Origin of the sequence: Vibrio sp. V39_P1S14PM300 (assembly GCF_009904765.1) — a bacterium.
GTDB classification, from domain to species: Bacteria; Pseudomonadota; Gammaproteobacteria; order Enterobacterales; family Vibrionaceae; genus Vibrio; species Vibrio proteolyticus.
Genome location: NZ_WXWP01000321.1, coordinates 1 through 51,240, shown reverse-complemented (window position 1 = coordinate 51,240; position 51,240 = coordinate 1). Strand labels below are relative to the sequence as shown.

Sequence of the window (51,240 nt, the reverse complement as noted above, 5' to 3'; positions counted from 1 at the left end):
GTTTACTTTAGTACTTTTACTCTAACGCATGTTGGTATAAGTTAAATAAAGGCTCGGTAAGACTTATGTCTAGCTTGAAAAGCGAGAGGCAGTAAGTGAAAGTGTCACTGTTAAAAACAAAAGATGATGCAATTTACCGACCCATGAAGTGATGTGATTTGTGGTTCTAAATTTACAAATGTAGTCAGGTCTAGTGAAGGAATACGAATATGCTTGCAAACACACCAGAGAAAATGCCGAGTCACGCCGAAGCCCAAGATACCCTAGGCATGCTTGATGTTGTGGCGACACTTTCGCCACAACATCAGGCTATTTTCCCTGTCGAAGCCCAAACTTTTTTATCTCAATTGTGTAGCAAGTTTGCTTCCCGGGTTGATGAGCTGCTTGAGGCGCGTGAACAGCGTCAGTTGCACATCGACCAAGGGGAGTTGCCCGATTTCCTCAGCGACACTCAAGATATTCGCGAGGGAAGCTGGAAAATCCTTGGTATCCCTGCGGATCTGCAGGATCGCAGGGTGGAGATCACCGGTCCGACCGAGAGAAAAATGGTGATCAATGCGCTCAATGCCAACGTCAAAGTTTTCATGGCAGATTTTGAAGACTCCATGGCACCTGCCTGGGACAAGATGCTGGATGGTCAGATCAACTTGCGAGATGCCGTGGACGGTACCATCAGCTACACCAATCCGGATAATGGCAAGCAGTATCAACTGAGCGAGGATCCCGCGGTCTTGATCTGCCGGGTTCGGGGTCTGCACCTCAAAGAGAAACACGTCACGTTTGCCGGACAGATCATTCCCGGCGCGCTGTTCGATTTCGCACTGTACTTCTTCAACAATTACCGAGCGCTGTTGGCAAAAGGCAGCGGTCCGTACTTCTACCTGCCTAAGCTTCAGTCTCATCACGAAGCGAAATGGTGGAGTGAGGTGTTTCATTTTACCGAAGACTATTTTGGCCTGGATACCGGCACCATCAAAGCCACCGTGCTGATTGAGACATTGCCTGCGGTGTTTGAGATGGATGAAATCCTGTTTTCGCTCAAAGAGCACATCGTCGGATTGAACTGTGGTCGTTGGGATTACATTTTCAGCTACATCAAAACGTTAAAGAACCATCCGGATCGGGTACTGCCGGACCGTCAGGTGGTCACCATGGATAAACCGTTTCTCAATGCCTATTCCCGTTTGCTGGTGCGCACTTGTCATCGCCGTGGTGCGTTTGCGATGGGCGGTATGGCCGCTTTTATTCCAGCGAAAGATCCTCAGGTCAATCAGCAGGTTCTGGATAAGATCCGTCACGATAAGCAGCTTGAAGCGGACAATGGCCACGACGGTACTTGGGTTGCACACCCGGGCTTGGCGGACACTGCGATGGCGGTCTTCGATCACGCCTTAGGCGGGCGCAGCAATCAGTTGGAGGTTAGCCGTGATACAGATGAGCCTGTGAGCGCGCAGCAGTTACTCGCTCCGTGTGAAGGGCCACGCAGTGAAGCCGGCATGCGCCACAACATTCGCGTGGCATTGCAATACATTGAAGCCTGGATCTCCGGCAACGGATGTGTGCCTATCTACGGGATGATGGAAGATGCGGCCACCGCAGAAATTTCAAGAGCGTCGATTTGGCAATGGATCAAACATGGTAAGGAACTGGACAACGGGCAAGTGGTGACCAAAGCCCTGTTTGAGCAATACCTGACTGAAGAAATTGAAGTAGTAAAACAAGAACTTGGCGCAGAACGTTTTGACAATGGACGTTTTGCCGAAGCGGCGCAACTGATGAGCCGACTGACCACCAGTGATGAGCTGAGTAACTTCCTGACGATTCCCGGATACGACTACCTGGACTGAACACTGAGTGACTCAACCGATAACGATAACAATCAATAACGTGAACTGTTTTCAAGGGCAGAGAGGGATGTACTGCTCGCGAAAAGGATGACCATGCGCTTGCGCATCAATATAAGAGGGACTGAACATGACATTAACTCGCCGCCAACAAATTGAAGCTCTGGAAAAAGACTGGGCAACCAATCCACGCTGGAATAACGTAAAACGTCCGTACAGCGCGGAAGAAGTGGTCGAACTGCGTGGCTCTATGGTGCCCGCCAATACCATTGCCCAGCGTGGTGCTGACAAGCTGTGGTCTCTGGTCAACGGCAGTGCCAAAAAAGGTTATGTGAACTGTCTTGGTGCACTGACCGGCGGGCAGGCTGTCCAGCAGGCGAAAGCGGGGATTGAAGCCATCTATCTGTCGGGCTGGCAGGTGGCGGCGGACAACAATACCGCCTCCACGATGTATCCGGATCAGTCACTCTACCCGGTGGATTCCGTCCCTTCAGTCGTAAAACGCATCAATAACTCCTTCCGTCGCGCCGACCAGATTCAGTGGGCTGGTGGCAAGTCTCCGGATGAGGAAGGTGGTATTGATTACTTCCTGCCTATTGTCGCCGATGCGGAAGCTGGCTTTGGTGGCGTACTGAACGCGTACGAACTGATGAAGTCGATGATCGAAGCCGGGGCGGCAGGTGTGCACTTTGAAGACCAGTTGGCGTCAGTGAAGAAGTGTGGCCACATGGGCGGTAAAGTGTTGGTTCCGACTCAGGAAGCGGTACAAAAGCTGGTAGCAGCGCGTCTGGCGGCCGACGTTGCAGGCACGACCACACTGGTTATTGCACGCACCGATGCCAATGCAGCCGACCTGTTGACGTCGGATTGTGATCCTTACGATAAGGATTTCATTCAAGGAGAGCGGACACAGGAAGGTTTCTACCGAGTGCGCGCTGGTATCGATCAGGCGATATCACGTGGCCTGGCTTATGCGCCTTACGCTGATTTGATCTGGTGTGAAACCGCCACTCCGTGTTTGGAAGAGGCGCGTAAGTTCGCCGAAGCCATTCATGCTGAGTACCCGGATCAGCTGTTGGCTTACAACTGCTCGCCTTCGTTCAACTGGGAGAAAAACCTGGATGCTGAAACGATTGCCAAATTCCAGCAAGCGCTTTCAGACATGGGTTACAAATACCAGTTCATCACGCTCGCAGGCATTCATAACATGTGGTTCAACATGTTTGAACTGGCACATGCGTATGCGCAGGGTGAAGGCATGCGTCATTACGTTGAAAAAGTTCAGCGTCCAGAGTTCCAGGCGGCAGAGAAAGGCTATACCTTCGTCGCGCACCAGCAAGAAGTGGGCACGGGTTACTTTGACAGGATGACCAACACCATTCAGGGCGGAAATTCATCCGTTACAGCCCTGACTGGCTCTACCGAAGAAGATCAATTCTAATCACTAACAACCTTAACGTGGTGTTTGAGCGGCTTCGGCCGCTCTTTTTTTATCTGGTTCTGGGGGCAAGTGAATCGGCGACAACGGAGAGAAGCGGGGCTGTCTGGGGGGATCTCAGTCGAACGCTTGTATCTCTTCCGGTTCACTATCTTCTTGCAGTTCCAGCAGGTTGATGGCGATGGCCACAAAGTCACTGTCGGTGATAATGCCGACCAGCTCGTCTTGATCGACCACAGGCAGACAGCCGACTTTGTGTTTTTGCATGTAGATTGCACTCTGTTTGAGCCCCGCTTTCGGGCTGACGGTCATGATGCTGGTGTGCATCACATCGACCAGCGGGGTGTTCATGGTGTACGAATTTTCATCCGATACCTGCTGCAGGCTGGAATCTTGTGCGGCCAGAATATCGCGTTGAGTAATAATGCCCTGTAAGCGGCGTTCAGTGTCCACCACCGGAATATGGCGAATATCCAGCGCTTCCATCATGTGCTTGGCATCAGCAAGGGAATGAGAGCGCAGCAACGTATGCGGGTTGCGAGTCATCATATCTTCGACCTTGATCATAGTGGCCTCCTGCTTCTCGTGAATATGCATTTAATATAGTTGTTTTTGGGCCGGCGGAATGAGAGCTGCTTCGGTTTTTGTTTTGCTATCCCTAAAAATTGTAAGGCAAATTGTGCCGGGTCAAATCGAGCTGAGATTTAAGTTTCGAAACAAACTCTCTCCTTGCTATTGCCTCGGGTACGCCTATACTAGTCGGCTGCGAAAAAACTCGTCAAAAGACCGTTTAATCACCTGATAAGACCTTATTAACATGCAAGTATCCGATTTCCATTTTGACCTGCCTGATGAACTCATCGCCCGTTACCCTCAGCCTGAGCGTACTGCCAGCCGTCTGTTGCAATTAGATGGCAACAGCGGCGAGCTGACCGATGGTACGTTTACTGATGTACTTTACCAGGTACAGCCCGGAGATCTGGTGGTGTTTAACAACACTCGTGTGATCCCGGCACGTATGTTTGGCCGCAAGGAATCGGGTGGCAAACTGGAAGTGCTGGTTGAGCGCATGCTGGATGATAAGCGCATTCTGGCACATGTACGTTGTTCGAAATCGCCAAAACCAGGAACGACGATTTTTGTTGGTGAACAAGATGAGTACCGCGCACAGATGGTTGCACGTCATGACGCACTGTTTGAGCTCGAATTTAACTCAGAGAAAACCGTGTTGGAGATTCTGGAGCAGATTGGCCACATGCCATTGCCTCCGTACATCGACCGTCCTGACGAAGAAGCGGACAAAGAGCGTTACCAGACCGTATATAACCAGAAACCGGGCGCGGTGGCGGCCCCGACCGCCGGTCTGCACTTCGACGAAGTGTTGCTGGAGAAAATGAAAGCCAAAGGGGTGGAGTTTGCTTATGTAACTCTGCATGTTGGCGCGGGTACATTCCAGCCGGTCAAAGTGGACAATGTCCATGAACACCACATGCATGCTGAATACGTAGAAGTGCCGCAAGACGTGGTGGATGCAATTCAGGCGACCAAAGCGCGCGGTGGCCGGATTATTGCCGTTGGCACCACCTCTGTGCGTTCACTGGAGAGCGCTGCGCAGGATGCACTGAAAAAAGGCACACCGTTGGTGCCGTTTTTTGGTGACACCGAAATCTTTATTTTCCCGGGATACGAATACCAACTGGTGGACTGCCTTATCACCAATTTCCACTTGCCAGAGTCAACTTTGATCATGCTGGTCAGTGCGTTTGCCGGCTACGAGAACACTATGAAGGCGTATCAACACGCGGTCGCCAATCAGTACCGCTTCTTCTCTTATGGTGATTCCATGTTCATCAAAAAGAAAACCGCTTAGGCGAAAATCAACCAGCCTGTCCGGTAAGGTATCCGGATAGGAAGAATTTACGAGTGCTAGCAGTAAGCTAGGAGAGCAGGGCCAATTCTGCTCTCTCGCAGGGAATACGCGACCGCTCCTCATTGAGCCCGACAGGGCTCTGAAATAACCGTCAGACTGTTTCTCTGACATTGGAGGCTTCGTGAAATTAACGTTTGATCTAAAAAAGAAAAATGGTAACGCCCGTCGTGGTCAGTTGACCTTTGAACGCGGTACGGTGCAAACCCCGGCATTCATGCCAGTGGGCACCTATGGCACGGTAAAAGGGATGACGCCGGAAGAAGTCAAAGGCACCGGCGCTGAAATCTTGCTGGGCAACACATTCCACTTGTGGCTGCGTCCGGGTCAGGAAGTGATGAAAATGCACGGCGACCTGCATGACTTTATGAACTGGCATGGTCCGATCCTGACCGATTCAGGCGGTTTCCAGGTATTCAGCCTGGGTGACATCCGCAAAATCACCGAAGAAGGGGTGCACTTTCGTAACCCGGTGAACGGTGACAAGATTTTCATGGACGCAGAAAAGTCGATGGAAATCCAGAAAGACCTGGGCTCAGACATCGTTATGATCTTTGACGAATGTACCCCATACCCAGCGACACACGCAGAAGCGAAGACGTCGATGGAAATGTCACTGCGCTGGGCGCAACGTTCTCGCGACCACTTTGACAAACTGGACAACCTGAACAATCTGTTTGGTATCGTACAGGGTGGTGTGTATGAAGATCTGCGTGACGTGTCAGTCAAAGGGCTGACCGAGATCGGCTTTGATGGTTACGCGGTCGGAGGGCTGGCGGTCGGTGAACCGAAAGAAGACATGCACCGAATTCTGGAACACACTTGTCCGCAGCTACCGGAAGACAAACCTCGTTACTTAATGGGAGTTGGCAAACCGGAAGATTTAGTAGAAGGTGTGCGTCGCGGTATCGACATGTTCGACTGTGTGATGCCAACGCGTAATGCACGTAACGGACACCTGTTTGTGACGGGGGGTGTGATCAAGATCCGTAATGCGAAACACAAAACGGATACTTCTCCACTTGATCCGCAATGTGACTGTTACACTTGCCAGAATTACTCGAAGTCATACCTGCACCATTTGGATCGTTGCAACGAAATTCTGGGTGCGCGTCTGAACACCATTCATAACCTGCGTTACTACCAGCGTTTGATGGAAAGTATTCGTAAAGCGATTGATGAAGATCGCTTTGACCAGTTTGTGGAAGAGTTTTACGCTCGCCGAAACCGCGAGGTTCCGCCGCTGAGCAAATAACTCAGCGAGTGACAAAATATAAGCAATAGCGCTCGATTTTTGAGAGGGTGATCTCTAATACACTCTTTGACAGTTGAAACTCGGGTGCTAAAGCTCAACTTGTTGGATTATCAATAAAAAATAACAGAGGACATTACTCGATGTTTATCAATAAAGCTTACGCAGCAGCAGAAGGCGCTTCACAGGGCGGCGGTTTTGAAATGCTCATCATGCTGGGCATGTTTGCCGTTATCTTCTACTTCATGATTTATCGTCCGCAAGCGAAGCGTGTTAAAGAGCACAAGAACCTGATGGCTGCAATGGCAAAAGGTGATGAAGTGCTGACCAGCGGTGGCTTGGTGGGTAAGATCACTAAGATTTCGGAAGAAACGGATTACATCTCAATTGAGCTGAATGCCAACAATGAAGTTGTGATCAAGAAAGATTTCGTTACTGCTGTACTGCCAAAAGGTACGCTTAAATCTCTATAAAACAGCCTGAGGATCCTCGCTGTGCTAAATCGTTACCCGTTATGGAAGTACCTGATGGTGCTGATGGCCATCTGTGTCGCAGCGCTGTATGCACTTCCGAACATATACGGTGAAGATCCAGCTATTCAAGTAACAGGGGCGCGTGGCGCCTCTGTTGATATGTCGACGCTGGATGCTGTTACCGACACTCTGAAAAAAGACACCCTTTCCTACAAATCCGCCGCGCTTGAAAACGGTTCCATCCTGATTCGATTCAACGATACTGACACCCAAATCAGTGCTCGTGACGTGATCAGTGAAGCGTTGGGGGAAGATAAAATTGTTGCGCTCAACCTGGCTCCGTCAACCCCACATTGGCTGGAAGCAATTGGCGCAGCGCCAATGAAGCTCGGTCTTGACCTGCGTGGTGGTGTACATTTCCTGATGGAAGTGGACATGGACGCGGCGATGGAAAAGCTGGTCAGCCAGCAAGAAGAAGCGTTCCGTAGTGAGCTGCGTGACGAAAAGATCCGTTATCGTGCGATTCGTCCTTCCGGCAAACAGGCAGTGGAAGTCGTCCTGCGCAATGAAGAGCAACTGGATCAGGCGAAACGCTTACTGACCTCCAAACACCCGGACATGACGTTCAGCGAAAACGGCTCAAACAGCCGCTTTGCGCTGATTGCGACGTTTACGGAGCCGCGTCTGCAAGAGATCCGCAACTATGCGGTTGAGCAGAACATCACCATTTTGCGTAACCGTGTGAATGAACTGGGTGTGGCAGAACCTCTGGTTCAGCGTCAGGGCGCCAGCCGTATTGTGGTGGAGCTGCCTGGTGTTCAGGACACCGCTCGCGCCAAAGAGATCCTGGGCGCCACTGCGACACTGGAATTCCGTGAAGTCGATGACAAAGCCGATCTGGCCGCAGCGGCGGCCGGTCGTGTGCCTGCCGGCAGTGAAATCAAATACGACCGTGACGGTCGCCCTGCGGTACTGAAAAAGCGGGTGATTCTGAGCGGAGCCAGTATCACGGATGCCAGTTCAAGTACGGATGAATACGGTCGCCCTCAGGTGAACATCTCGCTCGACAGCGAAGGTGGTAACAAAATGGCGGCATTCTCGAAGAAGAACATCGGCAAGCTGATGGCGACGGTCTTCGCAGAATACAAAGACAGTGGTCGCAAAACGCCAGAAGGCAAAGTGATTCTGTCTAAGCACGAAGAAGTGATTAACCAGGCGACCATTCAGTCAGCACTGGGGCGTAACTTCCGCATTACCGGTATCGACTCTGCGGCAGAAGCGCACAACCTGGCGCTGTTACTGCGTGCCGGGGCACTGATTGCGCCAATCTCAATCGTGGAAGAGCGTACCATTGGTCCGTCTATGGGTCAGCAGAACATCGATATGGGTATTCAGGCGTGTATCTGGGGTATGGTCGCTGTGATGTTGTTTACCCTGTTGTACTACCGTGGATTCGGCCTGATTGCGAACCTCGCGCTGATGGCTAACCTGGTACTGATTATCGGTGTGATGTCGATGATTCCGGGCGCGACGATGACCCTGCCGGGGATTGCCGGTATCGTTCTGACCGTCGGTATGGCGGTGGATGCGAACGTGCTGATCTTCGAGCGTATTCGGGAAGAACTGCGGGATGGACGTAATCCGCAACAAGCGATCCATCAGGGCTATGCTAATGCGTTCAGTACCATTGCCGATGCGAACATCACCACACTGATTACCGCCATCATCCTGTTTGCAGTGGGTACCGGCGCGATCAAAGGTTTCGCTGTGACACTGTCCATCGGTATCCTGACCTCTATGTTTACTGCCATCATTGGTACACGTTGTGTCGTGAACCTGATTTACGGCGGTAAGCGTGTGAAGAAACTGTCGATCTGAGGCTGAGAAGAGTTATGTTTCAAATTCTGAAAGCAGGAAAAGCGATCGACTTTATGCGTTGGTCGAAATTCGCCTTCATCTTCTCTTTGTTGATGATTGGCGCGTCTATTTTCACTTTATCCACCAAGTGGCTCAACTGGGGCCTGGACTTTACGGGTGGTACGCTGATTGAAGTCGGTTTTGAACAGCCGGCCAATCTGGAAGAGATCCGTACCTCGCTGGAAGCGCAAGGGTTTGGTGACGCTACCGTACAGAACTTCGGTTCGGCACGTGAAGTCATGGTGCGTTTGCGTCCGCGTGAAGATGTTGCCGGTGAAACGCTGGGTAACCAGATTCTGTCTGCAATCAAAGACGGCACGGGCAAAAGCGTGGAAATGCGTCGGATTGAGTTCGTCGGTCCGAACGTCGGTGATGAACTGACCGAAGCCGGTGGCCTGGCGATCCTGGTCTCTCTGATCTGTATCCTGATCTACGTCTCAATGCGTTTCGAATGGCGTTTGGCTGCCGGTGCGGTACTGGCCTTGGCGCACGATGTGATCATTACCTTGGGCGTCTTCTCGCTGATGGAAATCGAAGTGGATCTGACGATCGTGGCTGCATTGCTGACTGTGGTGGGGTACTCACTCAACGATACCATCGTGGTCTTTGACCGTATCCGCGAGAACTTCCGCAAGATGCGCAAGGGCGAGCCCGCCGAGATCATGAACAGTTCGATTACTCAGACACTGAGCCGAACGTTGATCACCTCGGGGACTACCTTGTTTGTGGTGATTGCGCTGTTTACTCAGGGCGGGGCGTTGATCCACGGCTTTGCCACTGCCTTGTTGCTGGGCATCACGGTCGGTACGTATTCTTCCATCTATGTCGCGTCAGCTTTGGCTTTGCGACTGGGCATCACCAAAGAGCATTTGATGCCACCTCAGGTGGAAAAAGAAGGCGCCGAATTCGACGAAATGCCATAAACATCCCAAAAAGCTACTGCCAGTCAGTAGCTTTTTTTATGTCTGACGCTTAAGGAGGGCTCTATGCCTATTACTACGCTTGATCGCCACTGCGCGCTGATTGTGATTGATTTACAATACGGTATTGTCCCGCTCCCGCCCGCTCAGGACGCCAAACGTGCTGTCGAGCACAGCGTTGCGTTGATTCAGGCCTTTCACAGGGCAGATCACCCCGTCGTGTTGGTGAATGTGGCTGGCAGTGCACCGGGTCGCACTGATGTCGGACCAAGCCGTGTTGAGCCTGCGTCGGACTGGGCGGAACTCATTGAGGCTTTACCGCGGCGAGAAGAGGATATTTTGCTCACCAAACGGAATTGGGGAGCGTTTATTAATACCGAGTTGCATTCTCTGTTGCAGGCGCGTGGGATCACGAAGGTGGTGGTGTGCGGTATTGCGACCAGTATTGGGGTGGAGTCCACGGCCAGGCAGGCGTTTGAGCTTGGGTATCATGTCGTATTGTGCCGTGATGCCATGGCGGATCTGGACCCGTACAACCACCGTCATGCCTGTGACAAAATTTTTCCTCGTCTGGGCCAGGTGTGTGACAGCGCAGAGATGATTCGACTGTTGGAGAGTCCGACGGTATAAAAAAAGCCCCGGCACTTATGGTGCAGGGGCTTAGACTGGTAATCAGCGTGACGGGCTTAGCATTACACAGTCGCGATTATTTCATCATTGCTTCGTTGCCGTTTTCACGGATGTGTTTCAGGATGCCTTTCACACCGCGTGCGCTGGAGGTGACAACATTGCCTGATTTCATGTAATCAGTACCACCGGCGAAATCGGTGATGATGGCCCCCGCTTCACGAGCGATCAGCTCACCTGCAGCCATATCCCAAGGTTTCAGGCCCAGCTCAAAGTAACCATCGACACGGTTCGCTGCCACGTAACACAGATCCAGAGCGGCAGAACCAGTGCGACGGAAATCGGCAACGTCGGTGAACAGTGACGTCATGATCTTGAAGTAAGATTCAGAGTGTTGTTTCTGCTTGAACGGAAAGCCCGTTGCCAGAACAGTACCTTGCAGATCTTTCAGTTGCTTAACACGGATACGTGCGTTGTTCAGCTGAGCACCTGAACCACGTTGTGCGGTGAACAGTTCATTCAGCATAGGATCGTAAACACAGGCAACTTCAGTTTTGCCTTTGATGCGAACCGCGATAGATACAGAGAAGTGAGGCAAACCTTTTACAAAGTTTGTGGTGCCATCCAGTGGGTCGATGATCCATTGTACGTCGTTGTCTTTGCCTTCCATCAGACCGCCTTCTTCAGCGATGATTGAGTGCTCAGGATATGACGCTTTGATAGTGCTAACGATAATAGCTTCCGCTTCTTTGTCTACGTTCGTAACAAAGTCGTTAATGCCTTTTTGTGTTGATTCGATTTTTTCGGCGTTTTCTAGAGATTTAGCAATATGGTTGCCTGCTTTTCGCGCAGCGCGAATAGCGATATTTAGCATTGGATGCATACGGGTTTCCCAACGGATGTTAAAGAACGAAAAAGCGGGCGGCAGTATATCAAAGTTTTTTCAAAAAGGAAGTGGTTATTTTTTGAACTTTTAGTTGCACAAAGTTCGAGGGTCTGACCATTTTACTCAGGTATGTGTTAATATCGTGCGGCTTTTCCATTTGGGGTATGAAATCCATGTTAGATAACGTCAAAGTCGTGCTGGTCGGCACATCACATTCAGGTAATATCGGCTCTGCTGCCAGAGCAATGAAAGTGATGGGACTGAGCCAGATGGTTTTGGTTGACCCTCAATGTGAAGTGGATGCTCAGGCGGTGGCACTGGCGGCTGGAGCGAGTGAAATCGCTTTGAATGCGCCCGTGGTTTCAACGCTGGAAGAAGCGGTTGCAGATTGCGGTCTGGTGGTGGGGTCAAGTGCCCGTTCCCGAACGCTGGAGTGGCCGATGCTGGAGCCGCGTGAATGCGGTGAGCGTTTTGCGCTGGAAGGTGAGCAACACCCGGTCGCACTGGTGTTTGGCCGTGAACGAACCGGTCTGACCAATGAAGAGCTGCAACGTTGCCATTATCATGTTTGCATTCCGGCAAACCCGGAGTACAGTTCGCTCAATCTGGCCATGGCAGTGCAAACCTTGAGCTACGAAGTGCGTATGGCACATCTCAATCGCCAGCAACAGCAGTATCCGCCTCAAGAAGCACAGGGCTATCCGCGCCATCAGGAGCTGGAACGTTTTTACCAACACCTTGAAAAAGTGATGCTGGACACCCAGTTCATTTCTGAGCAGCAACCAGGACAGGTGATGAACAAACTGCGTCGTCTGTTTAGCCGAGCAAGACCAGAGGCTCAAGAAATCAATATCTTACGTGGCGTTTTAACCGCGGTAGAGAAAAGTCTGATGAATAAGAAATAACCATTTTTATTCAGTGGTTAAATACCTGACTAATTTACTCAAATAAATACTTGACCATTTTAGTCAGGTATGAAAAACTCATACCACACAAACAAAGTGGATATGGTGTGATATGAGACTTACATCTAAAGGAAGATATGCGGTAACAGCCATGTTAGATGTGGCTCTGCATTCGCAACAAAACCCAGTTCCACTGGCGGATATTTCAGAACGCCAGGGAATTTCGCTCTCTTATCTGGAGCAACTGTTTTCTAAACTGCGCAAAGCAGGCCTGGTGGCTAGCGTGCGTGGTCCTGGCGGTGGTTACCGCCTCGGCGCAGAAGCGACGACGATTTCCATCGGCACTGTGATTGCTGCGGTGGATGAGTCTGTGGACGCGACCAAATGCAATGGTAAAGGTGATTGTCAGGGCGGTACGCGCTGTCTGACTCACACACTTTGGCGTGATCTGAGTTCACGCATCAGCGACTTCCTGAATAACATCACCCTGGGTGAGTTAATGATTGATAATGAAGTCCTGGAAATTTCAGATCGTCAGGATATTGAGCTGTCGGTCAACAATGGGTTCGCACAGAAAAAATCAAACACCGCCCCCATCGGTGTGAATGTTCGCTCATAGCGGCAATGTTTTACATTGGAGTAAAGAATGAAACTGCCTATTTATCTTGATTATTCAGCAACCTGCCCGGTCGATCCTCGCGTTGCTGAAAAAATGGTTCAGTACATGACAATGGATGGCGCATTCGGTAACCCGGCGTCACGTTCGCACCGTTATGGCTGGCAGGCAGAGGAAGCAGTGGACACGGCTCGTGAGCAGATTGCTGACCTGCTGAACGCGGACCCGCGTGAGATTGTCTTCACTTCTGGTGCGACGGAGTCGGACAACTTGGCGATCAAAGGTGTGGCGCATTTCTACAATAAGAAAGGCAAACACATCATCACGTGTAAAACAGAGCATAAAGCGGTGCTTGACCCATGTCGTCAGCTTGAACGTGAAGGTTTCGAAGTGACGTACCTGGAGCCTGAGTCAAATGGTCTTATCGACCTGAACAAACTGCAGGCAGCCATGCGTGATGACACGGTTCTGGTGTCAATCATGCACGTGAACAACGAAATCGGTGTGATTCAAGACATCACCGCGATTGGTGAACTGTGTCGTGAGCGTAAGATTGTCTTCCATGTCGATGCTGCGCAATCTGCGGGTAAATTGCCGATCGATGTTCAGGAAATGAAAGTAGACCTGATTTCTCTGTCGGCGCACAAGATTTACGGCCCGAAAGGCATCGGTGCCCTGTACGTTCGCCGTAAACCACGTATCCGTCTGGAAGCCCAGATGCACGGTGGTGGCCACGAACGTGGATTCCGTTCAGGCACACTGGCAACCCACCAGATCGTTGGTATGGGTGAAGCATTCCGCATTGCAAAAGAAGACATGCAGAAAGATTACGATCACGCTCTGGCATTGCGTAACCGTCTGCTGGATGGCGTAAAAGATCTGGAAGCGGTCACAATCAATGGTGATTTGGAGCAGCGTCTGCCAAATAACCTGAACATCAGCTTTGCGTTCGTTGAAGGTGAATCGCTGCTGATGTCTCTGAAAGACCTGGCGGTCTCGTCAGGCAGTGCTTGTACATCAGCCAGTTTGGAACCGTCGTACGTACTGCGTGCTTTGGGTCTGGACGATGAGCTGGCTCACAGCTCAATCCGTTTCTCATTCGGTCGTTTCACGAGCGAAGAAGAAGTGGATTACGCAATTGAACAAATCCGCGTAGCGGTTAACAAGCTGCGTGACATGTCTCCTCTATGGGATATGTACAAAGAGGGAGTCGATTTGAGCACCGTTGAATGGGCGCATCACTAATCGTTCCAAGGACAGAAGTAGAGGATTCGAGGTAATTTATCATGGCATATAGCGAAAAAGTAATTGATCACTACGAGAACCCACGTAACGTAGGTTCGTTCGACAAAGAAGACCCAAGCATTGGTAGCGGTATGGTCGGTGCCCCAGCTTGTGGTGACGTAATGAAACTGCAAATCAAGGTAACGCCAGAAGGCATTATCGAAGATGCGAAGTTCAAAACGTACGGTTGTGGTAGTGCAATCGCTTCAAGTTCACTGGTTACTGAGTGGGTGAAAGGCAAGTCAATCGACGAAGCGGCAGCAATCAAAAACGCTGAAATCGCGGAAGAGCTGGAACTGCCTCCGGTGAAAGTTCACTGTTCAATTCTGGCTGAAGACGCGATCAAAGCCGCGGTTGCAGATTACAAGAAAAAACACCAACAGTAAGACTTTAAATTATGGGGAGCCCTTTGCTCCCCATTCGTTCGACCTAACAGACAACGATAAAGGTGCAGTATGGCCATCACTCTGACTGAAAACGCAGCATCCCGCGTGAGAACATTCCTGGAAAATCGAGGCAAAGGTATCGGTTTGCGTCTGGGCGTGAAAACGACTGGGTGTTCAGGTATGGCGTATGTGCTGGAGTTTGTTGACGATCTGAATGAAGAAGATCAGGTTTTTGAACATAACGGCGTGAAAATCATCATTGATGCAAAAAGCATGGTCTACCTCGATGGTACCGAGCTGGATTACGTCAAAGAAGGCCTTAACGAAGGTTTTGAATTCAACAACCCGAATGCGAAAAGCGAATGCGGTTGTGGTGAGAGTTTCAACGTTTGAGCAAAAACCGTCGGGCCGTCTGGCCCGGCACTGACTATCCTGAGCGAATGCTATGAACCATTTTGAATTATTTGGGCTACCAAGTCAGTTTCAGCTGGATGGTAGCCTTCTTTCTTCTCAGTTCCGTGAACTGCAAAAGCGATTCCACCCAGACAACTTTGCCTCAGCTTCCGAGCGAGATCGCCTGTTAGCCGTGCAAAAAGCAGCGCAGATCAATGACGCCTACCAAGTGCTGAAAAATCCGCTCTCGCGTGCGGAGTACCTGTTGGCTGAAAATGGGGTAGAAATCCGCGGTGAGCAGCAGACGATGCAGGATCCCATGTTCCTGATGGAGCAGATGGAACTGCGCGAAGAGTTGGAATCGCTGGCGGATGACAGCGATGCGATGGATCGACTTTTTGACTTTGACAGCAAGGTCAGCAAAATGTACCGACATCATCTGGCGGAAGTCGAGCACGAACTGGATAGCGGGTTGTGGAATGAAGCCGCTGATCGTGTACGCAAACTCAAATTTGTCGCCAAGTTAAAACACGAGATTGAACTGGTTGAAGACAAGTTAGCGGGCTAACCCGCGCTTCAACAAGGAACCGAAAAAGGACCCATAATGGCATTACTTCAAATTGCAGAGCCAGGTCAGAGTAGCGCGCCACACGAGCATAAGCTGGCAGCGGGGATCGATCTGGGGACAACAAACTCTTTGGTGGCGTCCGTACGCAGTGGCAGTGCGGCAACGCTGACCGATGAGCAAGGCAGAAGCATTCTGCCGTCTGTTGTGCATTATGCCGAAGAAGACACGCAAGTGGGTTACGCCGCCCGAGATAAGGCGCAGCAAGATCCGCAAAATACCATTATTTCTGTAAAACGCCTGATTGGCCGTTCACTGGCTGACATCCAGCAACGTTATCCGACACTGCCTTATCAGTTCAGTGAAAGTGAGAATGGCCTGCCGGTACTGCAAACGGCACAGGGCGCGAAAAATCCGGTTCAGGTCTCGGCTGAGATTCTGAAATCACTGGCTCAACGCGCCGAGCATACTCTGGGTGGCGAGTTGTCCGGGGTTGTGATTACCGTCCCTGCGTATTTCGATGATGCACAGCGTGCCAGCACGAAAGACGCAGCCCGTCTGGCGGGTCTGCATGTCTTGCGCTTGCTCAATGAGCCGACGGCGGCGGCGATCGCCTACGGCCTTGATTCCGGTCAGGAAGGGGTGATAGCGGTCTATGATTTGGGTGGCGGCACATTCGATATTTCGATTCTTCGCCTGTCGAAAGGGGTATTTGAAGTGCTGGCCACGGGCGGTGACTCTGCGCTGGGTGGCGATGATTTTGACCATCTGGTGGCTGAACATCTGCAAGCCAAAATTGGCATTGACGGGCCGTTGAGTGCTGGCGACAACCGCGCGTTGCTCAATGCGGCCACTGCGGCCAAAATTGCGTTATCAGACCGCGACGTCGCCGAGCTTGATGTGCTGGGGTGGCAAGGTACGCTGAGCCGTGATGAATTTGATGATTTGATTCGCCCTCTGGTGAAAAAAACGCTGATGTCATGCCGCCGCGCACTGAAAGATGCGGACGTGGACACCGATGAAGTCCACGATGTGGTGATGGTCGGTGGGTCGACGCGTACGCCGCTGGTCCGCGATATGGTGGGGGAGTTTTTCAATCGCACCCCGCTGACCAGCATTAATCCGGATGAAGTGGTTGCCATTGGCGCCGGCCTGCAAGCGGATGTACTGGCCGGAAACAAGCCAGATTCTGAGATGCTACTGCTGGATGTGATTCCGCTGTCTCTCGGTATTGAAACCATGGGCGGTTTAGTGGAGAAAATCATTCCGCGCAACACCACGATTCCGGTGGCGCGTGCGCAGGAGTTCACCACGTTTAAAGATGGCCAGACCGCGATGGCAGTGCATGTGGTGCAGGGAGAGCGAGAAATGGTGGATGACTGCCGCTCGTTAGCCCGTTTCTCTCTGAAAGGCATTCCGCCTATGGCCGCAGGCGCTGCTCACATTCGGGTCACCTATCAGGTGGACGCCGATGGTTTGCTGTCGGTCACCGCAATGGAGAAAAGCACCGGTATTCAGGCCGAGATTCAGGTGAAGCCTTCGTATGGTCTGAGTGACGATGAAGTGGCGAATATGCTGAAAGACTCAATGACGCACGCAAAAGAAGACATGCAAGCGCGTGCGTTGGCGGAACAGCGTGTGGAAGCGGATCGGGTAATTGAAGGCCTGATCGCAGCGATGCAAGCGGATGGCGACGAGCTGCTCAGTGAGAGTGAGCGTCAGGCGCTTGTCACCGCGATCGAATCGCTGATCGAACGGCGTAATGGTGATGATGTCGCAGCGATTGAGCAGGGCATCAAGGACACCGATAAAGCGAGCCAGGATTTTGCCTCTCGCCGAATGGACAAATCAATCCGTGCCGCACTGGCCGGTCAGTCTGTCGACGATATTTAAAGAGATTAAAACTATGCCAAAAATTGTTGTTCTCCCTCATCAGGATCTTTGCCCGGAAGGGGCGGTACTTGAAGCCAGCGAAGGCGAAACGGTATTGGACGTTGCGTTGAAAAACGGCATTGCGATCGAACACGCGTGTGAGAAGTCGTGCGCGTGTACGACTTGCCACGTGATTATCCGTGAAGGCTTTGATTCGCTTGATGAAAGTGATGAGCTGGAAGATGATATGCTGGATAAAGCCTGGGGGCTGGAACCAGAATCCCGTTTGGGCTGTCAGGCGAAAGTGGCCGATGAGGACTTAGTGGTTGAGATCCCTCGTTACACCATTAACCTGGCGAAAGAAGATCACTAATCATGCATGGCGGTTATACTCAGGGTAACCGCTGTGAGTAAGACAGGAAACCGTTATGAAATGGACTGATTCGCGCGATATTGCGATTGAACTGTGTGATAAATTTCCGGACATCGATCCGAAAAACGTACGTTTTACCGATCTGCATCAGTGGATTCTGGATTTGGAGGATTTTGACGATGAGCCTAACCGCTCAAACGAGAAAATCCTCGAAGCGGTGATCCTGTGCTGGATGGACGAAATGGACTAAGCATTTCGCTTGGCAAAACCCTGCGCAGTTAACAATTCTTACTAAAAAAAGCGGACCTTATGGTCCGTTTTTTTCTCAAGTTGACATTTTTACCCTACATAATGCTAACATTCGATGGTTATGAATAGTGCGGCCAGGCAAAGCCGCGGAAAGACAAGGAGAAACCATGTCTGCACATATGTCAGTTTTTATCAGCCGTGAACCTGCCCAGCCTCAGTGGGGAGACAAGGCACTGCTCTCATTTTCTGAAAATGGCACCACCATTCACCTGACTCAGGGGAATGCTCAGGACGCGATTCAGCGAGCGGCGCGCAAATTAGATGCACAGGGTATTCGTACAATCTCACTCGCTGGTGATGGTTGGGATCTGGAGACGATCTGGACTTTCCATCAAGGTTACCGTAATCCGAAAAAGAACAACCAGCTAGAATGGTCAGCGCTGGCAGAAGGTGAGCAACATGAGTTGCTGGCTCGTATTAAAGCGGCTGACTGGACACGCGATATTATCAACAAAAGTGCGGAAGAAATTGCACCACGTCAGTTGGCGACGCTGGCGTCTGAGTTTATCAAGTCCGTGGCTCCTGAAGGTACCGTTACCAGCCGCATCGTGAAAGATCGCGACCTTCTGGCCGAAGGCTGGGAAGGCATTTTTGCCGTGGGGCGTGGTTCTGAACGTACCTCTGCCATGCTGCAGCTCGACTTCAACCCGACAGGGGATGAGAATGCACCGGTATTCGCCTGTCTGGTGGGCAAAGGCATTACGTTCGACTCTGGTGGTTACAGCCTGAAACCATCGAATTTTATGTCGGCAATGAAAGCGGACATGGGCGGCGCCGGCACCATTACCGGTGGCCTGGGACTGGCCATCATGCGTGGCCTGAACAAGCGGGTAAAATTGATCCTGTGCTGTGCTGAAAACATGGTTTCTGGTCGTGCGCTGAAATTGGGTGACATCATCACTTACAAAAACGGGACAACTGTCGAAATCATGAACACCGATGCTGAAGGTCGCTTGGTGTTGGCGGATGGTCTGATTTACGCTTCAGAGCAACAGCCGCAACTGATCATTGACTGCGCGACCTTGACGGGCGCGGCCAAGAATGCGCTTGGTAACGATTACCATGCGTTGATGAGCTTTGACGATGAGTTGTCTCATCAGGCACTGACGGCCGCTCGTCATGAACAGGAAGGTTTGTGGCCACTGCCTGTGGCTGATTTCCACCGTGAGATGTTGCCTTCTAGCTTTGCGGATCTGTCGAACATCAGCTCTGGTGACTACTCTCCGGGCGCCAGCACAGCCGCGGCGTTCTTGTCCTACTTTGTCGACGATTATAAGCACGGCTGGCTGCACTTTGACTGTGCAGGTACTTACCGTAAAGCGGCGTCAGACAAATGGGCGGCGGGTGCCACCGGTATGGGCGTGCGTACACTGGCCCGAGTGCTGGTGGAGCAGGCCGACAAATAAAGTATTACTGGTTCCGCGAACAGCGGAACCAGACTTATAACTACAATGATATGAAGTAGAAGGATACCTCTTATGGCTCTGGAAAGAACATTTTCTATTATTAAGCCCGATGCAGTCGAACGTAATCTGATTGGTGAGATTTACCATCGTATTGAAAAAGCGGGTCTGACCATCATTGCGGCGAAAATGGTTCGCCTGACAGAAGATCAGGCGCGTGGATTCTACGCCGAGCACGAAGGCAAACCTTTTTTTGAACCACTGAAAGAGTTCATGACCTCTGGCCCCATCATGGTTCAGGTGCTGGAAGGTGAAAACGCCATTGCGCGTTATCGTGAACTGATGGGAAAAACTAACCCGGAAGAGGCGGCATGTGGCACGCTACGTGCGGATTACGCACTGAGCATGCGTCACAACTCGGTTCATGGCTCAGACAGCCCGGAATCAGCGGCTCGCGAGATTGAATTTTTCTTCCCGCAGGCAGAAGTTCACCCACGTTAAATTGAATAACAAAGCCCCGAAATTGTTCCGGGGCTTTTTTTGATTTTTCTGTTTTGTCCTGATGTGCATTCACACATTGACGACGCAACGGTTTTCAGAGCATATCGACTGCTTTCTCAAGCGCAGCAATCAAACGTTCCACATCTTCCGAAGTATTGTAGATCGCAAAGGAAATCCGCACCGTCCCGGTCACCTTGAGGGCGTCCATCAGCGGGTGTGCACAGTGGTGCCCGGCCCGCACTGCGATCCCTTGTTGATCGAGCAAGGTTGCGATGTCCTGATGATGCACGCCTTCCATGACAAACGTCAGCACTGCCGCATCAGGCTGATAACCCAGTACCCGGATGTCAGCCATGGCCGTCAACGCAGCGTAGGTGCGTTGTTGCAAGTGATGCAGATGCGCTTCGACCTCAGAGCGCGGAAACTGTTGATACCAGTCGATGGCACTGGCCAGTGCGATGGCGCCGGCCACATTGGGGGTGCCGGCTTCAAATTTGCCCGGCAACGCTGAGTAAGTGGTGTGTCCGAACGTCACTTTCTCCACCATTTTGCCTCCGCCGTGCCACGGTGGCATGGCTTCCAACAGGGTCAGTTTGCCATACAGCGCGCCGATGCCAGCCGGCGCGTAAAGTTTGTGGCCGGAAAAGACATAGAAATCTGCATCCAACTGGGTGACATCGACCGATTCATGCACGATTCCCTGAGCACCATCAACCACTACAACGGCATTGTACTGATGTGCCTTGGTAATGACGGTTTCAATTGGCTGACGCGTTGCAGTGACATTGGTGATGTGCGCCAGCGCTACGATTCGGGTGCGAGCACTGAGTAATTGGTCGTATGCCGTCATATCCCACTGGCAATCCGGCGTCATGGGCACTTTCACCACCTTGGCGCCGGTTTGCTCAGCAACAATTTGCCAAGGCACAATGTTCGCGTGATGCTCCATCTCACCAACCAGAATTTCATCGCCAGGCTGGAGTGTGCCGCGCGCGTATGTTTGGGCAATCAGATTGATGGCTTCGGTGGCGCCCCGGGTCCAGATGATCTCTTTACTTGTCGAGGCACCGATAAACTCAGCGACCTTGTCTCGGGCTGCTTCAAACTGGCTGGTGGCATGAGCCGTCAGGCTGTGACTGCCGCGATGTACATTGGCGTTTTGTGAACTGTAGTAGCGGGAAATGGCATCGATCACCACTTGCGGCTTTTGTGTGGTCGCGGCACTGTCGAGGTAGACAAGCGATGAATCGTTGACCTGTTGTTGCAGGGCCGGGAACTGCGCCCGGATCGCAGCGATGTCTATCATGCGTCGTTACTCAGTTTGTGGTATTGCAGTGTCGGGATCACGACCATGGGGTCTGCCACCTCTGCTGCCAGTTGTTTACCGGACAGCTTAATGATGATCTCCATCGCGAACTCCAGAGCGGTGCCCGGCCCCTGACTGGTGATCAGGTTGTGATTGATGTCAATCGTAACGCGTTTGGCACGCCATTTATCGGCTGGTATATGTGATTGAAAGCTCGGGTGACAGGTCATCAGAGCGCCGGGATAGAGATTGTGATGCTGCAAGACCAGTGCCGGGGCGGCGCAGATGGCGGCAACCAGGCGGCCATCGTATTTTTGTTGGCGAACGATTTCGACCAACACTGTGCTGTCTCTGAAGGTTTCAGCTCCCCCGACGCCGCCCGGCAGGATCACGGCATCAAATTCTTCATCAGCAATGTCAACCAGTTTGCAATCGGCCGTCAGTGTAACGCCTCGCGAGGCTTTCATCGTCAGCTCGCCTTCAAAGTCTGCGCTGGCGACCACCACCTCATATCCGGCCCGAACCATAATATCGATAACAGTGACTGCTTCCATCTCTTCGGTGCCAGGAGCAATCGGTATAAGTACACGTTTGGTCATGATGAAGTCCAACTTAATTCTGTGTGTTTAATCTGCTGATACAGGGCGCTATTCGTTGGTACCTCAATACCATGATGTGTGGCACGGCGAAGGAGGTAACCCGTAATAAAGTCTATCTCGGTTTTCCGCTGGTAGAAAACATCCTGCTGCATGGAGGAAAAGTTTGTCGCTGTGGCCGCAATGACGTTGTGAATGTTACTGCGCAGAGCTTGCTTGGATACATCGATGGATTCAGCGTGCATCACCTGAACTAACTCGTCGATGATGGCCTCCAGTGGTGCCTGAAATTGCGGGTCTGCTAAATCACCATTGCGACACTGATGTAACGCGGTCAACGGGTTAATGGCGCAGTTGATCGCCAGTTTGTGCCACAGCGCGGACTGGATATGCTCATTCCATTGCACGTCTGGGAGTGCGTGGTGCAGAACGTCGGTCAGGAACTGACACTGCTGTCCCTGCGTGTTGTAAGCCCCCAGTTGCGTGTGACCCAGGCCGGTGTGATTCACCTGATTCGGGGTTGGTTTGAATGCGCCGTGCGTCGTGGTGGCCAGAACCATCGGGTGCGAGGAGAGCGTTGGCGCCAGTTGGTCAAGCGCGCCCATCCCGTTGTGACAAAACAGCAATATTGTGCGAGGGTCGAGATGGGGAATCAAAGGCCGTATGGCCGCGTCAACCTGCCAGGCTTTGACTGTCACCAGCAGCATATCCGCTTTGGTTAATGCAGAGCGCTGATGATTGGCAAAGGAGAGGCTTGGTGTCTTACCCAGTGCCAGATTAATTGAAGTCACGTGTTGGCGACTCCATAGCGACACGTTGTGCCCGGCCAGAGCCAGATGACAGGCCCATAACGAGCCGATGGCACCTGGGCCGACAACCACAATATTCATCCTGCTTCCCACGGTTGTTGCGAATGGGAGCAAGGATAATGTCCTGTCTCAGGAAAGCAAACAAAAATGGCGCCATCCGGCGCCATTTTTAAAAGCAGAGTTCTGATTAGAACTTGTAGGTTACTGCCAGATAGTGGCTGAAACCAGTTGATTCAAGCTCTAGGCCGTTACCGATGTCCAGACCGTCTTTCACGCCGTAAACGTCTTTGTATGCTTTCAGGCCGTAACCAACAGCAAAACGCTCAGAGTGCCAGTAGATACCGTTAAACATTACGCCACCGTTAGAGGATGTCGTGCCAAACTTGTTACCTGCATCATCATCCATACCGAATTGGTAATCGATGTAACCTTGGTAAGAAATGAATGAACCGTTCTCGAAGAAGTAGAATGGTTTGAACCAGTTGGTCGAGATTTGGAAACCGTTCCAGTCTTTTTTGTTGATGTCGTAAAGGCTGTACACGTTCAGGCCAACTTTACCCAGCCAAGGTACGTTCACATCAGAACCCAGACCCCAGAAAGAGTTGTTTACACCGCCATTGTTACCACCCCAGTTGTACAGAGTTGCAAAGTACAGCTCTTGTACAGGACCGAAAGACAGGTCTTTACCAGTGACTGCGTCCAGAGAAACACGCGGTGCAAATTTCATGAACATTTTGTCAGGAGCGCCGTTCTCGATGGACTTATCCTGATTGTCTTTAGTCGCTAGGTTAAATACATCAACGTAACCGTATAGATCGAAGATTCCTGAGCGACCGCCAAATTCCATTTCCAGGTAATCGTGGGCGTTGTCGTCAGCGCCTTTTACGCGAGGCATCTCATCGATTGAGTACATGTAGTTAAACTGCATCCACTTGTAATCGTTTTTGTGGATATCGCCATCTGAGTAGTCAGCGGCCAGAGCTGGCGCGGAAGTCGCTGCTAACAAGCTAAGAGCTAAAAGTGATTTACGCATAAGGGGACTCTCTATAGGTTTGTTTGTTTTTTGGATACACGATCTGATTGCCGTGCTTCCAGATGGCGGGAATGATAGCGATAAAAATCTCAATTGAAAGTGATACCCAGTGCAAAACCAAACAAAATTAGTGACGAAGATCTCAACTTCGTTTTATTTCACGGAACTTATTTTGTGTTGCATGGTTTTTCATTTTCTGTGTGATCTTGATCGTTTGCTTGGCGATTTTTAGGTTTTTTTATGCTTATCGTTAAACCAACATTTTTCGTTAGTGATCGGGCTGGCACCCCTTGCGTAATAAGGGGTGCCAGCTAAAAGGAATGTGTAGATGAACGAAATTAAGTTGTTTCCGCTGAGTTCAATGGTGTTGCCCGAAGGTAAAATGAGTTTGCGTATCTTTGAGCCACGTTATAAGCGTTTAGTTGCTGAGTGTTCGCGACAAAACAGTGGGTTTGGTATCTGTCTGCTGGACAGTGACGCCGGTCTGGCACCGGGTAACGTGTCGTCGATTGGTACTTACGTAAAAATCGTTGACTTCGAAACATTAGACGACGGGTTGCTGGGGATTACCGTGTCCGGAACTCAGCGCTTTGTGGTTGAGCGTGTTGCAGCCGAGTTTGATGGATTGCGCAAAGCCCACGTGCGTTGGCTGGACAACTGGTCTCAGCAGAAAATCGAACGATCACAACAATATATCAGTGAACAGCTCCAATTTGTCTATCGGCAATTCCCCCAGATAGGCGACTTGTACTCGCACTGTTTTTTTGATGACGCAAGCTGGGTCAGCCAACGCTGGTTGGAGATATTGCCACTGGAATGCACGCAGATGGAACAGTTGGCCGGGCAACGGGACTGTAGCGCGGCTATGCACTTTTTGAGCATGGCAATTGAGGGCAGTGTGACGACGCAAAGTAAATGGTCTTCCTAGAATGGTGTGTGTGGACGCAGTCACTATAATTAGGAGACTGCAGGGCGGCCGTAAATGTTACACGCCGTTGTGATCGCAACGTGATGGTTAAACGTAAACTAGGCAACGAAGTCAGTGAAATACGGACACAATCACGCTCAGTCTAACTCTGAGTGTTAAGGGATAGGGAAGCACATGAGTCAAACCAGTTCCCAGGATATGACCCGCGCGGAGTGGGAAGAATGTATGAACCGCGTCAAACAACGTGACAAGCGCGCATTTGCACAGGTTTTTACTCACTTTTCACCGCGGTTAAAGCAGTTTGCTTACAAGCACATTGGCAACGAACAGGTGGCGCTAGAAATGGTGCAGGAAACGTTGACGACGGTATGGCAGAAATCACATTTATTCGATGGTCGTAAAAGTTCATTATCGACCTGGATTTACACCATAGCCAGAAACCTGTGCTTTGATTTACTGCGTAAGCAGAAAGGGCGGGAATTGCACATTCATTCCGAAGATATCTGGCCCGCCGACTACTGTCCGCCAGACTTGGTGGAGCATTATGCGCCGGAGCATGACATGTTGAAAGAGCAAGTGGTCAAGTTTCTTGATTTGTTGCCCGAAGCGCAACAAGCCGTGGTGAGGGCGGTGTATTTAGAAGACCTGCCTCATCAGCAGGTGGCCGACATGTTCAATATTCCTCTCGGAACCGTGAAGTCCAGATTGCGTCTGGCCGTGGAAAAATTACGACACTCAATAGAAGCGGGGCAGTTATGAGTTATCATCCGGAACAACATCTTTTAGATGCGTATGCAGCTGGTTCAATCGATGCGGTTCATGGACTGGCAGTGGCGACGCACCTTGAGTCATGCAGTCGTTGCAGAGCGTTAGTTGCAGTCAAAGAGCGGGAATGCGCTCAGGCTGTAATGAACGGGCCGGCAACGCTGGTGGCCAACGGCAGTGAGGAATTTGCCGGAATGTTCGAGGCCATCGTGGCTTTGGATCCTATTCAACCCAAAGCGGTGCAAGCGCCGCCAACAGCTGTGTTAGAAGTGAACGGTAAGCAATTTCGTCTGCCCGGTACGCTGAGCAAGCATGTTCGACAGATTGGTGAGTGGCGCAGTTATGGCGGTAAGGTGTACAGCGCGGCCATGGATTTGGGCGAGGACAATGTGCGGGTCAATCTGATGTACATCGCTGAAGATGTCCACATCCCGCAACACACGCACAAGGGGCTGGAGTCCACTTTAGTGCTGCACGGCGGCTTTAGTGACGAAGACGGACATTACGAAGCTGGCGATTTCATGACCCGTGACGCGTCGGTTCGTCACAGCCCGTTTACACGTACCGGGGAAGATTGCCTGTGTATGACGGTGCTGACCGAGCCTATGCTCTTCACTCAGGGTGTCGCGAGGATCTTCAATTTATTTGGCAAGGGGCTTTACCCATAACATGATGAAAAAGGGATGCAGAGCATCCCTTTTTTTATCGTTTAAGGCTGGTCTAATTCTCGTCGTGACGATGCGCTTTATTGAGTAAATCGGTGAAATAGTGGCGCAGCGAATACAACATGATCAGGCTTGGGATCACCATCAGGGCCGTGAGCACAAAAAACAGTGACCAGTTATTGAGATAATCGGCCAGTTCGCCGCTGAAAGACGCCAGAGTGGTGCGTCCAAAGTTGCCCAGTGATGCCAGCAGAGCGTATTGTGTCGCGGAGAACGCTTGTCCGGTCAGCACCGTCAGGAAAGACACAAACGCTACGGTTGAGAAGGCCGTGGTAAAGTTATCGACGAAGATAGTCGCCAAGAACAACTGCTCATTAGGACCGACTTCGGCAATCCAGGCAAACATCAGGTTACTTGCAGCCATTGCTGTGCCACCGATCATCAACCCTTTCACGATGCCGAAACGGACATTGACCATACTGCCGATCAGCGTAAACAGCATGGTGGCGCCCCAACCGATCAGTTTGGAGTAATAACCTATCTGTTCATTGCTGAAACCGACCTCTTTATAAAAAGCAATCGACATGCGGCCAAGAAACGCTTCCCCAATTTTAAACAGGAAGACGAACAATAAAATGGTGATTGCGACCCGGGTGCCATTGCGCCGGAAAAAGTCCATAAACGGTTCCAGCACGGTTACCGTCAGCCAGGCGACAACACGAGATCCGACCAGGGCATTGTGGCGCTCTTCCGCCTGCGCCTGAAGTTGTTCCCGCTGGGTAATTGGTTCGCCAACCAGCAGAGTAAACAACATCAACAGGCCGACGATCAAGGCCATGCCGTAGTACACCCCGTTCCAGCCTATCGAGTCAGCGTTGATAAAAGCCACATAACCCGGCAGAGAATAACCGGTCCACCAACCGATCACTGCCATAGCCGATGCCTGTGGCAGTTTACTGGCTTGCGACTTAGGAAAAGTATCAATCCGGAAGGCATCAATGGCGATATCCTGAGTGGCCGATGCAATTGCGATTCCCAGAGCCAGCATCGACGTCAGAACAATTTGAGTGGCAGGATTGACGCCGGCGATCAGTAGAGTGCACACCAATACGACCATCTGACACAACAGTACCCAGCTTCTGCGTTGTCCCAGTGCCTTGTGCAATATTGGCAGTTTTACCCTATCCACCAAGGGAGCCCAAAGGAAGTTAATCGCATAGACAGCAAAGACACTGCCAAAATAGCCGATTGCGGCGCGTGTCATTCCTGCGTCTTTCAGCCAGCCTGTCATATTGGAGCCGATAAGGACCCAGGGAAAGCCACTGGAACATCCCAGCATAAACACCCACAACAAGCGTTTATCCAGGTAACTGCGGACCGTACCCATCCAGGTAAGTGAAGACGAATCTGATGACATAAAACTCGGAGTCCTGCTAAATGGTGAGAAAGGCTCTGAGCAGGAGCGCTCAGAGCCGGAATGGATTATTTAATCAGAGTGGCTTTGGTGATCACGATCGGTGTAACGGGAACATCCTGCATCCGGCCGGAAGAGCGAGTCGGTTGCTGAGCCATTTTCTCGACGACATCAAAACCTTGGGTGACTTCACCAAAGACCGCGTAGCCAGGTGGGCGCTGCGCGTAGTCGAGGAAATCGTTGTCGACCAGATTGATGAAAAACTGGCGGGTGGCCGAGTTTGGATCATTAGTACGGGCCATCGCCAGCGTAGCACGATCATTTTTCAGACCATTCGATGCTTCATTTTTTATCGGCGCGTAGGTTGGCAGGCGATTCATTTCTTGGTCAAAGCCGCCGCCCTGAGCCATAAATCCCGGGATAATACGATGAAACTGACTGCCTACGTAGCTGCCATCTTCAACATATTTAACGAAGTTCGCGACCGTTACCGGCGCTTTCTCCTGATTGAGTTCAACCGTAAATGAGCCCAGGGTGGTATCAAACTCCACCTTAGGCCCGGCGAACGCACCGCAACTGATCAGAGCCAGTGTAGTGGCAACCCATTGTCTCAGCATTAAAAACGCTCCTGCATGTATTGTTTGAGTTCTCGGTCGTTAGAGATCTCTTTCAGCACTAAGTTCACGGTATCGTTAAGAACGGTTTCAATTTCCTGGTTGGAGGCGCTCAATGTACCGGAACGCTGTGCCGTGCCTGTATACGTCTTGACCAGTTTGCCCTGAGGGGTCTCTGCGGTGACTTCCAGCACGACTTTGGCATCCATGTCGTTCGACATGACCGAGTGCTTGACGTTCACCAGCGCTTCCTGGATTTCGATCTCAATGACGTTTTCGCTGTTCACTGATGTTCTGAAACCTTGTGAAGCCAGTTGGTCCGCCAGAGCCGTTTCTACGGCGATCCGCACATTCTGCTTCGAATGAATCGGTTCGATGTGTGAACGGCCACTGTCGACCAGTGCCACGTATTGAGCGGAGCGCACGTCTTTGCTCGACAGGTTATAGGTGGCGCCTTTCACGAGGTCACTGTTGCTCAGCGTGGCTTTTGGCAAAAAGTTGATTTGTTCCTGTTGAGGAGCAGCACAAGCGGTGAGAAGGGCCATTGACGCTGCCAGAACCAGTTTTCTCATGGATATATCCTTTTTATTCACGATTTAGTTGCCTGTAAAATAACAAATTTATTATTGGCTGCCACGGTTTTTACCTGAGCTCGGCCAAACAATCTCGTTAACTTACCATCGTAGCCGAGGTGGCGATTGCCGATCACCAATAATTGGCCACCTTGTGTGAGAACATGCTTTGCATCACAGAACATTTGCCAGGCGATGTGGTCGGTGATCGCCAGTTGTTGATGAAATGGCGGATTACACACGACCAGTGAAGCGGAGGCAGGAGCAAACCCGTCCAGACAGTTGTTTGCGAAGCACTCGACATGACGTTCCGGGCCAAGGTTGTCCAAGAGGTTTTGCTGGGCAGAGGCCACGGCCATAAAACTCTCATCGACGCAGACCAGGCGTGCATTCGGGTTCAACTGCCCCAGTTTGACTGACAGCACGCCATTGCCACAGCCTAGGTCAATGATACGTTCCAGTTTGTCGTCTTTTGGCAGGTGCTTCAGCATGAAGCGTGCGCCCAGATCGAGATTTTCTCCCGAATAGACGTTCGCGCGGTTTTTAAGCTGAATTGACTCGCCTTCGACAGCCCACGTGATGTCTTGTTCTACGGCAGGGCAGTGCTCTGCATTGGCTTGGGAGAACACCAGGCGATGTTTTTTCCAGGCCAGAGACGTTGTCGTTTGTCCCAGGTGCTGCTCAAACAGCTTCAATGTGGAAGTATGAATTTCCCGTGCTTTATTCACGCCAATGATCGGCACATGGTCCGGCAGAGCCTGGCGGAGCTGACGCAACTGCCATACCAGATGGCGATTACTTTTGGGGATTTGCATCAACACCAGATCGGCGTCGGCAGGAATGGCATCCATGCTGGTGGCGAATGTCACGGTTCCACTCTGATTGGCCGTCAGGTTTTGTTGTGTGGCCTGATGCGCAATGAAAGAATCGCTCATCATAGTGACGCGATAATGTTGCGCGAACCAGCAGGATAGAGCGCCGAAATGGTCGTTCAGAATAACGATGTGGTGGCCGGCTGGCAGAGCCAATGCCTCGACATGTTGGATCAGGTATTCGTCGCCGGCGTCCCAGGCTTGTAGGGTTTCGTTGGCTCGCTTTGGAAAGCGGTGCAGGGTTAATGTCCGCTCGAAAAGCGAAAGTTCAGTTTTCATAGTTGCTGTGGCAGATTTTTGCTTTGACGCTATTGTCGCAAATGGCAATCCATCAGGAAACTAAAACCTTCCTATCCCGTTTAGGCGGAGGTAAAATGTTGTTCAGTAACCGACGCAATCCGTCGTTCCATTGATACCCTGAATGGGTAAGTCAGGAAGAAATATGATCCAACAAGCTATTGAATCTAAAATCCATAATGCGCTTAACCCGGATTATCTGCGGGTTGATAATGAGAGTTACATGCATAACGTCCCGCCTGGCTCTGAAAGTCATTTTAAAGTGGTGGTGGTCAGCAGTGCGTTTGAAGGCCAGCGACTTTTGGCAAGACACCGCCAGATTAATGAACTTTTGGCCGAAGAGTTGGCTGGCAGTGTGCACGCGTTGTCGATGCATACTTACACGCCTGAAGAGTGGAAAGCGCAGCAAGAAAGTGCGCCAGACAGCCCGATGTGTATGGGCGGCGATAAGCGTTAATCAACAAGGAGCGTCAGCTCCTTTTTTGTCCATTGATTTGTTAACAGAGTGACAACAAATTAATGAAATGAAACGTTTATTTACGTTTGTTTCATCTTGTGAATGCATGAATACCCCTAAAGTGGGTGTGATATTTTAGGTTTGTGCGTCGCTTCAAAGTTATGACTATTCTTTAGCCTTTTAAACTCAATTCCTTGGAAATATCGCGTCGAATCCATTTATTGGTCATGGCATCAAGTTCCCAAAAAATGCTAAACTATCGCACCTGATAAATCTCGCGTATTTTCTGTGACGAGGTTTTTAATAGGATGTTGCGATTTTGGCGTTTGAAACGATGCCAAAACCGGACACTGATGTCGTGTCTAAAAGTTACGCAATCAAAAGAATCTTTTTCCCGATAAAAGTAGTGCAAGTGCGTATGATTACAATAAAGAAGGGTTTGGATCTTCCTATCGCAGGAACTCCATCCCAGGTGATTAATGATGGCAAAGCCATCACTAAAGTCGCCTTGCTTGGCGAAGAGTACGTTGGCATGCGTCCTACTATGCATGTTCGCGTAGGCGATGAAGTGAAAAAAGCCCAAGTTCTTTTTGAAGACAAGAAGAACCCAGGTGTGAAGTTTACTTCTCCAGCAAGCGGTAAAGTGATCGAAGTTAACCGTGGCGCAAAACGTGTCCTTCAATCCGTAGTGATCGAAGTGGCAGGTGATGAGCAGGTAACATTCGATAAGTTTGAAGCCAGCCAACTGGCCGGTCTGGATCGCGAAGCGATTAAGACTCAGCTGGTCGACTCTGGTCTGTGGACCGCTTTACGTACTCGTCCTTTCAGCAAGGTTCCGGCAATCGAGTCTTCAACTCAGGCAATCTTCGTTACGGCAATGGATACCAATCCACTGGCAGCGAATCCTGAACTCATCATCAACGAACAGTCAGAGGCGTTTGTCGCTGGTCTGGACATTCTGTCGGCATTGACAGAAGGCAAGGTTTACGTTTGTAAGAAAGGCAACAGCCTACCTCGCTCTTCACAGTCAAATGTTGAAGAACATGTTTTTGATGGCCCTCACCCTGCAGGTCTTGCAGGCACACACATGCATTACCTGTTCCCGGTTAATGCAGACAATGTTGCGTGGAGCATCAACTATCAGGACGTTATCGCTGTCGGTAAATTGTTCCTGACGGGTGAGTTGCACGCCGAGCGTGTTGTGTCTCTGGCTGGTCCGGTTGTCAATAACCCTCGTCTGGTTCGTACCCTGATTGGTGCGAGTCTGGAAGAGCTGACAGATAATGAACTGATGCCTGGCGAAGTTCGTATTATCTCTGGTTCTGTACTGAGTGGTGTAAAAGCAACGGGTCCTCATGCTTACCTGGGGCGTTACCACGTTCAGGTTTCTGTTCTTCGCGAAGGTCGTGACAAAGAGCTGCTTGGCTGGGCAATGCCTGGTAAAAACAAGTTCTCTGTAACCCGTGCTTACCTGGGTCACCTGTTCAAAGGTCAGTTGTTCAATATGACAACGTCGACCAATGGTAGTGACCGCTCAATGGTTCCAATTGGCAACTACGAACGTGTGATGCCACTGGATATGGAACCTACTTTGCTACTTCGTGATCTATGTGCCGGCGATTCAGACAGTGCTCAACGTCTGGGTGCTCTGGAACTGGATGAAGAAGATCTGGCATTGTGCACCTTTGTATGTCCTGGCAAATACGAGTACGGTCAACTGCTGCGTGAATGCCTGGATAAGATTGAGAAGGAAGGGTAATTTTCATGGGCCTTAAAAAGTTTCTTGAAGACATTGAGCACCATTTTGAACCAGGCGGCAAACACGAGAAGTGGTTTGCGCTGTACGAAGCCGTTGCAACGGTTTTCTATACGCCAGGTCTGGTTACAAAACGCAGCTCACACGTTCGTGATAGCGTTGACCTGAAACGTATCATGATCATGGTTTGGTTCGCGGTATTCCCGGCAATGTTCTGGGGTATGTACAACGCGGGTGGCCAAGCGATTGCAGCACTGACTCACCTGCACTCAGGTCAGGATCTGGCTGATGTGATCAACGGCAACTGGCACTACTGGCTGACCGAAATGCTGGGCGGAGCCATTTCTGCCGATGCAGGTTGGGGCAGCAAGATGTTGCTGGGTGCCACATACTTCCTGCCGATCTACGCGACGGTGTTTATCGTTGGTGGTTTCTGGGAAGTTCTGTTCTGTATGGTGCGCAAGCACGAAGTCAACGAAGGTTTCTTCGTCACTTCGATCCTGTTCGCTCTGATCGTTCCACCAACACTGCCACTCTGGCAAGCAGCACTGGGTATTACCTTCGGTGTGGTTGTTGCAAAAGAGATCTTCGGCGGTACGGGACGTAACTTCCTTAACCCTGCTCTGGCAGGTCGTGCCTTCCTGTTCTTCGCATACCCTGCGCAGATTTCAGGCGATACGGTCTGGACTGCGGCTGACGGCTTCTCTGGCGCAACTGCGCTAAGCCAATGGGCACAAGGTGGCAGCGGCGCTCTGATCAACACAGTCACAGGTTCTCCAATCACTTGGATGGATGCGTTTATCGGTAACATCCCAGGTTCGATTGGTGAAGTGTCTACACTGGCTCTGTTGATTGGTGCAGCGTTAATCGTCTACATGGGCATCGCTTCATGGCGCATTATTGCGGGTGTGATGATCGGTATGATCGTGGCTTCAACGTTGTTTAACGTTGTGGGCTCTGACACCAACCCGATGTTCGGTATGCTGTGGTACTGGCACCTGGTGCTGGGTGGTTTTGCGTTCGGTATGCTGTTTATGGCAACGGACCCGGTTTCAGCGTCGTTCACTAACAAAGGTAAGTGGGCTTATGGCGCCTTGATCGGTGCAATGTGTGTCATGATTCGTGTGGTTAACCCAGCGTACCCAGAGGGTATGATGCTGGCGATTCTGTTCGCGAACCTGTTTGCACCTCTGTTCGATCATGTGGTTATTGAAAAGAACATCAAACGGAGACTAGCGCGCTATGGCAAGTAATAACGATAGCATTAAAAAGACGCTGTTTGTTGTTATCGCATTGAGCTTGGTGTGCTCAATCATCGTATCGACAGCGGCGGTAGGTCTGCGTAGCCAACAGAAAGCTAACGCAGTTCTGGATAAGCAAAGCAAGATCGTTGATGTTGCGGGTATCCAAGCCGACGGTAAGAGCGTACCTGAACTATTCGCTGAGTATATTGAACCTCGTCTGGTTGATTTCAAAACTGGCGAGTTCGTTGAAAAAGCGGAAGACGGTTCAACGGCAGCAAACTACGATCAACGTAGTGCATCTAAGAATCCAGCAACGTCGGTGAAACTGGCTGCGGATGAAGACGAAGCGAAAATCATTCGTCGTGCTGACACCGGTATTGTTTACCTGGTGAAAAACGGTGAACAGGTGTCTCGCGTAATCATTCCGGTACACGGTAATGGTCTATGGTCAATGATGTACGCATTTGTGGCAGTAGAAACCGACGGTAACACAGTTGCCGGTATCACTTACTACGAACAGGGTGAAACTCCTGGACTGGGTGGTGAAGTGGAAAATCCGACCTGGACAGCACAATGGGTCGGCAAGAAGCTCTTCGACGAGAACCACAAACCGGCTATCAAAGTCGTTAAAGGTGGTGCTCCTCAAGGTTCTGAGCACGGTGTTGACGGCCTGTCTGGTGCAACACTGACCAGTAACGGCGTACAACACACATTTGACTTCTGGTTAGGTGACATGGGCTTTGGTCCATTCCTAGCAAAAGTTCGTGACGGAGGTCTGAACTAATGGCTAGTGCACAAAACATTAAAAAGAGCATTCTGGCGCCGGTGTTGGATAACAACCCGATTGCGCTGCAGGTTCTTGGTGTATGTTCTGCTCTTGCAGTAACCACAAAACTGGAGACAGCGTTTGTAATGACTCTGGCGGTAACGTTTGTAACTGCTCTGTCTAACTTCTCTGTTTCTCTGATCCGTCACCACATTCCAAACAGCGTGCGTATCATCGTTCAGATGGCGATCATCGCATCACTGGTTATCGTGGTAGACCAAATCCTGAAAGCTTACTTATACGATATCTCTAAACAGCTATCGGTATTCGTAGGTCTGATCATTACTAACTGTATCGTAATGGGCCGTGCAGAAGCATTCGCAATGAAATCTGCACCGATTCCATCGCTGATCGACGGTATTGGAAACGGTCTGGGTTACGGTTTTGTTCTGATCACTGTCGGCTTCTTCCGTGAACTGCTGGGCAGCGGCAAACTGTTCGGTATGGAAGTGCTTCCACTGGTGAACAATGGTGGTTGGTATCAGCCAAACGGCCTGATGCTTCTGGCACCATCTGCATTCTTCCTGATCGGCTTCCTAATCTGGGTCATCCGTGTGTTCAAACCAGAACAAGTAGAAGCGAAGGAGTAAGGTTGTCATGGAACATTACATTAGCCTGCTAGTTAAATCGATTTTCATCGAAAACATGGCTTTGTCTTTCTTCCTGGGTATGTGTACTTTCCTGGCCGTATCTAAGAAAGTTAAGACAGCATTTGGCCTGGGTGTTGCGGTTGTGGTGGTTCTGACCATCGCGGTACCGGTAAACAACCTGGTTTACAACCTGGTGTTGAAAGAAAATGCGTTAGTTGAAGGTGTGGACCTCAGTTTCCTGAACTTCATCACGTTCATCGGTGTTATCGCCGCATTGGTACAGATTCTGGAGATGGTGCTTGACCGTTTCTTCCCGCCTCTGTACAACGCGCTGGGCATCTTCCTGCCGCTGATCACAGTTAACTGTGCGATCTTCGGTGGTGTGTCTTTCATGGTACAGCGTGACTATAACTTTGCTGAATCTGTCGTGTACGGTTTCGGCTCTGGTATGGGTTGGATGCTGGCAATCGTTGCTCTTGCAGGTATCCGTGAGAAGATGAAGTACTCAGACGTTCCTCCAGGTCTGCGTGGTCTAGGTATCACGTTCATCACTGTAGGTCTTATGGCGTTAGGCTTCATGTCTTTCTCTGGTGTTCAACTGTAAGTTGGGTAAACCGCAACAATTAAGGAATAGTCAATGGACATTATTCTTGGTGTCGTGATGTTTACTCTGATCGTACTGGCGCTAGTACTGGTGATTCTGTTCGCCAAGTCGAAGCTGGTACCAACAGGTGACATTACAATTTCTGTGAACGGTGATGCTGATAAAGCGATCGTTACACAACCAGGTGGCAAGCTACTGAGTGCACTGGCCGGTGCTGGCGTATTCGTATCTTCTGCTTGTGGTGGCGGTGGCTCATGTGGCCAGTGTCGCGTAAAAATTAAATCTGGTGGTGGTGACATTCTGCCGACCGAACTGGATCACATCACTAAAGGTGAAGCGCGTGAAGGTGAGCGTCTGGCGTGTCAGGTGGCAGTGAAAACTGACATGGACATCGAGCTTCCAGAAGAAATCTTTGGTGTTAAGAAGTGGGAATGTACCGTTATCTCTAACGATAACAAGGCAACATTCATCAAAGAGCTCAAGCTGCAAATTCCAGATGGCGAGTCAGTACCTTTCCGTGCTGGTGGTTACATCCAGATTGAAGCGCCGGCTCACCACGTGAAATACGCGGATTACGATATTCCTGAGGAATACCGTGAGGACTGGGAGAAGTTCAACCTGTTCCGCTACGAGTCAAAAGTGAACGAAGAAACGATCCGTGCTTACTCAATGGCGAACTACCCAGAAGAGCACGGCATCATCATGCTGAACGTGCGTATCGCGACTCCGCCGCCAAACAATCCAAACGTTGCACCTGGCATCATGTCATCGTACATCTGGTCTCTGAAAGAAGGCGACAAGTGTACAATCTCAGGTCCGTTTGGTGAGTTCTTCGCGAAAGATACGGATGCAGAGATGGTCTTCATCGGTGGTGGTGCGGGTATGGCGCCAATGCGTTCGCACATTTTCGACCAACTGAAGCGTCTGCATTCTAAGCGTAAGATGTCTTTCTGGTATGGTGCGCGCTCTAAGCGTGAAATGTTCTACGTCGAAGATTTCGATGGCCTGGCGGCTGAGAATGACAACTTCGTATGGCATTGTGCTCTGTCTGATCCACTTCCAGAAGATAACTGGGATGGTTACACCGGCTTCATTCATAACGTTCTGTACGAGAACTACCTGCGTGATCACGAAGTACCGGAAGACTGTGAATACTACATGTGTGGTCCACCTATGATGAACGCAGCCGTGATAGGCATGCTGAAAGATCTGGGCGTGGAAGACGAAAACATCCTGCTGGATGATTTCGGTGGCTAATTAGCCCCACCGTGACAGCATCAATGGCTGACCATGTAAATGGTCAGCCATTTTTCGTGCCAGATGCTGAACAAGCAATAACGGCAGCTGTTTTTTGTGGTGAAGATTGGTTATTAACGGCAGTCTCACGACAAAAAACAATGAGTGTGAGTTTAGGAGTAACAATGAAACATCTCTTCATGCGAGTAATGGCTCTGATGGCCATTGTCTTATCCTTGGCGGGTTGTGGTGACAAACGCGAACAGGTACACCTGAGTGGCAGTACCATGGGAACCTATTACTCGATTAAGTACATTACTCAACCGGGCTTACCCGTGTCAGCGGATGTACAGGCAGAGATCGATAAACGACTGGAGCTGGTCAATGATCAGATGTCGACCTATCGTCCGGACTCTGAGCTGAGCCGTTTTAACCAGCACAAGAGTAGCGAACCCTTCCAGGTGTCGGCTGCAACCGCCAAAGTGGTGCGTGAAGCACTGCGCATTTCTGAATTGTCGAAAGGCGCGTATGACGTCACGGTAGGACCATTGGTGAATTTGTGGAGCTTTGGCCCAGAAGCGCGTCCGGAGCAGACGCCAAGTGAGCAGGATCTGGCTGAACGCCGCGCGGAGATCGGTTACCAGAATCTGTCGGTGACGGACGACAACAAACTGGTCAAACAAATCCCGGGTCTGTATGTGGACCTGTCGTCGATTGCCAAAGGTTATGGTGTAGATGTTGTTGCCGAGTATCTGCAGGAGCTGGGCGTTGTCGACTACATGGTTGATGTCGGGGGCGAATTGCGCGTCAAAGGGACTAACCTGGAAAATGTCGGTTGGCGCATCGCCATTGAGAAACCGTTGTCCAACGAGCGTGCCGTACAGGATATCATCCAGGTTGGTGATAATGGGATTGCCACATCCGGGGACTATCGTAACTACTTCGAAGAAAACGGCGTACGTTATTCACATTTGATTAATCCACGTACTGGAAAGCCGATCGCAAACCACGTAGTATCGGTAACCGTGATCAGCCCACAGAGCATGACGGCCGATGCGTATGCAACCACTTTCTCTGTAATGGGCGAAGAAGAATCGATTGCTCTGGCAAACAAAGAAAAACTTCCGGTACTGCTGATTGTCAAAACTGAAGATGGCTTTAAAGAGTACGCTTCTGACACGTTTGCGCAGTACGTGACGAAGAAAAACTAATGACACTGAGGTAGCTAATGGCGGTTTATCTGACAACATTTGCCGTATTCCTGATGGTCATCGCAGCGATGGCCGTAGGATACATCTTCCAGAAAAAAGTCGTACGCGGCAGCTGCGGTGGTTTAGGTGCCGTCGGTATCGAGAAGGTTTGTAACTGCCCTGAGCCTTGCGACGCGCGCAAAAAACGCGAAGCCCGTGAGGCGGTTCGAGCAGAAAAGCTGGCTGCGTGGGAAAAAGACCGCATCGCCTGATCTGGATGGTATACACACTAGCCCGGTATTGACCGGGCTTTTTTATGCCTGCCGGACGGACAACCGGCTGACTACACATCTCTGACGGCTTAGTGTTATACTGTTTTTGTATACAGTATTAAGCAGAGGCTCAGGTGGAAAAAACAGCACGTAAAATCATCCATATTGATATGGACTGTTTTTTTGCCGCGGTAGAAATGCGCGATAACCCTCATTATCGCAACCGGCCTCTGGCGGTTGGGGGGCACGAAAAGCAGCGCGGTGTGATCAGCACCTGTAACTATGAGGCTCGGCGTTTTGGTGTTCGTTCTGCGATGCCGACTGCGCGGGCGCTCAAACTCTGCCCTCAGTTACTGGTGGTGCCTGGGCGTATGGAGGTCTACAAACAGGTCTCGGCACATATTCGGGCGATCTTTGCCCGCTACACCGATAAAATAGAGCCCTTATCTTTGGATGAAGCCTTCCTGGATGTCAGTGAGTGCTCGCTTTGTCACGGATCAGCGACGTTGATTGCGGAAGCTATCCGTCAAGATATCTGGACCGAGCTGCAATTGACGGCCTCGGCCGGGGTTGCGCCGATTAAGTTTCTGGCCAAGGTAGCCTCGGATCTCAACAAACCCAACGGCCAGACGGTCATTCCGCCGGATCAGGTTCAGCAAGTGGTGGACAAACTGCCCCTCGAAAAAATACCGGGTGTTGGCAAAGTGACGCTGGAAAAACTGCATGCGGCGGGTTACTACCTGTGTGAAGACATCAAGCAGGCTGACTATCGTGAGCTGCTGCGGCGATTTGGGCGTCTCGGTCAGTCGTTGTGGAAGCGTAGCCATGGCATTGACGATCGCGAGGTGGTGGTGGCGCGTGAACGGAAGTCGGTCGGTGTTGAGCGGACGTTTGCCGAGAACATCGTCAGTTACGATCAGTGCTGGCAGGTCATTGAAGAAAAGCTGTTTCCCGAACTGGAGAGGCGTCTGGAGAAAGTCAGTCCGGAGAAGCTGATCAGCAAGCAGGGGATCAAACTTAAGTTTGCCGATTTTCAGTTAACGACCATTGAGCATACCCATAACCGACTCGAACGGGAGTATTTCAAAGTACTGCTGCGCGATATCCTCAAGCGGCAGCAGGGACGTGAAATTCGCCTGCTCGGTCTGAGCGTGATGCTCAGACCCGAGCTCCAGACTAAGCAACTGAGCTTTTTTGAATAGCGGCGCAGACGTCTCGAAACGGAGCGTTTTCCAGCTTGCCAAACCCAGCCATTTTATTGGCTTTGACACGACTGCTGAGCGGCGTGGCGATACCGCATAAATAACGAGCTTGTGCTTCGACTGACAAAGGCGTGTCACTGGCCGTGATAAACGGTTGCAACCATGCACGCAACTGGGTGGCGTCGAGTGCATCCGTGGCGACCCGGGGCAGTTGTGCTGGTTGCCCACGGCAAACGGAGCAGTGACCGCATTGTTGCGGGGCATTGTGATCGGCAAAGTATTCTGCCAAGCGGTGACTCAGGCAGCGATCCGACTCAAAAAAGTGGAGTAACTGATGTAAGCGCTCGATTTCGTGCTGCTCTTTGGTTTGAAACAACTGGTGCATGTTGGCGCAGAGTTGCATGATGTCCTGAGAGCGATCCGTCACCTGATAGACGTCCGTGATCTGTTTGCTTTCGAGTTCGATCCACCCCTGTTCGTGAAAATAGTCCAGTGCCGCGATGGCGCGCTGACGATCGCCCTGATACTGCATCCACAGCGCTTCAAAATCGAGTTGACACCAGACTCTCGCTTGAGTCGCTGACGCAAACACTGCTTGAGTAAACTGACGTCGCTCGCCTTCAAAGCGCTGAATGATGGCCTCTTTGTCAATGAGAAACTTAAACCGATACTCGGCAAAATAGCTGTACTTGGGTTCTATCACGCCGGCCAGTTCCAGATAAACCAGTAAGGTTTTCAACGGCAGTTGGCGAATATTGGCGTCGCGAGACAGGCGCAGCAGCACCACTTCCCAGTTATCTTGTTGCTGATAGATCTGCTCAATGACGAAACGAATCGCCACTAAATCCGGAGTATCACCGAAGACGAAATTTTCCAGAACATGCAGGGCGTTTTGATTGGCCAATAACAAACAGCGCGACGGCTGGCCATCACGACCGGCCCGGCCAATCTCTTGCGAATAGTTTTCGATTGATTTGGGCAGATCAAAATGGATTACCCGGCGGATGTCCGCTTTGTCGACGCCCATACCGAAAGCAATGGTCGCCACAATGCAGGCTATGTCGCTGCGCATAAAACGTTGCTGGAGGCGTTCACGGACATCGGCTTTCAGCCCAGCGTGATAGGCTTCAACCTCGATCCCCGATTGTCGCAACGACTCAGCCAGTTGTTCGGCGCTGTTTTGGAGTGTGACGTAAATAATGGTGGCTGCCTGTGGATCCGCTTCCAGGGTCTGCAGCAGGGCTGGAAACTTATGCTCTTCTTGGCAGGGCTGAATGGTCAGATCCAGATTGGAACGATAGAAGCCAGTCACGATAATGTTATCAGGGCTGAGAGCAAATTTGCGCTGCATGTCCGTAATGACGTCTTGGGTCGCGGTGGCGGTCAGCAACAGTACCTGAGGAATGTTGAGCATCTGTTGGTAGTGAGGCAGTTTGAGGTAGTCCGGACGAAAGTTGTGCCCCCATTCGGAAATGCAGTGAGCTTCGTCCACCACCAGCAGTGAGATGGGGACTTGTGAGATAAATTGACGAAAGCGCTCATTCTTCAGGCGCTCGACAGAAATCATCAGGATCTTAGTGTCGCCGTTTCGCACCGATTGCATCACCTGCTGAGTGGTTTGGCGATCCTGAGAGGAGTCGATTGAAGCGGCGGCAATTCCTTTGCTGTGCAAAAAGGCCAGTTGATCTTTCATCAGCGCGAGTAAAGGGGAGATAACCAGGGTCAGGTGCGGCAGTTCCAGAGCCGGGAGCTGGTAGCAGAGCGATTTGCCTGAGCCGGTCGGAAAAATGGCTGCTGCAGACTGACCGCGCATGATCGTATTGATGACTTGCTCTTGTCCTGGCCTTAGCTGCTCAAAGCCGAATACCCGTTTTAACGTCTGTTGAATCATTGCTTATTCCGTTCCATCTTTGCCTTGCTCTCCATACTACCTGATTCTATGCTGTAGCTCCTTAGAGATTGCACCTGAAAAGTATGAATAAATCCGATCTTCAGCAAAAAATAGTGGCCCAGTTGGAAGAGCAACTGCAGGTGGCCCGCTCTGCGACGCAGCGCGCGATTGACGCCGCAACGGACGAGGAAACCGTACCTGAACATAAATACGATACGCTGGCACTCGAAGCCGCGTACCTGGCGCATGGCCAGGCCATGCGGGTGCAAGCTTGTGAAGAGGAATTGCGTCAGTTTCGCCAATTGTGCCTGCGTAACTGTGATGATGGTAAGATCACCATGAGTGCGTATGTAGAGCTTGAGGATGAGGCCGGCCGTATCAGCCGCTTCTTCATCGGACCGTGTGCTGGTGGACTGGAAGTTGAGTGGCAGGGCGAACCCGTCAAAGTGATGACGCCTCAAGCGCCATTGGGGAAAGCCTTGTACGGTGCTTATCAGGGTGATGATATCGAGTTTCGTATGGGAGAGGACACGATTGGTTACCAAGTCGTGACGGTATCCTGACACGATATTTATTGATATTTGCTATGGTTTCGGAAAACACCACCGCAGGGAATGTTATGAAGAAGTTGATGTTAATCGGCGCCTTGCTCGTCAGTCACAGTACAATGGCGGCGCAGTGCCGGGTCGATATAAAAAACGAGATTCATCTGGACGGCGATAAAGTCGAGATCCATCAAGCCAGTGGTGATAAGGCTGTGTTGGAAAAAGACGCACTGCAAATCGATGGTCAGTGGATCGCATTGAGTCCGGAGCAGAAGGCGGCGATCAACCGTTACCGCGAAAGCATGAGTGCTTACCTGCCAAAAGCTCAGCAACTGGCGAGTGAGGGCATGGAGCTGGCCAACAGCATCATCGATGATATTGCGGTCAGTCTGGATGCGCCCAATTCATTTGATAACGTCAAAGCGTCGATGCAGCGCTTTTTTGCCGATGTACAGGCGCGGTACTACAAAGACGGTGATTTGATCATTCCGGCGGAAACGTTTGAGCAAATGAGCGCAGAGTGGGCGCGGGATTTTGAACGTGCGAAGCAAGTCTTTAATGACGAGTTCATTACCAGCGCATTTAATGCCATGTCCGGCAAGATGAAAGAAGACGGTGGGTTGAACCTGACCGAACTGGCGGACAACATGAATGCCCTTAAGGCCAAGGTGGAGTCGAAAGTCAGAGAGCATTCGGCCACGTTGGAGAAGCAGGGACAAGAGTTCTGTGATTCACTGGATGATATGGCCAGTCAGGAACAGTCACTGCATGAAAAAGTTCCCGAGTTAAAGAATTATCAGGTATTCAGCATCTGATAAATATCAGATAAAAGAGCGCCGCATGGCGCTCTTTTTCTTTGTCGAGCGTGTTACTGCGCGTTATTCATCTGCGTCAATTTGTCTCCGACGGGTCCGGAGAAATTGTAACCGTCATGGTGATCCCAGTTGATCGACCAGGTCATGACACCAGCGTAATTCGGGTAGTTGAATGCCGGTGTGAGCGTATCGCACTGGGTGCCTTTTGTCAGGCAGTCGAGCGCATCCAGAATGTTCTGAGTCGGGGCTTGACCCGAGTTCGCAGAGCTTGGACCGGATGGTAAGCCTATGGCGACCTGATCATCACGCAGTGGAGCGAAGAAGCTACCGTCTGCCAGCTCAAAGCCTTCGATCAGCATTTTTGATTGTGCCACCATCATATCGACCGATCCTTCCGGCGCACTGCCCGCCATATACGGATTGGGCAAACCGCCATTGTTGTACAACTGAACATGCAGCAAATCGAGCGTATCACGAACTTGATCGATCACCGGAATGTATGCGCCCCAGATGCCACTGTAAGCGACAAAGCCGCCCTGAACGTATGGGTGCTCTGGCGCCATCGTCAGGTACATATCACCACCGATGTTCTGCTCAATCTGCAACAGCGCACGACCCAGTCGGGCCTGAATCTGAGAGCCATGAACCAGATTTGAGCCACTTTCCAGATCCACGTCCAGACCATCAAATCCCCACTCTTGAATAATCTGAGTCAGGCTGCTGACAAAATGCGCTTCATCTTCATCGGTATTGAGCGTAATAGTGCCTTCCGCTCCCCCGAGTGACAGGACAAACTTTTTGCCTTTAGCCTGAAGCGCGGCCATCTGCTGCTTGAACTGAGCAGGATTGAGCGCCGGACAACTGCTGTGGATATCTCCTGAGTACAAGTTAAAGTGGACCGTGCCGGTGCTGTTGCGATCATTTTCGGCGAAGGCGATGTCGATAACATCCCAGGCTTCCGACATGTCAGCCAAAGGCATAGGGCAGCCAGCTCCGTTAACGAAGTTATGCCAGTAACCGATCAGTTTGTGTTTTTTCTCGACTTGCGTCACCACTTTGACCGACGCCGCGTCGGACAAACTGTGCTGCCCGCTGTTGTCGATCGCTTCGGCGGCAATGGTGTAGTCGCCGACAGCGCCCGGTGTCCAGCTGTACTGATACGGCGCACTGGTGTCGGTGCCTACGACAGCGCCGTTGACGACAAAGTCCACCTGACGGATGCTGCCTGTCAGTGATGTGGCATCGGCACTTAAGGTGGTGGCTTTACCTAACGCCAGGTTCTGGCCAGAAGCGGGAGAGGTCAGCGCGACCACTAAATCCTGATCGCTGACGGTCACTGTGACGCTGCTTTCTGCGCGGTTACCTTCATTGTCGGTCGCCACTGCTTTGAGCGTGTTGGAGCCTAATGTTGTCGCCGACCAGCCGGTACGATAAGGCGGCTGAGCCAGACTACCCAATGACTGGCTGTTGGCAAAAAACTCGACCTTGCTAATGCTGCCGTCACTGTCGCTGGCGTCAGCATTGAGCGTGACGTTGCTGCCGGCGAGAAAAACCTGACCTTGGGCCGGGCTGGTTAATGTCACGCTCGGCGGCGCGGAGCAGGCGCCTTGAGCACTCCAGGCTTCTTGCCAGTATTCACCTTTGCCCGGTTCATACGCCCACGCAGAAGACGATGAGCACCAGCCAGCAATGTCACAGCGGTATTTTTGATTGCTGTTCTGTACCAGTTCACCGGCAGAGTAACTGGTGCCTGCGCTGTATAACGGCAGACCGGCGCAGCCACCGTTTCCGGCACCGGCGATGGTGAGGTTGACACTTTTGCTGCTGGTGGATTGTTGATCATTGTCCGTCACACGGGCGCTGAAGGTGTGTTCTCCCGCCTGAGCTGCCCAGTGGTATTGGTAAGGTGGTGAGGTCACGGTCGCAACGGGCACGCCATCGATCAGGAACGTGACATCAATGATGCTGCCGTCACTGTCACTGGCCTCGGCACTGAGAGTCAGTGAGCTGCCTTCGTTGACGGATTCGCTGCCGCTAGGGCTGGTCAGTGAGATTGTCGGCGGGATCAGGTCTCCAGACGGCGTCACTTGGATGGTGGTGCTTTGCGTCGTTGTGGCACCCTGATTGTCAGTAGCGACAATTGTCACCTGTTGAGCGCCCAGGGTGGCTGTCCAGCTCGTCTGATACGGCGCTTGAGTGACGGTGGCGACGGTCTGACCGTCAATTTGAAAATCGACCTGACTGATACTGCCGTCGCTGTCTTCGGCACTGGCTTGCAGCGTGATAGTACTGCCTTGTGGAATTTGCGCGTTATTGACCGGGGAGGTGAGCGACACTTGCGGGGCCTGATTATCACTCTGATCACATGGCCCCAGAGCTTGCCACTCCTGCCAGTCACCAGAGTGGGCCAGCGGATCATCCCCGGCAGTCCAGTAGTTGGCGCGAAACGCCTGAGCGGATCTCTGTACTTCGTCGCCCGATGTATAAGTGCTTTGTGAGTCCCATTCCGCCAACGGATCGCACTGGTAGGCCAGCGCAGGGGCGCTGAGCCCAATCGCTGTCAGGATAGCCGTCCTGAGTAGAGGTGAACGCATCGTTTTCTCCTTATCTGTTTCGAGGTTCAAGACCTTTAACTAATAAGTCAGAAAGCGACCGTGTCATTGTAATACTATGATAAATTTATAAATTCTCGCCTGATCTCACGAGTATTGTCTGTTTGATATGCAAGTTGCAGTGCGGCTTCGGCGCACTTCACGAAATCATATTGATGGCTGATACCCGGGGTATCACCTCTGTGTATTGATAATTTTACAGTTTGAGAACAAAGCAATTGCCCTGAGTCCGGTCAAATGCTGAGCAATGAGCTTGTGAACGAAGCGTGAGTACCATATTGTACTAGTCAGCTAGTTTATTGGTACGTGTGAGTAGTATGGCACCTCAACAATCTTCTTCCGCTCCGCGTGAACATTTTGGTTCGCGGATGGGCTTTATTCTTGCAGCGGCGGGTGCGGCTGTCGGGCTTGGTAATATCTGGGGGTTTCCCACGCAGGCCGCCAGCAATGGTGGTGGCGCCTTTCTGCTGGTGTACCTGGTTCTGATCCTCATTGTGGCGTTTCCGATGCTGGTCGTTGAGATGGCAATAGGCCGCTCTGGCCAGGCGAACCCGGTCGACAGCATGCGTTCGCTGACGTCGAATCCGCTGGGTAAGAAGCTGGGGGGATTGGTCGGCTGGATTGGCCTCAGTGTTCCGAGCGCTGTGCTGGCGTTTTACAGTATCGTCGGTGGCTGGTTGATCTGTTTCATGTTGGGCGCGGTGACGGACATTTTGGGGCTGGACACCCTCACGGCTTGGTTGAAGGGCTTCAGTATTGAGCGCAACCTGTTTGGTACTATCACGTTTTATGTGCTGACTATACTGATTGTTCAGGGCGGAGTGAAGCAAGGCATTGAGAAATGGTCCACACGCCTGATGCCGGCTCTGTTTGTCCTGTTTGCGGTTCTGTTTGTCTACATCATGACCCAAAGCGGCGCAATGGAAGGTCTGCAGCATTATCTGCTGCCTGACTTTAACAAGATCTGGGACCGGAAGCTGATTCTGGCTGCCATGGGACAAGGATTTTTTTCGTTGACCATCGGCGGTTGTTCGATGCTGATTTATGGTTCTTATCTGAGTAAAAAAGAGAACTTGCCTAAGATGGCCATGAACGTCACTCTGGTGGACACCGCAGTGGCATTTATTGCCGGATTGGTGGTGATGCCTGCGATGTTTGTCGCGATGAACAAAGGTGTGCAGATCTATGCTGAAGATGGCTCACTGCTCAGTTCAGACACCTTGGTTTTCACGGTGTTGCCGCTGATGTTCGACAGTTTGGGCTTGCTGGGACAAGTTTTCTCCGTGGTGTTTTTTGTGTTACTGACGATAGCCGCGTTGACCTCATCCATTTCGATGCTGGAGTGTCCGGTCGCGTTGGTCAGTGAACGCTTTAATACCAAGCGCAGCGCCACCAGTTGGGTACTTGGGGGACTGATTGCCTTGTTCAGTACGGTGATCGTGTATCACTTTGCAGAGCTGTTCGGCCTGGTAGCGACCGTTGCCACGCAATACCTGCAGCCGATGGCCGCGTTGCTGTTCTGTTTATTTGGTGGTTGGGTCTGGAGCCGCAATGCTAAGGTCAAGGAACTGGAGCAGGGCTATCCGGAGTTTACGCAGGGCTGGTTTGGTAAGTTGTGGCCCGTGTACGTGAAATTCGTTTGTCCACTGCTGGTGGCGACGGTTATCTGGGCTTCGTTTGGTTAATAGCGAGATTACGCCCCCAAAAAAGCCCGCACGAGATTGCGGGCTTTTTTAGCTTAAGAGGCCGAGTTGGGCGGCGTCATTTGACCGGTGGTCAAAGGCTCAGCATCAAGCTCCACCACTTCACCGATAAACTCACCTACGGCTTGTTCGACTTCTTCGTCGTCTTCTGTGAAGTACGCCAGGTGGAAAATCGCGTCTCCTTCATTGACCAGAGGCAAGGTTTGCTGACCGATGACCACACCGCCTTTATTGGCTTTCAGGACGATTTCATCATGCCCCAGCGGCGCACTGATGTAAGCTAGGATCTGACCACGTTCAACCCGTTCGCCTAAGGTGACCAGTGTACGCAAAATGCCGTCGCTTTCGGCCCGCAACCAACTGGTTGACTTGGCAATCACCGGGGTGGGCAGCTTTTTACGGCTTGCTCTGAGCATGCCGATGGTCTGCATGACCCGTTGAATACCAATGAAACCGGCATTAATGCAGATCGGTTCAAAACGCAGCGCTTCGCCTGCTTCATAAGTCAGCACCGGGATGCCTTGCAGTTCGGCTTCACTGCGCAACGAGCCGTTACGCAGTGGCGCATCGACAATCACCGGCGTGGCGAACGCCTTGGCGATACGCATGGTCTCCGGGTTGCTCAGGTCGGCACGGATCTGCGGCAGGTTAGTGCGGTGGATCGCGCCGGTATGCAGATCAATGATGTAATCACAGCGCTCAGCCACCTGAGAATAAAACGTATGCGCCATACGTGAGGCCAATGAGCCTTTGTTGCTGCCCGGAAAGCAGCGGTTGAGATCGCGGCGGTCCGGCAGATAACGTGACTTATGGATGAAACCAAACACATTCACGATCGGCACGGCGATGAGCGTGCCTTTCAGTTTGGTGGCGTCAATGGTGTTGATCAACTGACGTACGATTTCTACGCCATTGAGTTCGTCGCCATGTATGGCGGCATTGACCATCAGGACCGGGCCGCTAAAACGGCCATTGATCACTTCTACCGGTATGGACAATGGGGAGTGGGTATACAGCTTGGCCGCTTCCAGTTCGAACGCTTTGCGTTCGCCCGGAAGAATGGTTTCGCCTTGAAATTCAAATACGTTATTGCGCTTAGCCTTTGCCACGAGTTCTTGTCCTTCTGCTTGCTGCATTTTTCTCGATGAACTCAACAATCATACCAGCGATGTCTTTTCCGGTGGCTTTTTCGATACCTTCGAGACCCGGTGAAGAGTTCACTTCCATGACCAGTGGCCCGCGTTCTGAACGCAGCAGATCGACACCAGCCACATTCAGCCCCATGATCTTCGCAGCTTCGACTGCAGTGCGTCGTTCAGTTGGCGTGATTTTGACCAGCGATGCGCTGCCGCCACGGTGCAGATTCGAGCGGAACTCGCCCTCTGCGCCTTGACGTTTCATCGCTGCAATCACTTTATCACCAAGCACAAAGCAGCGTATATCGGCACCGCCCGCTTCTTTGATGTATTCCTGCACCATAATGTTGGCTTTCAGGCCCAAAAAGGCTTCGACCACACTCTCGGCCGCTTTACGGGTTTCCGCCAGTACCACGCCGATGCCTTGCGTACCTTCCAGCAGTTTGATCACGACAGGCGCACCGCCGACCATGTCGAGCAAGTCTTTAACGTCATCCGGTTTACTGGCAAAGCCAGTGATTGGCATGCCAATCCCTTTGCGTGACAGCAGCTGCATTGAGCGCAGTTTGTCTCGGGAACGCGTGATGGCAACCGATTCGTTTACCGGGTAAACGCCCATCATTTCAAACTGACGCAATACGGCTGCGCCATAGAAGGTTACCGAGGCACCGATACGGGGAATGATCGCGTTGAAACCGGACAACTCTTCCCCTTTAAAGTGGATCTCCGGTTTGTCCGAATTGATATTCATGTAACAACGCAACGCGTCGATGACCTTAACTTCGTGTCCTCGTTCTTTACAGGCCTCGATCAGGCGTCGGGTTGAGTAAAGGCGAGCATTACGTGACAGAATACCAATTTTCATTGTGGTAGCTCCTCAAATGGGATTAAAAACGATTGTACCGGATCAACAATGATACGATTGTGCATGGCGGTACGGCCCAGCAACATGCGAAACGCCATGTTTTCACGGTTAGTCAGAGTAATTTCGATTGGCCAGGTTTCTCCGCCCAGGCTCATGACGGTTTGAATAACGTAGCGCTTTTCTTCATGTCCGCCGGAGTCGCGTACCACGCGCTCGTCGATGACTTTGGCTTCGCAAATCACCTCTTCGTGCGCGTCGTGCTGTTTCGGATGAAGCCAGAAGCGCACCCACGTGGTGTTGTCCTGAATAAAGCTTTCGACTTTAAATGCGTGCAAGCAAGATGTTCTGGCGCCAGTATCAATTTTGGCGTTAATTTGATTAATACCAAGCTCCGGCAGGCTGAGCGTTTCACGCCAACCAACGAGTAGTTTTTCTTTCATCGCAGTAACAATCATTGTCAGAGAGAATTTCAGATATCATCCGGGATGGAGACATCCACGACATTACACGGGGTAATCGCTTGAAGAGGACAAGATGGTTTGTCCATAGGCGCTTCAAGGGGGCGGACTGTAACAACCAGTTACAGCTGTGACTAACGAAAATAAGTGACCGTGACGATAAAAAATATTTATCCTTTCAGCGGTCGGGGGCGGCGTGTGAATATCGACGGAATACACCATATTTATCAGTTTGCTATAACACATAACATATTGTATCAAGTATGGTTTTACGCAAAGCTGCCGTTAAAGTTATTTACTTCAAACTATAGTCTAGGTGGGCGCGATTACAACCTGATTGGATGGGAGTTTGTGAGAAAAAAGCCGGCAGAGAGCCGGCTCTCTATTAGGGGATTAGGCTTTTTCCGGAATGTTTTCCAACAGCGCAACCATTTGTTCCCAGTACAGGGCTACGGTGTCGATCTTGACTTTTTCGTCCGGTGAGTGTGGGAACTTGATGGTTGGCCCGAATGACACCATGTCCATGTTCGGATACGGCTCTTTGAACAAACCACATTCCAGGCCGGCATGAATCACCATAATGTTCGGTTTGTGGCCGTAGATGCCTTCGTACATGTCGCGGAAAATTGCCATGATTTGTGAGTCAGCATCTGGTTTCCAACCTGGGTAGGCGCCAGAAAAAACGATTTCAGCCCCAGCCAGTTCAGCAACCGAAGACAACATGCTTTCAACCTGATGGCGTCCTGAATCAATCAGCGAGCGAACCAGACACAGCACACTGATGCTGCTGGCTTGTGTAGTCACGACACCGACATTCAAAGAGGTTTCCACTACCCCTTCGATCTCATCACTCATGCGGATCACCCCATTCGGGCAAGCATTGAGCGCGGCAATAATGCGTTGCTGATCTTGGCGGGACAGAGACGTCTGATCGGTGGTGACGGGAACATTAAAAGTAACAATGCCGGTTTCAATTTTACCCAGCTCGGTTTGTATCAGGGCTGTGTAGTGATCGAACAGCTTAGCCAGTCGACTTTCGTTATCTGCTGGCACGGCGATGGTCACGAAAGCTTCACGGGGAATGGCGTTGCGTAAACTACCACCACGAAATTCGATCAGGCGCAGGTCCAGCTCTTGGGCGTGGCCGGCCAGAAAACGTGCCAGCAGTTTATTGGCGTTTCCGCGACCAGTATGAATGTCGCAACCTGAGTGACCACCTTTCAATCCTTTTAGGGTCAACTGACGGGTGGTGTAACCGGCGGGCAGTGCTTCGCGTTCAATCGTAAACGTCATTTCACCGTCAATACCGCCAGCGCAGCCCATGTACACTTCGCCTTCCTGCTCGGAATCGGTATTGAGCAGTATTTCCCCTTCCAGCCAACCGGCTTCGAGACCAAATGCTCCGGTCATACCGGCTTCTTCATCGATGGTCAGTAAGACTTCCAGCGGACCGTGCTTAAGATCCTTTGCAGCCAGTACTGCGAGACAGGAAGCCATACCAATGCCGTTGTCAGCCCCTAACGTGGTGCCTTTGGCGGTGACCCATTCGCCATCAATGTAGGGTTGAATCGAATCCTGAGCAAAATCATGTTCCGTGTCTTCGTTTTTCTGCGGCACCATATCGATGTGTGCCTGCAAAATCACACCCTTTCGATTTTCCATGCCCGCGGTCGCTGGTTTCTTAATAAACACATTGCCCGTTGGGTCGCGACGTACGTCCAGGCCCTGGTTGGTTGCCCAATCAACAATGTATTGCGCCAGCGTTTCTTCATGTTTGGAAGGGTGAGGAATAGAACAGATCTTATCGAAAAACTGCCAAAGCAGGGCAGGTGACAAGTTACTGATTTCAGAATGGAATTCAGACACGGATGACTCCTTAAGGTGTGAATGTCCAGATCTTATGTTGGATAAGGCTCGATACGACAGAGCAAATCACTGGATCTGGTGAGCGAGACTGAGGCGACAGCATACCACTGTCTTTAAATAGCGAGTAGTCACTCAAGCCAGGAAATCGCTCGCGGTGGTCACATTTCTGGCGTTCATTATTACTGACATCATAATGTCATATGCTTTTGG

General features: G+C 51.2%; 51 protein-coding genes. 35 read left to right on the top strand and 16 right to left on the bottom strand.

The window, feature by feature from the left end; all coding sequences use genetic code 11:
- Positions 1 to 209: 209 nt before the first annotated feature.
- Complete coding sequence (aceB, locus tag CAG65_RS16560; RefSeq protein ID WP_161454336.1) at positions 210 to 1,847, top strand: malate synthase A; 1,638 nt, start codon at positions 210 to 212, stop codon at positions 1,845 to 1,847.
- 127 nt (positions 1,848 to 1,974) lie between these two features.
- Positions 1,975 to 3,285: an isocitrate lyase gene (aceA, locus tag CAG65_RS16555; RefSeq protein ID WP_161454335.1), complete on the top strand. Its 1,311-nt coding sequence runs from the start codon at positions 1,975 to 1,977 to the stop codon at positions 3,283 to 3,285.
- A 114-nt stretch (positions 3,286 to 3,399) separates the two neighbouring features.
- On the opposite strand, the gene CAG65_RS16550 is transcribed toward aceA, so the two are convergent.
- Entirely contained in the window at positions 3,400 to 3,849 is a 450-nt protein-coding gene (locus CAG65_RS16550; RefSeq protein WP_161454334.1) for a CBS domain-containing protein, read from the bottom strand.
- Positions 3,850 to 4,099: 250 nt separating this feature from the next.
- On the opposite strand from CAG65_RS16550, the gene queA reads away from it, so the two are divergent.
- From queA to CAG65_RS16520, 6 genes are all read left to right on the top strand, one after another.
- Positions 4,100 to 5,152: a tRNA preQ1(34) S-adenosylmethionine ribosyltransferase-isomerase QueA gene (gene queA, locus CAG65_RS16545; protein WP_021705910.1), complete on the top strand. Its 1,053-nt coding sequence runs from the start codon at positions 4,100 to 4,102 to the stop codon at positions 5,150 to 5,152.
- 181 nt (positions 5,153 to 5,333) lie between these two features.
- The gene (gene tgt, locus CAG65_RS16540; RefSeq protein ID WP_161454333.1) at positions 5,334 to 6,464 is read left to right on the top strand and encodes a tRNA guanosine(34) transglycosylase Tgt; all 1,131 of its coding nucleotides are present in this window, start codon (positions 5,334 to 5,336) and stop codon (positions 6,462 to 6,464) included.
- A gap of 140 nt (positions 6,465 to 6,604) precedes the next feature.
- A complete protein-coding gene (gene yajC, locus CAG65_RS16535; RefSeq protein WP_021705908.1) occupies positions 6,605 to 6,934 on the top strand; it encodes a preprotein translocase subunit YajC in 330 nt (109 codons plus the stop codon).
- A gap of 21 nt (positions 6,935 to 6,955) precedes the next feature.
- Positions 6,956 to 8,812, top strand: a complete 1,857-nt coding sequence (secD, locus tag CAG65_RS16530) for a protein translocase subunit SecD (RefSeq protein WP_161454332.1) — start codon at positions 6,956 to 6,958, stop codon at positions 8,810 to 8,812.
- A gap of 14 nt (positions 8,813 to 8,826) precedes the next feature.
- Positions 8,827 to 9,774, top strand: a complete 948-nt coding sequence (secF, locus tag CAG65_RS16525; protein WP_161454331.1) for a protein translocase subunit SecF — start codon at positions 8,827 to 8,829, stop codon at positions 9,772 to 9,774.
- A 63-nt stretch (positions 9,775 to 9,837) separates the two neighbouring features.
- Positions 9,838 to 10,401, top strand: a complete 564-nt coding sequence (locus CAG65_RS16520; protein WP_161454330.1) for a cysteine hydrolase family protein — start codon at positions 9,838 to 9,840, stop codon at positions 10,399 to 10,401.
- Positions 10,402 to 10,477: 76 nt separating this feature from the next.
- Here the strand turns inward: CAG65_RS16520 and suhB are convergent, their stop codons facing one another.
- On the bottom strand, positions 10,478 to 11,281 hold the full coding sequence (gene suhB / locus CAG65_RS16515) for an inositol-1-monophosphatase (protein ID WP_021705904.1): 804 nt from the start codon (positions 11,279 to 11,281) through the stop codon (positions 10,478 to 10,480).
- 176 nt (positions 11,282 to 11,457) lie between these two features.
- Between suhB and trmJ the strand changes: the two genes are divergently transcribed.
- The 11 genes from trmJ to ndk all read left to right on the top strand — a co-directional run bounded on the left by trmJ (position 11,458) and on the right by ndk (position 19,891).
- Entirely contained in the window at positions 11,458 to 12,189 is a 732-nt protein-coding gene (gene trmJ / locus CAG65_RS16510; protein ID WP_161454329.1) for a tRNA (cytosine(32)/uridine(32)-2'-O)-methyltransferase TrmJ, read from the top strand.
- 112 nt (positions 12,190 to 12,301) lie between these two features.
- Positions 12,302 to 12,808, top strand: a complete 507-nt coding sequence (iscR, locus tag CAG65_RS16505; protein WP_081693170.1) for a Fe-S cluster assembly transcriptional regulator IscR — start codon at positions 12,302 to 12,304, stop codon at positions 12,806 to 12,808.
- Positions 12,809 to 12,835: 27 nt separating this feature from the next.
- The gene (locus CAG65_RS16500) at positions 12,836 to 14,050 is read left to right on the top strand and encodes an IscS subfamily cysteine desulfurase (RefSeq protein WP_021705901.1); all 1,215 of its coding nucleotides are present in this window, start codon (positions 12,836 to 12,838) and stop codon (positions 14,048 to 14,050) included.
- Between the two features lie 41 nt (positions 14,051 to 14,091).
- Entirely contained in the window at positions 14,092 to 14,475 is a 384-nt protein-coding gene (iscU, locus tag CAG65_RS16495; protein WP_021705900.1) for a Fe-S cluster assembly scaffold IscU, read from the top strand.
- Positions 14,476 to 14,544: 69 nt separating this feature from the next.
- The gene (gene iscA / locus CAG65_RS16490; protein WP_021705899.1) at positions 14,545 to 14,868 is read left to right on the top strand and encodes an iron-sulfur cluster assembly protein IscA; all 324 of its coding nucleotides are present in this window, start codon (positions 14,545 to 14,547) and stop codon (positions 14,866 to 14,868) included.
- Between the two features lie 52 nt (positions 14,869 to 14,920).
- Positions 14,921 to 15,436 carry a co-chaperone HscB gene (hscB, locus tag CAG65_RS16485; protein ID WP_161454328.1) on the top strand — a complete coding sequence of 172 codons (516 nt, stop codon included), beginning with the start codon at positions 14,921 to 14,923 and terminating at the stop codon, positions 15,434 to 15,436.
- A gap of 36 nt (positions 15,437 to 15,472) precedes the next feature.
- Entirely contained in the window at positions 15,473 to 17,326 is a 1,854-nt protein-coding gene (gene hscA, locus CAG65_RS16480; RefSeq protein ID WP_161454327.1) for a Fe-S protein assembly chaperone HscA, read from the top strand.
- Between the two features lie 13 nt (positions 17,327 to 17,339).
- Positions 17,340 to 17,678 carry an ISC system 2Fe-2S type ferredoxin gene (gene fdx / locus CAG65_RS16475; RefSeq protein WP_021705896.1) on the top strand — a complete coding sequence of 113 codons (339 nt, stop codon included), beginning with the start codon at positions 17,340 to 17,342 and terminating at the stop codon, positions 17,676 to 17,678.
- Between the two features lie 55 nt (positions 17,679 to 17,733).
- Entirely contained in the window at positions 17,734 to 17,928 is a 195-nt protein-coding gene (gene iscX / locus CAG65_RS16470) for a Fe-S cluster assembly protein IscX (RefSeq protein ID WP_021705895.1), read from the top strand.
- Positions 17,929 to 18,094: 166 nt separating this feature from the next.
- On the top strand, positions 18,095 to 19,393 hold the full coding sequence (gene pepB / locus CAG65_RS16465) for an aminopeptidase PepB (RefSeq protein WP_161447412.1): 1,299 nt from the start codon (positions 18,095 to 18,097) through the stop codon (positions 19,391 to 19,393).
- A gap of 72 nt (positions 19,394 to 19,465) precedes the next feature.
- A complete protein-coding gene (ndk, locus tag CAG65_RS16460; RefSeq protein WP_021705893.1) occupies positions 19,466 to 19,891 on the top strand; it encodes a nucleoside-diphosphate kinase in 426 nt (141 codons plus the stop codon).
- Positions 19,892 to 19,985: 94 nt separating this feature from the next.
- Here the strand turns inward: ndk and csdA are convergent, their stop codons facing one another.
- From csdA to CAG65_RS16440, 4 genes are all read right to left on the bottom strand, one after another.
- Positions 19,986 to 21,197: a cysteine desulfurase CsdA gene (gene csdA, locus CAG65_RS16455; protein ID WP_161454326.1), complete on the bottom strand. Its 1,212-nt coding sequence runs from the start codon at positions 21,195 to 21,197 to the stop codon at positions 19,986 to 19,988.
- Entirely contained in the window at positions 21,194 to 21,796 is a 603-nt protein-coding gene (locus CAG65_RS16450) for a DJ-1 family glyoxalase III (protein ID WP_161454325.1), read from the bottom strand. The genes csdA and CAG65_RS16450 overlap by 4 nt, the downstream gene beginning before the upstream one ends.
- On the bottom strand, positions 21,793 to 22,683 hold the full coding sequence (panE, locus tag CAG65_RS16445) for a 2-dehydropantoate 2-reductase (protein WP_161454324.1): 891 nt from the start codon (positions 22,681 to 22,683) through the stop codon (positions 21,793 to 21,795). The genes CAG65_RS16450 and panE overlap by 4 nt, the downstream gene beginning before the upstream one ends.
- Positions 22,684 to 22,789: 106 nt before the next feature.
- Positions 22,790 to 23,635 carry a nucleoside-specific channel-forming Tsx family protein gene (locus CAG65_RS16440; protein WP_021705889.1) on the bottom strand — a complete coding sequence of 282 codons (846 nt, stop codon included), beginning with the start codon at positions 23,633 to 23,635 and terminating at the stop codon, positions 22,790 to 22,792.
- Between the two features lie 328 nt (positions 23,636 to 23,963).
- Here CAG65_RS16440 and CAG65_RS16435 point away from each other — a divergent pair, with 328 nt between their 5' ends.
- The 3 genes from CAG65_RS16435 to CAG65_RS16425 all read left to right on the top strand — a co-directional run bounded on the left by CAG65_RS16435 (position 23,964) and on the right by CAG65_RS16425 (position 25,996).
- Entirely contained in the window at positions 23,964 to 24,563 is a 600-nt protein-coding gene (locus tag CAG65_RS16435; protein WP_021705888.1) for an LON peptidase substrate-binding domain-containing protein, read from the top strand.
- Positions 24,564 to 24,737: 174 nt separating this feature from the next.
- A complete protein-coding gene (locus CAG65_RS16430) occupies positions 24,738 to 25,322 on the top strand; it encodes an RNA polymerase sigma factor (RefSeq protein ID WP_161447402.1) in 585 nt (194 codons plus the stop codon).
- A complete protein-coding gene (locus CAG65_RS16425) occupies positions 25,319 to 25,996 on the top strand; it encodes a ChrR family anti-sigma-E factor (protein ID WP_161454323.1) in 678 nt (225 codons plus the stop codon). The genes CAG65_RS16430 and CAG65_RS16425 overlap by 4 nt, the downstream gene beginning before the upstream one ends.
- Before the next feature lie 52 nt (positions 25,997 to 26,048).
- Here CAG65_RS16425 and CAG65_RS16420 read toward each other — a convergent pair whose 3' ends face one another.
- The 4 genes from CAG65_RS16420 to CAG65_RS16405 form a co-directional block, all read right to left on the bottom strand.
- Positions 26,049 to 27,410: an AmpG family muropeptide MFS transporter gene (locus CAG65_RS16420; protein WP_161454322.1), complete on the bottom strand. Its 1,362-nt coding sequence runs from the start codon at positions 27,408 to 27,410 to the stop codon at positions 26,049 to 26,051.
- 65 nt (positions 27,411 to 27,475) lie between these two features.
- A complete protein-coding gene (locus CAG65_RS16415) occupies positions 27,476 to 28,024 on the bottom strand; it encodes a peptidylprolyl isomerase (RefSeq protein ID WP_161454321.1) in 549 nt (182 codons plus the stop codon).
- Positions 28,024 to 28,593 carry a YajG family lipoprotein gene (locus tag CAG65_RS16410; protein ID WP_021705883.1) on the bottom strand — a complete coding sequence of 190 codons (570 nt, stop codon included), beginning with the start codon at positions 28,591 to 28,593 and terminating at the stop codon, positions 28,024 to 28,026. Before CAG65_RS16410 ends, CAG65_RS16415 begins: the two co-directional genes overlap by 1 nt.
- A gap of 17 nt (positions 28,594 to 28,610) precedes the next feature.
- On the bottom strand, positions 28,611 to 29,744 hold the full coding sequence (locus tag CAG65_RS16405; protein WP_161454320.1) for a methyltransferase: 1,134 nt from the start codon (positions 29,742 to 29,744) through the stop codon (positions 28,611 to 28,613).
- Between the two features lie 163 nt (positions 29,745 to 29,907).
- On the opposite strand from CAG65_RS16405, the gene bolA reads away from it, so the two are divergent.
- The 10 genes from bolA (at position 29,908) to dinB (ending at position 39,139) form a co-directional block, all read left to right on the top strand.
- On the top strand, positions 29,908 to 30,219 hold the full coding sequence (bolA, locus tag CAG65_RS16400; RefSeq protein ID WP_021705881.1) for a transcriptional regulator BolA: 312 nt from the start codon (positions 29,908 to 29,910) through the stop codon (positions 30,217 to 30,219).
- A gap of 418 nt (positions 30,220 to 30,637) precedes the next feature.
- On the top strand, positions 30,638 to 31,978 hold the full coding sequence (locus tag CAG65_RS16395; protein ID WP_040902775.1) for a Na(+)-translocating NADH-quinone reductase subunit A: 1,341 nt from the start codon (positions 30,638 to 30,640) through the stop codon (positions 31,976 to 31,978).
- Between the two features lie 5 nt (positions 31,979 to 31,983).
- Positions 31,984 to 33,228 carry an NADH:ubiquinone reductase (Na(+)-transporting) subunit B gene (locus tag CAG65_RS16390; RefSeq protein WP_021705879.1) on the top strand — a complete coding sequence of 415 codons (1,245 nt, stop codon included), beginning with the start codon at positions 31,984 to 31,986 and terminating at the stop codon, positions 33,226 to 33,228.
- Positions 33,218 to 34,003, top strand: coding sequence for a Na(+)-translocating NADH-quinone reductase subunit C (locus CAG65_RS16385; RefSeq protein WP_021705878.1), 786 nt, complete (start codon positions 33,218 to 33,220; stop codon positions 34,001 to 34,003). Before CAG65_RS16390 ends, CAG65_RS16385 begins: the two co-directional genes overlap by 11 nt.
- Complete coding sequence (locus CAG65_RS16380; RefSeq protein ID WP_021705877.1) at positions 34,003 to 34,635, top strand: NADH:ubiquinone reductase (Na(+)-transporting) subunit D; 633 nt, start codon at positions 34,003 to 34,005, stop codon at positions 34,633 to 34,635. The genes CAG65_RS16385 and CAG65_RS16380 overlap by 1 nt, the downstream gene beginning before the upstream one ends.
- 7 nt (positions 34,636 to 34,642) lie before the next feature.
- Positions 34,643 to 35,239: an NADH:ubiquinone reductase (Na(+)-transporting) subunit E gene (gene nqrE / locus CAG65_RS16375; RefSeq protein ID WP_021705876.1), complete on the top strand. Its 597-nt coding sequence runs from the start codon at positions 34,643 to 34,645 to the stop codon at positions 35,237 to 35,239.
- A gap of 33 nt (positions 35,240 to 35,272) precedes the next feature.
- Complete coding sequence (nqrF, locus tag CAG65_RS16370; RefSeq protein ID WP_161454319.1) at positions 35,273 to 36,496, top strand: NADH:ubiquinone reductase (Na(+)-transporting) subunit F; 1,224 nt, start codon at positions 35,273 to 35,275, stop codon at positions 36,494 to 36,496.
- A 164-nt stretch (positions 36,497 to 36,660) separates the two neighbouring features.
- A complete protein-coding gene (locus CAG65_RS16365; protein ID WP_021705874.1) occupies positions 36,661 to 37,686 on the top strand; it encodes an FAD:protein FMN transferase in 1,026 nt (341 codons plus the stop codon).
- Between the two features lie 17 nt (positions 37,687 to 37,703).
- Entirely contained in the window at positions 37,704 to 37,937 is a 234-nt protein-coding gene (nqrM, locus tag CAG65_RS16360; RefSeq protein WP_021705873.1) for a (Na+)-NQR maturation NqrM, read from the top strand.
- Positions 37,938 to 38,071: 134 nt separating this feature from the next.
- The gene (gene dinB / locus CAG65_RS16355) at positions 38,072 to 39,139 is read left to right on the top strand and encodes a DNA polymerase IV (protein ID WP_021705872.1); all 1,068 of its coding nucleotides are present in this window, start codon (positions 38,072 to 38,074) and stop codon (positions 39,137 to 39,139) included.
- Here the strand turns inward: dinB and CAG65_RS16350 are convergent.
- A complete protein-coding gene (locus CAG65_RS16350) occupies positions 39,114 to 41,030 on the bottom strand; it encodes a RecQ family ATP-dependent DNA helicase (protein ID WP_161454318.1) in 1,917 nt (638 codons plus the stop codon). The genes dinB and CAG65_RS16350 overlap by 26 nt on opposite strands.
- An 83-nt stretch (positions 41,031 to 41,113) precedes the next feature.
- On the opposite strand from CAG65_RS16350, the gene CAG65_RS16345 reads away from it, so the two are divergent.
- Both CAG65_RS16345 and CAG65_RS16340 read left to right on the top strand, forming a co-directional pair.
- A complete protein-coding gene (locus CAG65_RS16345) occupies positions 41,114 to 41,593 on the top strand; it encodes a GreA/GreB family elongation factor (protein WP_161454317.1) in 480 nt (159 codons plus the stop codon).
- A 56-nt stretch (positions 41,594 to 41,649) separates the two neighbouring features.
- Complete coding sequence (locus CAG65_RS16340) at positions 41,650 to 42,390, top strand: YggN family protein (RefSeq protein WP_040902762.1); 741 nt, start codon at positions 41,650 to 41,652, stop codon at positions 42,388 to 42,390.
- Positions 42,391 to 42,443: 53 nt separating this feature from the next.
- Here the strand turns inward: CAG65_RS16340 and CAG65_RS16335 are convergent, their stop codons facing one another.
- Entirely contained in the window at positions 42,444 to 44,984 is a 2,541-nt protein-coding gene (locus tag CAG65_RS16335) for an Ig-like domain-containing protein (protein WP_161454316.1), read from the bottom strand.
- Positions 44,985 to 45,319: 335 nt separating this feature from the next.
- Here CAG65_RS16335 and CAG65_RS16330 point away from each other — a divergent pair, with 335 nt between their 5' ends.
- Positions 45,320 to 46,687 (top strand): sodium-dependent transporter, encoded by a 1,368-nt coding sequence (locus CAG65_RS16330; RefSeq protein WP_161447385.1) that lies wholly within the window; start codon positions 45,320 to 45,322, stop codon positions 46,685 to 46,687.
- 53 nt (positions 46,688 to 46,740) lie between these two features.
- Here the strand turns inward: CAG65_RS16330 and CAG65_RS16325 are convergent, their stop codons facing one another.
- From CAG65_RS16325 to CAG65_RS16310, 4 genes are all read right to left on the bottom strand, one after another.
- Entirely contained in the window at positions 46,741 to 47,841 is a 1,101-nt protein-coding gene (locus tag CAG65_RS16325; RefSeq protein WP_161447383.1) for a succinylglutamate desuccinylase/aspartoacylase family protein, read from the bottom strand.
- Positions 47,801 to 48,706, bottom strand: coding sequence for a 30S ribosomal protein S6--L-glutamate ligase (gene rimK / locus CAG65_RS16320; RefSeq protein WP_021705865.1), 906 nt, complete (start codon positions 48,704 to 48,706; stop codon positions 47,801 to 47,803). The genes CAG65_RS16325 and rimK overlap by 41 nt, the downstream gene beginning before the upstream one ends.
- On the bottom strand, positions 48,703 to 49,146 hold the full coding sequence (locus CAG65_RS16315; protein WP_021705864.1) for an ATP-dependent zinc protease family protein: 444 nt from the start codon (positions 49,144 to 49,146) through the stop codon (positions 48,703 to 48,705). Before CAG65_RS16315 ends, rimK begins: the two co-directional genes overlap by 4 nt.
- A gap of 411 nt (positions 49,147 to 49,557) precedes the next feature.
- Entirely contained in the window at positions 49,558 to 51,030 is a 1,473-nt protein-coding gene (locus tag CAG65_RS16310) for a beta-Ala-His dipeptidase (RefSeq protein ID WP_161454315.1), read from the bottom strand.
- Positions 51,031 to 51,240 lie beyond the last annotated feature (210 nt).

Excerpts from the sequence above, each read along its gene's own strand:
- aceB (WP_161454336.1), top strand. The coding sequence starts at position 210 with ATGCTTGCAAACACACCAGAGAAAATGCCGAGTCACGCCGAAGCCCAA.
- aceA (WP_161454335.1), top strand. The coding sequence starts at position 1,975 with ATGACATTAACTCGCCGCCAACAAATTGAAGCTCTGGAAAAAGACTGG.
- CAG65_RS16550 (WP_161454334.1), bottom strand. The coding sequence starts at position 3,849 with ATGATCAAGGTCGAAGATATGATGACTCGCAACCCGCATACGTTGCTG.
- queA (WP_021705910.1), top strand. The coding sequence starts at position 4,100 with ATGCAAGTATCCGATTTCCATTTTGACCTGCCTGATGAACTCATCGCC.
- yajC (WP_021705908.1), top strand. The coding sequence starts at position 6,605 with ATGTTTATCAATAAAGCTTACGCAGCAGCAGAAGGCGCTTCACAGGGC.
- secF (WP_161454331.1), top strand. The coding sequence starts at position 8,827 with ATGTTTCAAATTCTGAAAGCAGGAAAAGCGATCGACTTTATGCGTTGG.
- CAG65_RS16520 (WP_161454330.1), top strand. The coding sequence starts at position 9,838 with ATGCCTATTACTACGCTTGATCGCCACTGCGCGCTGATTGTGATTGAT.
- suhB (WP_021705904.1), bottom strand. The coding sequence starts at position 11,281 with ATGCATCCAATGCTAAATATCGCTATTCGCGCTGCGCGAAAAGCAGGC.
- trmJ (WP_161454329.1), top strand. The coding sequence starts at position 11,458 with ATGTTAGATAACGTCAAAGTCGTGCTGGTCGGCACATCACATTCAGGT.
- iscR (WP_081693170.1), top strand. The coding sequence starts at position 12,302 with ATGAGACTTACATCTAAAGGAAGATATGCGGTAACAGCCATGTTAGAT.
- CAG65_RS16500 (WP_021705901.1), top strand. The coding sequence starts at position 12,836 with ATGAAACTGCCTATTTATCTTGATTATTCAGCAACCTGCCCGGTCGAT.
- iscU (WP_021705900.1), top strand. The coding sequence starts at position 14,092 with ATGGCATATAGCGAAAAAGTAATTGATCACTACGAGAACCCACGTAAC.
- iscA (WP_021705899.1), top strand. The coding sequence starts at position 14,545 with ATGGCCATCACTCTGACTGAAAACGCAGCATCCCGCGTGAGAACATTC.
- hscB (WP_161454328.1), top strand. The coding sequence starts at position 14,921 with ATGAACCATTTTGAATTATTTGGGCTACCAAGTCAGTTTCAGCTGGAT.
- hscA (WP_161454327.1), top strand. The coding sequence starts at position 15,473 with ATGGCATTACTTCAAATTGCAGAGCCAGGTCAGAGTAGCGCGCCACAC.
- fdx (WP_021705896.1), top strand. The coding sequence starts at position 17,340 with ATGCCAAAAATTGTTGTTCTCCCTCATCAGGATCTTTGCCCGGAAGGG.
- iscX (WP_021705895.1), top strand. The coding sequence starts at position 17,734 with ATGAAATGGACTGATTCGCGCGATATTGCGATTGAACTGTGTGATAAA.
- pepB (WP_161447412.1), top strand. The coding sequence starts at position 18,095 with ATGTCTGCACATATGTCAGTTTTTATCAGCCGTGAACCTGCCCAGCCT.
- ndk (WP_021705893.1), top strand. The coding sequence starts at position 19,466 with ATGGCTCTGGAAAGAACATTTTCTATTATTAAGCCCGATGCAGTCGAA.
- csdA (WP_161454326.1), bottom strand. The coding sequence starts at position 21,197 with ATGATAGACATCGCTGCGATCCGGGCGCAGTTCCCGGCCCTGCAACAA.
- CAG65_RS16450 (WP_161454325.1), bottom strand. The coding sequence starts at position 21,796 with ATGACCAAACGTGTACTTATACCGATTGCTCCTGGCACCGAAGAGATG.
- panE (WP_161454324.1), bottom strand. The coding sequence starts at position 22,683 with ATGAATATTGTGGTTGTCGGCCCAGGTGCCATCGGCTCGTTATGGGCC.
- CAG65_RS16440 (WP_021705889.1), bottom strand. The coding sequence starts at position 23,635 with ATGCGTAAATCACTTTTAGCTCTTAGCTTGTTAGCAGCGACTTCCGCG.
- CAG65_RS16435 (WP_021705888.1), top strand. The coding sequence starts at position 23,964 with ATGAACGAAATTAAGTTGTTTCCGCTGAGTTCAATGGTGTTGCCCGAA.
- CAG65_RS16430 (WP_161447402.1), top strand. The coding sequence starts at position 24,738 with ATGAGTCAAACCAGTTCCCAGGATATGACCCGCGCGGAGTGGGAAGAA.
- CAG65_RS16425 (WP_161454323.1), top strand. The coding sequence starts at position 25,319 with ATGAGTTATCATCCGGAACAACATCTTTTAGATGCGTATGCAGCTGGT.
- CAG65_RS16420 (WP_161454322.1), bottom strand. The coding sequence starts at position 27,410 with ATGTCATCAGATTCGTCTTCACTTACCTGGATGGGTACGGTCCGCAGT.
- CAG65_RS16415 (WP_161454321.1), bottom strand. The coding sequence starts at position 28,024 with ATGCTGAGACAATGGGTTGCCACTACACTGGCTCTGATCAGTTGCGGT.
- CAG65_RS16410 (WP_021705883.1), bottom strand. The coding sequence starts at position 28,593 with ATGAGAAAACTGGTTCTGGCAGCGTCAATGGCCCTTCTCACCGCTTGT.
- CAG65_RS16405 (WP_161454320.1), bottom strand. The coding sequence starts at position 29,744 with ATGAAAACTGAACTTTCGCTTTTCGAGCGGACATTAACCCTGCACCGC.
- bolA (WP_021705881.1), top strand. The coding sequence starts at position 29,908 with ATGATCCAACAAGCTATTGAATCTAAAATCCATAATGCGCTTAACCCG.
- CAG65_RS16395 (WP_040902775.1), top strand. The coding sequence starts at position 30,638 with ATGATTACAATAAAGAAGGGTTTGGATCTTCCTATCGCAGGAACTCCA.
- CAG65_RS16390 (WP_021705879.1), top strand. The coding sequence starts at position 31,984 with ATGGGCCTTAAAAAGTTTCTTGAAGACATTGAGCACCATTTTGAACCA.
- CAG65_RS16385 (WP_021705878.1), top strand. The coding sequence starts at position 33,218 with ATGGCAAGTAATAACGATAGCATTAAAAAGACGCTGTTTGTTGTTATC.
- CAG65_RS16380 (WP_021705877.1), top strand. The coding sequence starts at position 34,003 with ATGGCTAGTGCACAAAACATTAAAAAGAGCATTCTGGCGCCGGTGTTG.
- nqrE (WP_021705876.1), top strand. The coding sequence starts at position 34,643 with ATGGAACATTACATTAGCCTGCTAGTTAAATCGATTTTCATCGAAAAC.
- nqrF (WP_161454319.1), top strand. The coding sequence starts at position 35,273 with ATGGACATTATTCTTGGTGTCGTGATGTTTACTCTGATCGTACTGGCG.
- CAG65_RS16365 (WP_021705874.1), top strand. The coding sequence starts at position 36,661 with ATGAAACATCTCTTCATGCGAGTAATGGCTCTGATGGCCATTGTCTTA.
- nqrM (WP_021705873.1), top strand. The coding sequence starts at position 37,704 with ATGGCGGTTTATCTGACAACATTTGCCGTATTCCTGATGGTCATCGCA.
- CAG65_RS16350 (WP_161454318.1), bottom strand. The coding sequence starts at position 41,030 with ATGATTCAACAGACGTTAAAACGGGTATTCGGCTTTGAGCAGCTAAGG.
- CAG65_RS16345 (WP_161454317.1), top strand. The coding sequence starts at position 41,114 with ATGAATAAATCCGATCTTCAGCAAAAAATAGTGGCCCAGTTGGAAGAG.
- CAG65_RS16340 (WP_040902762.1), top strand. The coding sequence starts at position 41,650 with ATGAAGAAGTTGATGTTAATCGGCGCCTTGCTCGTCAGTCACAGTACA.
- CAG65_RS16335 (WP_161454316.1), bottom strand. The coding sequence starts at position 44,984 with ATGCGTTCACCTCTACTCAGGACGGCTATCCTGACAGCGATTGGGCTC.
- CAG65_RS16330 (WP_161447385.1), top strand. The coding sequence starts at position 45,320 with ATGGCACCTCAACAATCTTCTTCCGCTCCGCGTGAACATTTTGGTTCG.
- CAG65_RS16325 (WP_161447383.1), bottom strand. The coding sequence starts at position 47,841 with ATGCAGCAAGCAGAAGGACAAGAACTCGTGGCAAAGGCTAAGCGCAAT.
- rimK (WP_021705865.1), bottom strand. The coding sequence starts at position 48,706 with ATGAAAATTGGTATTCTGTCACGTAATGCTCGCCTTTACTCAACCCGA.
- CAG65_RS16315 (WP_021705864.1), bottom strand. The coding sequence starts at position 49,146 with ATGAAAGAAAAACTACTCGTTGGTTGGCGTGAAACGCTCAGCCTGCCG.